52 protein-coding genes and 1 riboswitch (2 of these 53 cut by a window edge) are annotated in these 57,671 nt (G+C 44.6%); of the genes, 36 read left to right on the top strand and 16 right to left on the bottom strand.

Annotated elements, in window-relative coordinates; all coding sequences use genetic code 11:
* Positions 1-2,175 carry the 5' portion of a glycerol-3-phosphate 1-O-acyltransferase PlsB gene (plsB, locus tag DS891_RS21700; protein ID WP_174170913.1) on the bottom strand. Its footprint begins 252 nt before the window's first position, so only the first 2,175 of its 2,427 coding nucleotides appear in the window; the start codon lies at positions 2,173-2,175; its stop codon lies off the left edge, out of view.
* 469 nt (positions 2,176-2,644) lie between these two features.
* On the opposite strand from plsB, the gene rpsJ reads away from it, so the two are divergent.
* From rpsJ to DS891_RS21635, 13 genes are all read left to right on the top strand, one after another.
* Complete coding sequence (gene rpsJ / locus DS891_RS21695) at positions 2,645-2,956, top strand: 30S ribosomal protein S10 (protein ID WP_010376390.1); 312 nt, start codon at positions 2,645-2,647, stop codon at positions 2,954-2,956.
* A 27-nt stretch (positions 2,957-2,983) separates the two neighbouring features.
* Positions 2,984-3,619: a 50S ribosomal protein L3 gene (gene rplC, locus DS891_RS21690; protein WP_010376387.1), complete on the top strand. Its 636-nt coding sequence runs from the start codon at positions 2,984-2,986 to the stop codon at positions 3,617-3,619.
* Positions 3,620-3,636: 17 nt separating this feature from the next.
* Positions 3,637-4,239 (top strand): 50S ribosomal protein L4, encoded by a 603-nt coding sequence (gene rplD, locus DS891_RS21685; RefSeq protein WP_088529602.1) that lies wholly within the window; start codon positions 3,637-3,639, stop codon positions 4,237-4,239.
* The gene (gene rplW / locus DS891_RS21680; RefSeq protein ID WP_095728987.1) at positions 4,236-4,538 is read left to right on the top strand and encodes a 50S ribosomal protein L23; all 303 of its coding nucleotides are present in this window, start codon (positions 4,236-4,238) and stop codon (positions 4,536-4,538) included. Before rplD ends, rplW begins: the two co-directional genes overlap by 4 nt.
* Before the next feature lie 17 nt (positions 4,539-4,555).
* Complete coding sequence (gene rplB, locus DS891_RS21675; protein WP_010607737.1) at positions 4,556-5,380, top strand: 50S ribosomal protein L2; 825 nt, start codon at positions 4,556-4,558, stop codon at positions 5,378-5,380.
* A 16-nt stretch (positions 5,381-5,396) separates the two neighbouring features.
* Complete coding sequence (rpsS, locus tag DS891_RS21670; protein WP_010376377.1) at positions 5,397-5,675, top strand: 30S ribosomal protein S19; 279 nt, start codon at positions 5,397-5,399, stop codon at positions 5,673-5,675.
* Between the two features lie 12 nt (positions 5,676-5,687).
* Complete coding sequence (rplV, locus tag DS891_RS21665) at positions 5,688-6,020, top strand: 50S ribosomal protein L22 (protein WP_010376375.1); 333 nt, start codon at positions 5,688-5,690, stop codon at positions 6,018-6,020.
* A 12-nt stretch (positions 6,021-6,032) separates the two neighbouring features.
* On the top strand, positions 6,033-6,734 hold the full coding sequence (gene rpsC / locus DS891_RS21660; RefSeq protein WP_010376374.1) for a 30S ribosomal protein S3: 702 nt from the start codon (positions 6,033-6,035) through the stop codon (positions 6,732-6,734).
* A gap of 13 nt (positions 6,735-6,747) precedes the next feature.
* Positions 6,748-7,161 (top strand): 50S ribosomal protein L16, encoded by a 414-nt coding sequence (rplP, locus tag DS891_RS21655; RefSeq protein WP_095728988.1) that lies wholly within the window; start codon positions 6,748-6,750, stop codon positions 7,159-7,161.
* On the top strand, positions 7,161-7,352 hold the full coding sequence (gene rpmC, locus DS891_RS21650; RefSeq protein ID WP_058031280.1) for a 50S ribosomal protein L29: 192 nt from the start codon (positions 7,161-7,163) through the stop codon (positions 7,350-7,352). Before rplP ends, rpmC begins: the two co-directional genes overlap by 1 nt.
* On the top strand, positions 7,352-7,609 hold the full coding sequence (gene rpsQ / locus DS891_RS21645; RefSeq protein WP_023398452.1) for a 30S ribosomal protein S17: 258 nt from the start codon (positions 7,352-7,354) through the stop codon (positions 7,607-7,609). Before rpmC ends, rpsQ begins: the two co-directional genes overlap by 1 nt.
* Positions 7,610-7,970: 361 nt before the next feature.
* Positions 7,971-9,923 (top strand): methyl-accepting chemotaxis protein, encoded by a 1,953-nt coding sequence (locus DS891_RS21640; protein ID WP_254606013.1) that lies wholly within the window; start codon positions 7,971-7,973, stop codon positions 9,921-9,923.
* A gap of 97 nt (positions 9,924-10,020) precedes the next feature.
* A complete protein-coding gene (locus tag DS891_RS21635; protein WP_174170911.1) occupies positions 10,021-13,479 on the top strand; it encodes a PAS-domain containing protein in 3,459 nt (1,152 codons plus the stop codon).
* A gap of 4 nt (positions 13,480-13,483) precedes the next feature.
* Here the strand turns inward: DS891_RS21635 and DS891_RS21630 are convergent, their stop codons facing one another.
* Together DS891_RS21630 and DS891_RS21625 are read right to left on the bottom strand one after the other, a co-directional pair.
* Entirely contained in the window at positions 13,484-14,149 is a 666-nt protein-coding gene (locus DS891_RS21630; protein WP_010607743.1) for a response regulator transcription factor, read from the bottom strand.
* 97 nt (positions 14,150-14,246) lie between these two features.
* A complete protein-coding gene (locus tag DS891_RS21625) occupies positions 14,247-16,529 on the bottom strand; it encodes a TonB-dependent receptor (RefSeq protein ID WP_174170910.1) in 2,283 nt (760 codons plus the stop codon).
* A gap of 248 nt (positions 16,530-16,777) precedes the next feature.
* Here DS891_RS21625 and DS891_RS21620 point away from each other — a divergent pair, with 248 nt between their 5' ends.
* The 6 genes from DS891_RS21620 (at position 16,778) to DS891_RS21595 (ending at position 22,374) form a co-directional block, all read left to right on the top strand.
* Positions 16,778-18,082 carry a GntP family permease gene (locus DS891_RS21620; protein ID WP_174170909.1) on the top strand — a complete coding sequence of 435 codons (1,305 nt, stop codon included), beginning with the start codon at positions 16,778-16,780 and terminating at the stop codon, positions 18,080-18,082.
* A 15-nt stretch (positions 18,083-18,097) separates the two neighbouring features.
* The gene (locus DS891_RS21615; protein WP_174170908.1) at positions 18,098-19,276 is read left to right on the top strand and encodes a homoserine O-acetyltransferase; all 1,179 of its coding nucleotides are present in this window, start codon (positions 18,098-18,100) and stop codon (positions 19,274-19,276) included.
* 13 nt (positions 19,277-19,289) lie between these two features.
* Positions 19,290-20,045: a 3-hydroxybutyrate dehydrogenase gene (locus DS891_RS21610; protein WP_174170907.1), complete on the top strand. Its 756-nt coding sequence runs from the start codon at positions 19,290-19,292 to the stop codon at positions 20,043-20,045.
* An 8-nt stretch (positions 20,046-20,053) separates the two neighbouring features.
* On the top strand, positions 20,054-20,758 hold the full coding sequence (locus DS891_RS21605) for a CoA transferase subunit A (protein WP_010607748.1): 705 nt from the start codon (positions 20,054-20,056) through the stop codon (positions 20,756-20,758).
* Positions 20,758-21,417 (top strand): 3-oxoacid CoA-transferase subunit B, encoded by a 660-nt coding sequence (locus DS891_RS21600; RefSeq protein WP_174170906.1) that lies wholly within the window; start codon positions 20,758-20,760, stop codon positions 21,415-21,417. Before DS891_RS21605 ends, DS891_RS21600 begins: the two co-directional genes overlap by 1 nt.
* A 300-nt stretch (positions 21,418-21,717) precedes the next feature.
* Positions 21,718-22,374 (top strand): hypothetical protein, encoded by a 657-nt coding sequence (locus DS891_RS21595; RefSeq protein ID WP_099031124.1) that lies wholly within the window; start codon positions 21,718-21,720, stop codon positions 22,372-22,374.
* An 85-nt stretch (positions 22,375-22,459) separates the two neighbouring features.
* Here DS891_RS21595 and DS891_RS21590 read toward each other — a convergent pair whose 3' ends face one another.
* A complete protein-coding gene (locus tag DS891_RS21590; RefSeq protein ID WP_010607751.1) occupies positions 22,460-23,107 on the bottom strand; it encodes a DUF2959 domain-containing protein in 648 nt (215 codons plus the stop codon).
* Positions 23,108-23,264: 157 nt separating this feature from the next.
* Between DS891_RS21590 and DS891_RS21585 the strand changes: the two genes are divergently transcribed.
* The 3 genes from DS891_RS21585 to dtd are packed head-to-tail and all read left to right on the top strand — an operon-like array spanning position 23,265 to position 25,593.
* Positions 23,265-24,146 (top strand): virulence factor BrkB family protein, encoded by an 882-nt coding sequence (locus DS891_RS21585; RefSeq protein WP_102057833.1) that lies wholly within the window; start codon positions 23,265-23,267, stop codon positions 24,144-24,146.
* 42 nt (positions 24,147-24,188) lie between these two features.
* A complete protein-coding gene (locus DS891_RS21580; RefSeq protein WP_095729000.1) occupies positions 24,189-25,133 on the top strand; it encodes an alpha/beta fold hydrolase in 945 nt (314 codons plus the stop codon).
* A 19-nt stretch (positions 25,134-25,152) separates the two neighbouring features.
* On the top strand, positions 25,153-25,593 hold the full coding sequence (dtd, locus tag DS891_RS21575; RefSeq protein ID WP_174170905.1) for a D-aminoacyl-tRNA deacylase: 441 nt from the start codon (positions 25,153-25,155) through the stop codon (positions 25,591-25,593).
* A gap of 32 nt (positions 25,594-25,625) precedes the next feature.
* On the opposite strand, the gene DS891_RS21570 is transcribed toward dtd, so the two are convergent.
* Positions 25,626-26,315 (bottom strand): spermidine synthase, encoded by a 690-nt coding sequence (locus tag DS891_RS21570; RefSeq protein ID WP_010607755.1) that lies wholly within the window; start codon positions 26,313-26,315, stop codon positions 25,626-25,628.
* A 173-nt stretch (positions 26,316-26,488) separates the two neighbouring features.
* On the opposite strand from DS891_RS21570, the gene DS891_RS21565 reads away from it, so the two are divergent.
* The gene (locus DS891_RS21565; protein WP_174170904.1) at positions 26,489-27,388 is read left to right on the top strand and encodes a bifunctional GNAT family N-acetyltransferase/hotdog fold thioesterase; all 900 of its coding nucleotides are present in this window, start codon (positions 26,489-26,491) and stop codon (positions 27,386-27,388) included.
* Positions 27,389-27,461: 73 nt separating this feature from the next.
* Here the strand turns inward: DS891_RS21565 and DS891_RS21560 are convergent, their stop codons facing one another.
* From DS891_RS21560 to dapA, 5 genes are all read right to left on the bottom strand, one after another.
* A complete protein-coding gene (locus DS891_RS21560) occupies positions 27,462-28,484 on the bottom strand; it encodes a phospholipase A (protein ID WP_010607757.1) in 1,023 nt (340 codons plus the stop codon).
* 213 nt (positions 28,485-28,697) lie between these two features.
* Entirely contained in the window at positions 28,698-29,810 is a 1,113-nt protein-coding gene (locus DS891_RS21555; protein WP_174170903.1) for a succinylglutamate desuccinylase/aspartoacylase family protein, read from the bottom strand.
* Between the two features lie 2 nt (positions 29,811-29,812).
* A complete protein-coding gene (locus DS891_RS21550; RefSeq protein WP_174170902.1) occupies positions 29,813-31,018 on the bottom strand; it encodes a PLP-dependent decarboxylase in 1,206 nt (401 codons plus the stop codon).
* Positions 31,018-31,758, bottom strand: coding sequence for a 2,3,4,5-tetrahydropyridine-2,6-dicarboxylate N-succinyltransferase (locus DS891_RS21545; RefSeq protein ID WP_045990417.1), 741 nt, complete (start codon positions 31,756-31,758; stop codon positions 31,018-31,020). Before DS891_RS21545 ends, DS891_RS21550 begins: the two co-directional genes overlap by 1 nt.
* 10 nt (positions 31,759-31,768) lie before the next feature.
* Complete coding sequence (dapA, locus tag DS891_RS21540) at positions 31,769-32,653, bottom strand: 4-hydroxy-tetrahydrodipicolinate synthase (RefSeq protein WP_017219175.1); 885 nt, start codon at positions 32,651-32,653, stop codon at positions 31,769-31,771.
* A gap of 115 nt (positions 32,654-32,768) precedes the next feature.
* A riboswitch (Lysine riboswitch) is annotated at positions 32,769-32,947 on the bottom strand.
* A gap of 142 nt (positions 32,948-33,089) precedes the next feature.
* Between dapA and DS891_RS21535 the strand changes: the two genes are divergently transcribed.
* Positions 33,090-34,817, top strand: coding sequence for a response regulator (locus tag DS891_RS21535; protein ID WP_174170901.1), 1,728 nt, complete (start codon positions 33,090-33,092; stop codon positions 34,815-34,817).
* Here DS891_RS21535 and DS891_RS21530 read toward each other — a convergent pair.
* Positions 34,803-35,420 (bottom strand): hypothetical protein, encoded by a 618-nt coding sequence (locus DS891_RS21530; protein ID WP_010607762.1) that lies wholly within the window; start codon positions 35,418-35,420, stop codon positions 34,803-34,805. The genes DS891_RS21535 and DS891_RS21530 overlap by 15 nt on opposite strands.
* A gap of 159 nt (positions 35,421-35,579) precedes the next feature.
* Positions 35,580-36,455, bottom strand: a complete 876-nt coding sequence (locus tag DS891_RS21525; protein ID WP_010607763.1) for a TraB/GumN family protein — start codon at positions 36,453-36,455, stop codon at positions 35,580-35,582.
* Between the two features lie 528 nt (positions 36,456-36,983).
* On the opposite strand from DS891_RS21525, the gene ilvG reads away from it, so the two are divergent.
* The 9 genes from ilvG to can all read left to right on the top strand — a co-directional run bounded on the left by ilvG (position 36,984) and on the right by can (position 46,880).
* Entirely contained in the window at positions 36,984-38,645 is a 1,662-nt protein-coding gene (gene ilvG / locus DS891_RS21520; RefSeq protein ID WP_174170900.1) for an acetolactate synthase 2 catalytic subunit, read from the top strand.
* Positions 38,642-38,884 (top strand): acetolactate synthase 2 small subunit, encoded by a 243-nt coding sequence (gene ilvM / locus DS891_RS21515; protein WP_010376329.1) that lies wholly within the window; start codon positions 38,642-38,644, stop codon positions 38,882-38,884. Before ilvG ends, ilvM begins: the two co-directional genes overlap by 4 nt.
* Positions 38,885-38,904: 20 nt before the next feature.
* Positions 38,905-39,828, top strand: a complete 924-nt coding sequence (locus tag DS891_RS21510) for a branched-chain amino acid transaminase (RefSeq protein WP_174170899.1) — start codon at positions 38,905-38,907, stop codon at positions 39,826-39,828.
* A gap of 92 nt (positions 39,829-39,920) precedes the next feature.
* A complete protein-coding gene (gene ilvD / locus DS891_RS21505; RefSeq protein WP_174170898.1) occupies positions 39,921-41,777 on the top strand; it encodes a dihydroxy-acid dehydratase in 1,857 nt (618 codons plus the stop codon).
* 2 nt (positions 41,778-41,779) lie between these two features.
* Positions 41,780-43,321: a threonine ammonia-lyase, biosynthetic gene (ilvA, locus tag DS891_RS21500; RefSeq protein WP_174170897.1), complete on the top strand. Its 1,542-nt coding sequence runs from the start codon at positions 41,780-41,782 to the stop codon at positions 43,319-43,321.
* Between the two features lie 57 nt (positions 43,322-43,378).
* Positions 43,379-43,813 carry a hypothetical protein gene (locus DS891_RS21495; protein WP_010607769.1) on the top strand — a complete coding sequence of 145 codons (435 nt, stop codon included), beginning with the start codon at positions 43,379-43,381 and terminating at the stop codon, positions 43,811-43,813.
* A gap of 122 nt (positions 43,814-43,935) precedes the next feature.
* Positions 43,936-44,988: an ABC transporter substrate-binding protein gene (locus DS891_RS21490; RefSeq protein WP_174170936.1), complete on the top strand. Its 1,053-nt coding sequence runs from the start codon at positions 43,936-43,938 to the stop codon at positions 44,986-44,988.
* Between the two features lie 27 nt (positions 44,989-45,015).
* Positions 45,016-46,212, top strand: a complete 1,197-nt coding sequence (locus DS891_RS21485; RefSeq protein WP_010607771.1) for a methyltransferase — start codon at positions 45,016-45,018, stop codon at positions 46,210-46,212.
* Complete coding sequence (gene can, locus DS891_RS21480) at positions 46,212-46,880, top strand: carbonate dehydratase (protein WP_010607772.1); 669 nt, start codon at positions 46,212-46,214, stop codon at positions 46,878-46,880. Before DS891_RS21485 ends, can begins: the two co-directional genes overlap by 1 nt.
* A gap of 66 nt (positions 46,881-46,946) precedes the next feature.
* Here can and DS891_RS21475 read toward each other — a convergent pair whose 3' ends face one another.
* Positions 46,947-47,216 carry an accessory factor UbiK family protein gene (locus tag DS891_RS21475; protein WP_010376312.1) on the bottom strand — a complete coding sequence of 90 codons (270 nt, stop codon included), beginning with the start codon at positions 47,214-47,216 and terminating at the stop codon, positions 46,947-46,949.
* A gap of 191 nt (positions 47,217-47,407) precedes the next feature.
* On the opposite strand from DS891_RS21475, the gene rep reads away from it, so the two are divergent.
* Positions 47,408-49,423 carry a DNA helicase Rep gene (rep, locus tag DS891_RS21470; protein WP_010607774.1) on the top strand — a complete coding sequence of 672 codons (2,016 nt, stop codon included), beginning with the start codon at positions 47,408-47,410 and terminating at the stop codon, positions 49,421-49,423.
* Here the strand turns inward: rep and DS891_RS21465 are convergent.
* The 3 genes from DS891_RS21465 to elbB form a co-directional block, all read right to left on the bottom strand.
* A complete protein-coding gene (locus DS891_RS21465) occupies positions 49,409-51,979 on the bottom strand; it encodes a diguanylate cyclase (protein WP_174170896.1) in 2,571 nt (856 codons plus the stop codon). The two genes, rep and DS891_RS21465, sit on opposite strands and share 15 nt — an antisense overlap.
* Positions 51,980-52,201: 222 nt before the next feature.
* Positions 52,202-52,594: a cytochrome c5 family protein gene (locus DS891_RS21460; protein WP_010607776.1), complete on the bottom strand. Its 393-nt coding sequence runs from the start codon at positions 52,592-52,594 to the stop codon at positions 52,202-52,204.
* A gap of 244 nt (positions 52,595-52,838) precedes the next feature.
* Positions 52,839-53,489, bottom strand: coding sequence for an isoprenoid biosynthesis glyoxalase ElbB (elbB, locus tag DS891_RS21455; RefSeq protein ID WP_039494621.1), 651 nt, complete (start codon positions 53,487-53,489; stop codon positions 52,839-52,841).
* Positions 53,490-53,921: 432 nt separating this feature from the next.
* On the opposite strand from elbB, the gene polA reads away from it, so the two are divergent.
* Together polA and DS891_RS21445 are read left to right on the top strand one after the other, a co-directional pair.
* The gene (gene polA, locus DS891_RS21450) at positions 53,922-56,678 is read left to right on the top strand and encodes a DNA polymerase I (protein WP_174170895.1); all 2,757 of its coding nucleotides are present in this window, start codon (positions 53,922-53,924) and stop codon (positions 56,676-56,678) included.
* Positions 56,679-57,293: 615 nt separating this feature from the next.
* Positions 57,294-57,671 carry the 5' portion of a YceI family protein gene (locus DS891_RS21445; RefSeq protein WP_010607779.1) on the top strand. The gene runs 192 nt beyond the window's last position, so only the first 378 of its 570 coding nucleotides appear in the window; its start codon is at positions 57,294-57,296; the stop codon falls past the right edge of the window.

Genomic DNA, 57,671 nt, shown 5'->3' with positions numbered 1-57,671 from the left:
TAATCCTTGATGACGCTTAACGAGGTTAATCGTGATTGCATAGCGTTCAAGCGTTAAGTGGATCACTTTACCTAGCATTTCTAATTGTGCCAATGCGCTACCATCTTTGTTAACTGAGGCAAGGTGACCATCAAAGGTGATCAGATCCTTAGCCGCAAAGTATTCAAAAATGGACTCTATATATCCTGTCTTAAGGTCTGTTAAGAACCACTCTTTTGCAAACAAGGGATACAACAGCGCTACCTCTTTGCGGCACTCATCAACAGTCAAGCTGTAGCGATTGAAGAGCTGCTGAGCGATTAAGCTTGGTACGGCAAACAGGTGCAGAATATTGTTACGGTAATAATTAAGCAGAGCGCGTTCTTTTTCCTTAACACTAATGATGCTGCCAAAACTGTCTTCAATAATATCGAACTTATCAAGCTTAAGCGCATGATCGAGTAGGCCCTCAGGACTCGAATCTGGCACCGTCGCATTGTCGTGATAAGGTGCATGTCTGTGTAGTCCAAGATACAAATCGAGCTGTTGTAGCAGTTGTGATTTAGGCAATGCAAATTGCTCGTTACTCAGCAAAATTGTCGCAAGCAAATTAACTGAGTTCAGTGCTGCTGAGTTATTTATCTCAGTCATGATGACATCAGCGAGATCGGCAACTTGCTTGTTCAGCCAAGCTGGCTTTTGAGTTTCGGTGGGGTGGATAGAATCACGCCAATCTGGTTGATGTTCATTTAAAAATTGGTTGACGGATATCGGATCGCCAAAATTTAAATACCCTCTACCATAGTTTTTAAGGTTCTTAATCGCCTTAAAAATACCAAAGATAGACTCATTTTTCTTACTGTTGCCAGCCAGCTCTTTGAGGTAGGTGTTGATCTCCATAACATGTTCGTAGCCGAGATAAACGGGCACTAATGATATAGGTCTATCAATGCCGCGAAGCATAGATTGCAGTGTCATTGCCAGCATCCCCGTTTTTGGTGGTAGTAGACGACCTGTACGACTGCGGCCGCCTTCGGTATAAAACTTAACGGAATACCCTTTGATAAATAACTGACTTAAATATTCCTTGAATACCGCGGAATAGAGTTTGTTGCCCGAAAAAGAGCGGCGAATAAAGAAGGCACCACTACGACGGAAAATCGGGCCCGCAGGGAAAAAGTTGAGATTAACGCCAGCTGCGATATGCGGTGGTACTAAACCCTGATGGTAAATCACATAAGTTAGAAGCAAGTAATCCATATGGCTACGATGACATGGCACGTAAATGATCTCGTGTCCTTTGTCCGCAAGTGCTTGTACTTTGTCTGAGTTATTAACTTCAATACCATTATAAAGCTTGTTCCACAGCCAAGTGAGGGCTCTGTCAGCTACGCGCACCATGGCGTCTGAATAGTTTGCGGCTATTTCGTCTAATAATCTAAGTGCTTGTAATCTTGCTTCTTCCTGACTTAGACCTTTTGCCTTTGCTTCTTCTGCAATGGCCTTTTTAATGCTTTGCGACGCTAAGATAGAATTAAATAGCTGCTCACGTGATGGTAATTTGGGGCCGGTAGCAGCCAACTTTTGACGACGGAAGTGCACGCGTGCAACGCGCAGCAGCTTATGTGGCAGCTCCTCAACGTCAGCTTTATCGTTTAACAATTGATTGAGTTCAATCGGGCGGGAAAATCGAACAAAGTTATCCCTGCCTGAAAACAAGATCACAAAGCATTTGCGTAGCCAGCTCGGTGTTAATGAGTTGGATAATAAGGTTCCCACACCAGGCTTTTCTTTACCTGGATTACGACCCCACAATATAGTGACTGGAATAACTTGCGCATCGGTATTGTCGTTATCTTTTAAGGCTTCAAAAATCGCTTTGCTATGTTCAAGCGCATCACTTGGTTTATGACTATTACCAAAGACACTTGGCGGAGTCTGGATCCCAACAAAACGATTGAGCTCTTTATTGCCAATTCGCGCTTTTTGAGACGGCCTTGGTAAACCAAGCTTTTTACACATAACGTCTAGCGCGACCATGTCTGATACCGAGTCGAGTCTCGCTACATAAAATGTGGGAATGCTGGGATCTAGCTCGTAATCCTCAATGGGATGCTCTGGCAATACTTTACTTTTAACAAAAAGCCAGTTGCTACAGCGAGCGATGGTTGTTAGCAAATAAGAAAAAATCTGCATGGGAATACCGAACAATTATCATTAACCATAGAATACCAAGATTTAACTGGACTGACCATTTTCAAAGGTGTCATCCATGTTTTCCTGCCGCAATATATCTATGGAAGATTAACAGAAGCAAATGCTTGAGTAGAGTGAATTTTGCTCTAAGTGCTTTTTGTGAGTGAAATATTGTGTATGTTCAATGCGCTTTATCTGCGCGACAGCGCCTACGGATCCGAGCGATAAAATTACTTTGTATTAGTTGTTGCATTTATCACCAATATCACTATAATATCCAGACTTTCTTGACCATAGTGTCTAGGAAAGTAAATGAAAGGTCTGGATTTCAGGCCCTATGAACAGGAACTCCAATTGTGAGTTCAACGGTAGAAATAAATTAACAACCGACTTCTCAGAAATAATTGAGTTAGTCTCGGTCGTTTTTTTATGCTCTTTTTAAATGCTCTTTTTATTTTGAGGTTTAAGAATGTCAAATCAACGCATTCGTATTCGCCTAAAAGCTTTTGACCACCGTTTGATTGACCAATCAACGGCGGAAATCGTGGAAACAGCGAAGCGCACTGGTGCACAGGTTCGTGGTCCAATCCCACTACCTACGCGCAAAGAACGTTTCACAGTATTGATCTCTCCGCACGTAAACAAAGACGCGCGTGATCAGTATGAAATCCGCACCCACAAACGTCTGATCGACATCGTAGAACCAACTGACAAGACTGTAGACGCTCTAATGCGCCTAGACCTTGCTGCTGGTGTTGATGTTCAAATCAGCCTGGGTTAATCGGAAGATTAGAGAGGTTTTAGGAAAATGGCATTAGGTCTAGTCGGTCGTAAAGTGGGTATGACACGTATCTTCACTGAAGATGGTGTATCTATCCCTGTGACAGTTATCGAAGCGACTCCTAACCGTGTTACGCAGATCAAATCTGACGCAACTGACGGTTATAACGCGCTTCAAGTTACTGCAGGCGAGAAAAAAGCAAGCCGTGTAAACAAACCAGCAGCGGGTCACTTCGCTAAAGCTGGCGTTGAAGCGGGTCGCGGCCTGTGGGAATTCCGTCTTAACGGCGGTGAAGGTGAATTTGAAGTAGGTTCAGAGCTAACTGTTGAACTTTTCACAGAAGTGAAAAAAGTAGACGTTACTGGTACTTCAAAAGGTAAAGGTTTCCAAGGTGGTGTTAAGCGCTGGAACTTCAGCATGCAAGACGCAACTCACGGTAACTCTCTATCTCACCGTGCTCCTGGTTCAATCGGTCAAAACCAGTCTCCTGGTAAAGTTTTCAAAGGTAAGAAAATGGCCGGTCAAATGGGTAATGTTCGTTCAACGACACAGAACCTTGAACTAGTACGTGTTGACGCAGAGCGTAACTTGCTTTTAGTTAAAGGTGCAGTACCTGGCGCTATCGGCGGTGACGTTATCGTTAAACCAGCTGTTAAAGCATAAGTCCTGGAGATTTAGTGATGGAATTAGCAATTAAAGGCGCTGGCGCGCTTGAAGTTTCCGAAGCTACTTTTGGACGTGAGTTTAACGAAGCATTAGTACACCAAGTAGTTGTTGCTTATGCAGCAGGTGCTCGTCAAGGTACTAAAGCTCAACTGACACGTTCTGAAGTACGCGGTGGTGGTAAGAAACCATTCCGCCAAAAAGGTACTGGCCGTGCACGTGCTGGTACAATCCGCAGCCCAATCTGGCGCAGCGGTGGTGTGAGCTTTGCAGCTAAGCCGCAAGATCACAGCCAAAAAGTTAACCGTAAAATGTATCGCGGTGCGATCAAGAGCATTCTTTCTGAGCTTGTTCGTCAAGATCGTCTAGTAGTTGTTGAAAACTTTGGTCTAGAAGCACCAAAGACTAAAGAACTAGTAGCTAAGCTTAAAGAACTTGAGCTTAAAGACGTACTAATCGTGACTGAAGAAGTAGATGAGAATCTATTCCTTTCTGCACGTAACCTGTACAAGGTTGACACGCGTGACGTAGCTGGCATCGACCCAGTAAGCCTAATCGCTTTCGATAAGGTTCTGATTACTGCTGCTGCTGTTAAGCAACTTGAGGAGGCGCTAGCATGATCCGTGAAGAACGTCTTTTAAAAGTAATCCTTGCTCCACACATCTCTGAGAAGAGCACTGTATCTGCTGAAGAAAACAACACTATCGTTTTCAAAGTAGCTAAAGATGCAAACAAAGCAGAAATCAAAGCTGCTATTGAAAAGCTTTTCGAAGTAGAAGTAACTGGTGTTCGCACTCTAAATGTTAAGGGTAAGACAAAGCGTACTGGTATGCGTTTTGGCCGTCGTAGCGATTGGAAAAAAGCATACGTTACTCTTAAAGAAGGTAGCGAGCTAGACTTTGTCGGCGGCGCCGAGTAATAAGGGGAGTTAGAATTATGGCACTTCAAAAGTGTAAACCAACTTCTGCGGGTCGTCGTCACGTCGTTAAAGTGGTTAACCCTGATCTACACAAGGGTAAGCCTTACGCTCCGCTATTAGAGAAAAACTCTAAATCAGGTGGTCGTAACAACAACGGTCGTATCACGGTTCGTCACATCGGTGGTGGTCATAAGCAGCACTACCGTGTAATCGACTTTACACGCACAAAAGATGGCATTCCAGCTAAAGTTGAGCGTCTAGAGTACGATCCAAACCGTAGCGCAAACATCGCTCTTGTATTATATGCAGACGGTGAGCGTCGTTACATTATTGCACCTAAGGGTCTTAAAGCAGGTGATGCAATCCAATCTGGTGTTGATGCACCAATCAAGGTTGGTAACACACTACCTATGCGTAATATCCCTGTAGGTTCTACTGTACACAACGTTGAACTTAAACCTGGCAAAGGTGCACAAATTGCACGTTCTGCTGGTGCTTACGTACAGATCCTTGCTCGTGAAGGTCAATACGTAACACTACGTCTTCGCTCTGGCGAAGTTCGTAAGGTTGAGTCTGATTGTCGTGCGACTCTTGGCGAAGTAGGTAACGCAGAACACATGCTACGTTCACTAGGTAAAGCTGGTGCAAATCGTTGGCGTGGTATCCGTCCTACAGTTCGTGGTGTTGCCATGAACCCGATTGACCACCCACACGGTGGTGGTGAAGGTCGTACTTCTGGTGGTCGTCACCCTGTATCTCCATGGGGCGTACCTACTAAAGGTTACAAGACTCGTAAGAACAAGCGTACTGATAAGTTTATCGTACGTCGTCGTACTAAATAATAGTTGAGGAATTGCCATGCCACGTTCTCTCAAGAAAGGTCCATTTATTGACCTACACTTGCTGAAGAAGGTAGAGAAAGCGTTGGAAAGCGGTGACAAGAAGCCAATTAAAACTTGGAGCCGTCGTTCAATGATCATACCTAACATGATCGGATTGACCATCGCTGTCCATAATGGTCGTCAGCACGTTCCTGTGTTCATCACAGACGAAATGATCGGTCACAAACTGGGTGAATTTGCACCTACACGTACTTACCGCGGTCACGCTGCGGATAAGAAAGCTAAGAAGCGTTAATCGGAGGGTATGATGGAAGCATTAGCTAAACACAAATTCGCCTCTGGTTCGGCGCAGAAAGCACGTCTAGTGGCAGATCAGATCCGTGGACTTCCGGTTGATCGCGCGCTAGAAATCCTGGCGTACAGCCCGAAGAAAGCGGCTGTATTAGTTAAGAAAGTACTTGAGTCTGCTATCGCGAACGCGGAGCACAACGAAGGTGCTGACATTGATGAGCTTAAAGTGGCTAAAGTATTTGTAGACGAAGGTCCTACAATGAAACGTATTATGCCACGTGCTAAAGGACGCGCAGACCGCATCCTTAAGCGTACAAGCCACATCACTGTTGTGGTATCGGATAGCTAGGAGATATAAGTAATGGGACAAAAAGTTCATCCTACTGGTATTCGCCTAGGTATCTCAAAGCCTTGGGTATCTACTTGGTACGCGAATACAAAAGATTTCTCTGAACAGCTTTTTGGCGATCACAAAGTACGTCAATACCTTACTAAGGAATTGAAAAGTGCTTCTGTAGCTAAGATCGTTATCGAGCGTCCAGCTAAATCAATCCGTGTAACAATTCACACAGCTCGTCCTGGTGTTGTTATCGGTAAAAAAGGTGAAGATGTTGAAAAGCTTCGCCAAGCTGTAACTAAGCTTGCTGGTGTACCTGCGCAAATCAACATCGCAGAAGTACGCAAGCCAGAGCTAGATGCACAATTAGTTGCTGACGGTATTTCTTCTCAGCTAGAGCGTCGTGTTATGTTCCGTCGTGCTATGAAGCGCGCAGTACAGAACGCAATGCGTCTAGGTGCTAAGGGTATCAAAGTTGAAGTAAGCGGCCGTCTAGGCGGTGCTGAAATCGCACGTTCTGAGTGGTACCGTGAAGGTCGTGTACCTCTACACACTCTACGTGCTGATATCGACTACGCAACTTCAGAAGCTTTGACCACTTACGGTATCATCGGTGTTAAGGTTTGGATCTTCAAAGGCGAAGTAATTGGTGGTCTTCCACTAGTTCAAGAGCAAGAGAAGCCAGCTAAACGTGCGCCGAAGAAAGCTAAAAAAAGTGCTAAGTAAGAGGTAGCGACTAATGTTACAGCCAAAACGTACAAAATTCCGTAAGGTACACAAAGGCCGCAACCGTGGTCTGGCTACCAGCGGTAACAAAGTTAGCTTCGGTTCTTTCGGCTTGAAAGCGACTGGCCGTGGCCGTATGACTGCTCGTCAAATCGAAGCAGCTCGTCGTGCTATGACACGTCACGTCAAGCGTCAAGGTAAAATCTGGATCCGTGTATTCCCAGATAAGCCAATTACAGAAAAACCGCTTGAAGTTCGTATGGGTAAAGGTAAAGGTTCTGTTGAATACTGGGTTGCTGAAATTCAGCCTGGTAAAGTTCTTTACGAAATGGAAGGTGTTTCTGAAGAGCTTGCTCGTGAAGCATTCAACCTTGCTTCTCGTAAACTACCATTCAAGACAACTTTCGTAACTCGGACGGTAATGTAATGAAAGCTAGCGAATTAAAAGACAAAAGCGTAGAAGAGCTAAATGCTGAACTTCTAGAGCTACTTCGTGAGCAGTTTAATCTGCGCATGCAAGCGAGCACTGGTCAGCTAGCTCAAACTCACGAACTGAGAAAAGTACGTCGCAACATTGCGCGTGTTAAAACGGTTATTAACCAGAAGGCAGGTGCATAATGAGCGATAAGATCCGTACTCTTCAAGGTCGTGTAGTAAGCGATAAAATGGACAAATCAATCGTTGTTGCTATCGAGCGTCAGGTTAAACACCCGATCTACGGTAAGTTCATCAAGCGTACAACTAAGTTGCACGCACACGATGAAAACAACACGGCACTAGCAGGTGACGTCGTGACTATTCGCGAATGTGCGCCAATCTCTAAGAAAAAATCTTGGACGCTAGTTGACGTGATTGAACGTCCTAAGAAAGCTTAATTTTAGTTTTTAACTAAATTAGACTTTTATAAAGCCCCGGCATCTGCTGGGGCTTTTGCGTTTATGGATGTATGTTTGAGCGCAACGAAGATGGTTGGTTATTACCTCTATATACTTATTTGTTCCAGAGTAGATAGCTTTATCGCAGTGCTGGACGTAATACGCTGCTCCTTATACAACAAGATAATCATAAATATGGAGCATTAAAGGTCGTTATTTTACTTTGTTCGATTTTTAATCGGTACATTTCTTTACTAAATCAAAAAACACGACAATGATTATTGTATTAAATACAAGTTAATAGTTTTGGCATCTATGAATGCTGATGGGCTTATCTATAAATACAATGTCAGGTGCTTTTATGCTTTCTAAGTTAAGGTTAAGCCAACAATTATCTACTTCATTTGGAGTAATGATTGTACTTATGGTTGCACTCTCTAGCGTCGCTTATATTGGATTGAATGGCGGTTATAGTAATTTTKTTGAGTATCGCTCTTTGGCAAGAGCGAGCAATCTAGCAAGTACATTGGAAGCTAACTTGCTCTCACTTAGGATCAATGTGCTGAATTATTTGAAGCAGCAATCAAAAGACGATATTGAACAATTTGAACAGAAAGTGAAGCTTTTACATGATGCATTAGCAGAAGCTAAGGAGGCTCTTAATCAAAAAGAAAGCAAGCAGCTTATTGAAAAAAGTGAAACAGCTTTGGTTACATATGAAACTGCTTTTAGGGAGATTATGGCACTTTATGGTCGTAGAAATACTGTGGTTCATGACGGGCTGGATAAAATAGGCCCTCAAATGCGCAAGAATATTTCGCAATTAATAGAATCTAGCATTGATATGGGTGACTTTGAAGGACTTGCGGCTGCTACACATATGCAGGAAAAGCTGCTGCTAGGAAGACTTTTCGTAACGAAATTCTTAGTGAGTAACCAGTTAAATGACTACAACAGAGCCATGGATGAACTAAAGCAAGAGAAGATGTTTCTAACTCAGTCTAAGTCTAGGTTTATGAATGAAAATGCAAAAAATTTACTGTTTGATATAGAACAATCAGGAGAACGCTACTTAGATGGAGTGAGAGAAGTACAAGATATTATCACAGAGAGAAATCGACTGATTACCGAAGTACTAAATATTAATGGTCAAAATATCGCAGAGCATTTGGCACGTGTGAAAGAATCGATCAAGGAAAGGCAGGATGAATTAGGTCCCATAGCTCAAAGTGAGAGTAGGAAGACAGTAACAATTATTATTGCAGTATCTGTTGTGGTGATTTTGTTAGGCTGCTTTTTAAGTTGGTATATCACACGACTAATCAAAGCCCCTATTGGTGGGGAGCCAAAAGAAATCGCGGAAGTGGCATCAAGGATAGCCAGTGGCGACCTCACAATACAGTTTGACAGGGGGGAATCGGTGAGCGGTATTTATTTGGCAATGCGTGATATGGCTGACAAACTAAAAGCCATCATTGCAGAAATTCAAAGCTCCACACATGCATTGTCTTCCTCGTCAGAAACACTTAGTGCTATCACTGCCCAGTCTAAACAAGGGGCGGATAACCAAATGGAGCAACTCAGTCATAGTGCAGTTTCGATGAATGAAATGGCTGCCACGATTGCTGAGATAACCCAAAGTGCCCAGCTCGCAGCAGATGCTGCGACTGATGCGGATTCTCAATCTAATTCAGGTGTTCAAGTTGTCGTTGCAACACAGCAAGCAATGGAAGGCCTAGTTGGTAAAATAGAAAATGTTAGCAAAACCATTGAGAATCTTGAACAAGAAACAGAATCGGTTGGTTCTATTTTGGATGTTATCAGGGGGATAGCGGAGCAAACTAATTTGTTGGCGCTCAACGCAGCGATTGAAGCCGCAAGAGCAGGCGAACAAGGACGAGGCTTTGCCGTAGTGGCTGACGAGGTGAGAAGCCTTGCGAGTCGCACCCAGAAGAGTACAGATGAAATTCAAGAGATGATCTCTAAATTGCAAAATGAAGCGAAGCGCTCCGTTGGCATGATGCGAGATAACGTTAAAGATGCTAAAGATACAGCAGACAAATCGGCGAAAACGGATGAAGTGTTACAAGCGATTTCTTCATCTGTGAGCACAATTAAAGATATGAATCTACAAATTGCCAGTGCTTCTGAGGAGCAAAACACGGTTACACAGCAGCTTTCGCAAAGTGTGACAGAAATCAGTGAAACTGCACAAGAGACTGCTACGGGAGCCGAGCGCGCGTCAGACGAAGCATTATCGCTGTTGTCTTTATCCCGCACACTCGATAAGTCGGTGAGCAGTTTTAGGTTATAAGTGATGATACTAAGCATTGGGGGATAGCACTAAAGTGTGCTGTTTTTTTACAGTACAGCCGTTATGCTAGAGCAAACAATAAAAAATCATCACAGTTATGTTTTCTATCGGGCTGATCAGTCTTATTGCGCTGCTTTATTTAGCGCTTTTATTTACCATTGCATGGGGCGCAGATAGGGCGAGTAAGAAATTTAGATCTTATCGTGCCAAGCAAGTTACCTATGCCTTGTCACTAGGGGTGTATTGCACCTCTTGGGCGTTTTTTGGTACTACCGCGCAAGCGGCAAATAATGGCTGGTGGCTTGCCCCAACTTATGTTGGCACGATTTTACTGTTTATATTTGGTTGGCAAGTCTACACACGAATTGCCGAAATATGCCGCCAGCAGCAGCTCACTTCCATGGCGGATTTTATTGCCACTCGTTACGGTAATTCTTCTAGTTTGTCTGGACTCATTTCTCTGATCTCTGTCATTGCGGTCGTGCCCTATATTGCACTTCAGCTTAATGCCACCAGCGCCAGTATCGGTATGCTAACAAGCGACACTCAGCGGGTGAGTGTCACGTTTTGGCAGGATAGTACTTTTTACATCACCTTGCTGTTAGCCCTGTTTGCTATTTTGTTTGGCACACGTAGGCTGAGACCGAGTGAGCATAACCCGGGATTGATGACTGCCATCGCCTTTGAGTCATTAGTTAAGTTACTGGCGTTTATTGCCGTTGGTGTTTATGTCTGTTTTGTGCTCTTTGAATCGCCCACTCACTTATTTAACCAGGCGGAGCAGCAGGGAATTACCAAGCAAATAGAGGCATCGGCTAGCCCAACCTATGTTTATTTAGTTCATGTTCTTTTAGGGGTATTAGCAACGCTGTGTTTGCCGAGGCAGTTTCATACCTCTTTTATTGAATATGATGAACAAAATCAATTTAAGACCGCACGCTGGTTGTTTCCCGTTTATTTGTTGCTGATTAATTTATTTATTTTGCCAATCGCCTATGCCGGGCTGGTGTATTTTAATGGTCAAGATGTTGGTTACGATACTTTTGTGCTTGCCCTACCACTGGGATCTGATGCACCTTTAGTCGCTTTGACAGCCTTTTTAGGTGGGTTCTCTGCGGCGACGAGTATGGTGATAGTCTCAGCCATCGTGCTATCTATTATGATCACCAATGACTTTATCAATCAATTTTTGTTGCGCCGCTCGCAGTTAAATTCGAGCCATCGGGGTTTATCTAAGTTTAATCTGCTCAATGCTCGACGGGTGGTTATTGTTGGCATTTTATTACTGAGTTATGCCAGTCATCGCGTGCTTGCTGAGGGCAACACGTTGGCCAATATGGGACTGATGTCATTTGCCTTGGTTGCGCAGTTTGCGCCCGCGATGGTGGTTGGTTTATGGTGGCGTGGGGCTTCATGCTTAGGTGCGCAATTGGGGATCGTGACGGGTTTTGCTATTTGGTTTTACACGCTATTGTTACCGAGCCTCATTAGTGGCTTTAACTTCGAAAGTCACTGGTTGAGTGCGGGGCCTTTGAATATCACATGGTTAGCACCTTTAGACTTTTTGGGTCTGGGGTTAGACAGTACGAGCCAGTCCGTCCTGATTTCTTTAAGTGCAAATTTGTTGGTTTATTTGCTGGTGCCGTTTATTTCATCCGCTCGTCTTGCTGAGCGCTTACAAAGCAATAAATTTGTAATACCGTCCAAATCTGCACAGTCCGCTAACACGGTATTGAGTTTCCAGGATTTGGCAACATTACTGCAGCGCTTTAGCGAGCAAGTGCGTGCGCAGCAGCTTGTTGAGCTTCATTTTCCTAAAGAGCCTGCAAACTGGAAACTGCCAGCGCCATTGCAAGTGGAAAATATGATCGAACGGGAGATGTCGACGCTCGTTGGCGGGGCATCTGCAAAACTGATTTTAGATGTCGCCAAAGATGAAAAGCGCCAGCCTTTAGAGCAAGTTGCAGAATTTGTAGATGAAGCGTCACAGGTGCTACGTTTTAATCGCGACTTACTGCAGTCGACGATAGAAAACGTCAGTCAGGGGATAAGTGTAGTAGATAGCCAACTGCAATTGGTCGCTTGGAACCAGCGCTACGCAGAAATGTTTAACTATCCAGACAATACGCTGTTTATTGGGCGTCCTGTGGCTGAGCTTATTCGTTACAATGCGCAGCGCGGACTGTTTGGTGATGCTGATGTCGAGCAGCAAGTAGAGAAGCGTCTATCACATTTACGACGAGGCAATGCGTATCGCTACCGCCGCGAGCATCACGATGGTCGAGTGTTTGAAATGCAAGGTAACCCATTGCCTGGCGGTGGGTTTGTAACGACCTATACGGATATCACTGAGTTTGTAAAACAACAATCCTTACTAGAGCAAGTTAATGTGAACCTAGAAGAAACAGTCGCGGCAAGGACTAAAGAGTTGATAGATGCCAACCGAGCTTTATCTTCTGCTAAACGCCAAGCAGAGCATGCAACGGAGAGTAAAACCCGCTTTTTCGCCGCAGCGAGTCATGATCTGTTACAGCCATTTAACGCAGCGAGCCTGTTTTGTTCATTGATGAGTGAAAAGGCCCAAGGGACCGACTTAGCTGAGCTTTCGCAAAGCATCAAAAGTTCATTGGCAAGTGCTGAAGAACTGTTGTCGAGCATTCTTGAGCTAACAAAGTTAGAGGCTGGGGCGTTTAAGGTTAATCGCTCGCGCTTTGCATTGTCGTCACTGCTGGAACCATTGGAAAATGAATATGGGGCGGTAGCGAAAGACAAAGGATTAGCGTTTATTGTGCAGGTTTGTGATGTCATGCTCTACACCGATAAAGCACTGCTAAAAAGGGTATTGGGAAACTTACTGAGTAACGCTATCCGTTACACTGAGTCTGGTACGGTAAGGCTTATTGCTGAATGTCAGGGGGAGAGTGTTTCTATCATTGTTGAAGACACTGGAGTGGGCATTGCAAAGCAAGATCAGGACGCCATATTTCAAGAGTTCAAACAGCTTCACAGTAAAGAACTGGCGCAGGGGTTAGGACTCGGGCTTGCGATCAGCAAACGAATTTGCGAAGTGTTGGAAATTCCCATCACCCTTGGCTCACAACTTAATAAAGGCACACAATTTACCTTAACACTCCCAAGTCATGGGGTGCAGACGGATCAAAAGACCGAAGTAACCGCTGACAAGCCCAGCGGTGATTCGCAATTATCGGGTCTATCTATTTGGTTGCTAGATAATGATGCCAACGCACTTAATGCATTATCTCAAGTATTACTAAGTTGGGGGTGCCAAGTAGCTGTGGCGCGAGATGAAGCAGAGCTTAGCGCGCTACAAGCAACGAGTCGTGCAGATATGCTGATCGCGGATTATCAGCTTGATCATGGTGTCACGGGGCTTGAGGTGATAGCAGCGCTTAAGCTTGATGATATGCCAATCATTATTAACACGGCTAATCACGACGAGGCTATTCGCGAGCAAGTAAGTGATGCGGGGATCCCATTACTGTATAAACCGCTTAAAACACCAGCCCTAAAGCGCATGATTAAGCGACTAATCTAGTTATTTAAGCACTCGCTTCATCGTCGAGATGCACATCCGTAGCCAGCTGATTAAAGAGGATCCCAGCTTGGGTGCGGTTATACACATTGAGCTTTTTTAAAATAGCTGAAACATGCTGTTTGATGGTGGTCTCTTGAATCGACATTGCATACGCAATCTGCTTATTCAAAAGGCCGTCGGCAATCATGGTTAATACTCGATATTGCTGGGGAGTTAGCTTTTCTAAATTACGCGCAAATTGCGCTTGTTCGCTGTCATTTTCAGGCGCGATATCCACGATTTCGGGTAACCAAGTTTCTCCTTCAATAACGAGCTTGATGGCATCACTGATCACCTCTAGTGAGGAAGACTTGGGAATATAAGCGCTTGCCCCGAGGGCAATGCATTGGCTAATAATGGCTGCCGATTCGTTGGCTGAAACCATGATCACTAATATGTCTGGATACTGATTTCTTAACCGGGCAAGACCTTCGAGACCTTTCGCGCCAGGAATAGATAAGTCCAAAAATACTAGCTCTGTTTCAGGATGCGCGAGCAACATCTCGAATAAGCTGTCTAAGGTACTGGCTTCTTTGATAGGGTCATGACCAATCGCTTGTGCAGCGGCTTGTTTGAGTGCGCTGCGAAATAATGGGTGGTCATCAGCGATAATTGCTTGCACCTGAGGCATCCTTAACTAACTCCTAGTATCCGTTGTTATAGGGTATTTCCAAAACTACATCAAGTGATTGAGATAGCGAGGCTCCCTTGCAGCCTCGCTTTCGGTGCTAAAAACGATAACCCACGGTAAGCGAAACGGTTCTTGGGTCGCCAAAGTAGCCTATCAAAGTATTATCACCACCAAGCCCCGGCGTGTACTTACTCACATTACTCGGATCGCTCGGGTCTGGTGTCACGAACTGATAGCCTCCTATCATATATTCTTTATCGGTCAGGTTTTTCCCATGAAGACCAACACGCCAATTGCCGTCTGTGCTATACCAATTAATACTCAGGTTGACTAAACCATAGCTATCCTGCGTCAGTAGGCTATCTTCCTCAAATAAGACATAATCACCACGATGGTAGTAGCTGGCATTGAATACCCAATCGCCAATATCACTGTAGAGTTTGTATGTCGCCCCAAGGTTAAAAGTTAAATCAGGGGTGTTAGAAATACTAAAGCGGTCTGATTTGTCAAATGTCGCGCCTGTGTCTGGGTTAGTGTCGAGTACCTCTTCGAAGTCGCTGTCTATATATCCTATTGCGGCGTCAAAACTCAGCGCCTCTGTAGCGACATAGCTCAGCTCGGCTTCAATACCATTTGCTGTAGACTTACCAATGTTGCCAAGTCGTTGGTTTAGATCGGCAGAAGTTGCACCGGGCAATACGGAAATATATTGGCGGTCTTTGTGATCTAACGTGAATAGCGTGATATTGGCTCTTAGATTATCGTTCCACTCGCTTTTCATTCCGATTTCGAATGAATCTACGATTTCAGGGTCTGCAGCAGGCTCTGCGGTGCTAGCTCTGGGGTTGAAGGTGCCGGATTTAAATCCTTGAGCATAGCTGGCAAAGAACATGATATCGCGGTTGTATTGATATTCCACTCCCACTCTTGGCGTAAACCGTGACCAATCTTCTTCATCATCAAGCACTGACGGTACGAGCTCACCGGCAGGGCGTGTATAACCTGGGATCCAATTTGATTCGGGATACACGACATCAAAGACCAAACCATTATTGACTTGTGCTTCTTTGCTGTCTTTAGTGTAACGAGCACCCAATGTGAGCGACCACTGCTCTGCTAAATCAATGGTGCCTTGAATATACGCGGCTTTACTATTTGAGTTGTTACAACCACTCACTTCTCGCGTAAGACCGGGAGCGCCCAAGCTTTGTCCTAATACCTCCAAAATTGCTTGGAATTGGCCGCATGACTCGCCATCGTAATAATATAGACCTGAGACAAATTTGTAGCCGTTACCTGCATGGCTTAGCTGTATCTCATGCGTGGTTTGTTCATCATCATAAATGGCGGGTACATCAAAGATCCGCAATGGCGTATTATCAAAGTCGATATTGGTCGGTGAATAACTATCTCGGCTAGCGCCGATGTATTTTATTGTGGTGGCGTCAGAAAAGTCCCAGCGAGCGGTCAAACTATATCCCTCAAGTTCGACTTTATTCCACGTTGGCATACTGGTGTAAGAATCAAATACGCTGTCAGGCACGGGAGCGTCAGTCAGTAAGCTCGGCAATAAGCGATAACCCCCTTTAGAGTTGGAGTCATCGTCGGTTTTATCCCATGCTAAACGGAAGAACAAGTCGTCGCTTGGACGATATTCCAAGGTTAACCGTGCAGCTTGAATTTCTTTATTGTAGTTTTCCTTATCTTGGCCGGGTAGCGTTGAAACCTTGAACTCGCCAAAACCATCTCGATTTAAAGTAGCAAAGCCATAACCTAAGTAGAGTGTGTCTTCCACGAGCGGCAATTGACCTGTGATCTTAAGATCGCGTTGATTATAACTACCAACAGTCCCTTCCACGTTAAAAGTCGCATCGCCAGACATTTCCTTAGTGACATATTTTATAGCGCCACCAATGGTGTTTTTGCCATATAGCGTTCCTTGCGGTCCTCGTAATACTTCAATCTGTTGTACATCAAGGAGGTCGAGTACAGCCCCTTGCGGCCTTGCCAAATAAATGTCATCGACGTAAATGCCGACACCGGGTTCATAACCCCATAATGGGTCTTGTTGCCCGACACCACGAATAAAGGCTGTGAGGGTAGAGTTAGTGCCTCGGCTAGCTTGAAGCGTGGTATTGGGTGAAAACTGCTGGACTTCAGAGAGTACCGAGATGCCATTTTCGAGTAGATCGGTTTCACCGATAGAAGTCACTGCAACTGGAACGGTTTGAAGGTTTTCTACCGTCTTACGCGCCGTGACTTCAATGCGTTCTAGCTTGCCTTCTGATTGTGTTGCTTGTTCTGCTGCCGCTGGGTTGGCTTGAGTTGCGAGTGTAATAGCCAACGCGATAGCTGAATATCTAGGTTGGTAAATGTTCATCCTGTGGTCCCTATTATTGTCATTTTGGGTGCTTGTTGTCACACCAAAGCATAGGGGAGTTGTAAAGTTTTTCTATTAGTACCTTAGTACTAATACCTTGATACGCTAGGATTAACACGGGGTGTAGAGCTTCTATAACCTTAGTACTATGGTTTTTATTGCGCCTGCACGCCACACTGATATTCATCAACAGCATGCCCAACACATCAACTTATAACGGGCATTAATAACAATAAAAGGAAGCCCTTATGCTCAGTATGCTTGGACTGGCAGGAGGACTTGGCCTGCTTATTTGGCTAACTCTCCGTGGCGTAAACTTGTTTATCGCAGCTCCACTTTGCGCTTTATTGGTCGCATTAACGAGTGGCGTTGCGCTATTTTCCACAGAAGCTGTAGAAAGCAGCTTTCTTACACTTTATATGGATGGCTTTGCTGGCTTTTTGAGTGCTTGGTTTTTCATGTTCTTGCTTGGCTCTTTGTTCGGTAAGTTCATGGAAGACAGTGGTGCTGCCGACAGCGTCGCACGCTATATTGTCGACAAGTTAGGTATGAAACATGCGGTATTAGCGGTGGTGATTGCCTGTGCGGTACTAACGTATGGCGGCGTCAGTGTTTTTATTGTTGCTTTCTCTGTCTATCCTATGGCGCTTAGCTTATTTAAAGATGCCAATTTACCAAGGCGCTTTATTCCCGCAACTCTGGCTTTCGGCTCAGTCACCTTTACCATGACTTCGGCAGGCTCTCCTGAAATCCAAAACTGGATCCCAATAAAATATTTAGGCACGTCGCCTTATGCAGCTTGGGAAGTCAGTCTAGTGGTTGCCACGTTTATGGCTATTACGGGCTATTGGTGGTTGAAAAAGATGATAGCCAAAGCGGTGGCAAATGGTGAGCACTTTGAAGCGAAAGAAGACGACCCTGAAATCCATGAACGTAACTATCCTCATCCAATCACTGGCGTACTGCCTCTAATCGTGGTGTTGATTTTATCTTTTACACTTCATGATGTGCTGCAGCAAAGTGCACTCATTGTAGCTCTACTTGGCGGTGTACTCAGTATTGTCGCGATTAACTTTAAGCATTTTCATAACATGGGGGCCGCGATTAACTTAGGCACAACTGGGGCGCTAGTTGCTATCGGTAATACCAGTGCGGTAGTGGGTTTTGGTGCGGTAGCAAAAAACACCGAGGCATTTCAATTAGCGGTCGAGATGATGACACAGATGCCGGGTAATGAGCTACTTGGCGCCGCGGTGGCGGTAAGTGTAATAGCCGGTTTAACTGGCTCTGCATCCGGTGGGCAAGCTATTGCGTTACCCTTAGTGGCACCGCACTACATTGATGCGGGTGTCAATCCAGAACAATTACATCGTGTTGTGGCAATTAGCTCAGGCGCTTTGGATACCTTACCGCACAATGGTTATGTGGTCACAACCATTCGCGCCATCTGTAAAGAAACACATCAACGAGCATATTGGTCCATGGCGGCGTTGACTGCGGTCGTGCCGCTGGTGGGCGTTGCCCTCGCATTAACCCTATTCATCTTATTTTAACGGAGAGATACAGCAATGAAGCGGATTTTCCTGTTACTCTTGTTCGTTGCCAGCAATATTGTCTATGGCAGTGAGACAAACAAACCTATGCTGGTTGAAAAGCGGGCATTTACACTTGCGCATTTTACTACGGAGTCTGGAGCCAGCATTCCTGACGTTAAGGTCGGCTGGGAAAGCTATGGCAAATTAAATGCCGACAAAAGCAATGCAATTTTGATCACGCATTTTTTTTCTGGCACATCTCACGCTGCGGGTAAGTATCGAGAGTCTGACGTGTTGGCAGGTTACTGGGATGCCATTATCGGCCCGGGCAAAGCGATAGATACTAATAAGTACTTTGTGATAAGCGCAGATACTTTGGTCAATGCAAACTGGCATAGTAAAGATGTGATCACGACGGGTCCGGCGTCTATTAATCCGAAAACGGGCAAACCTTACGGCTTGGACTTTCCCGTGGTGACCATCGGTGATTTTGTTGAAGTGCAAAAGCAATTATTAGATAGCTTAGGTATCGACAAACTACATGCGGTGATGGGCGCGTCTATGGGATCTTTCCAAGCGTTAGAATGGTCGGTGCGCTACCCCGAAAAAGTGTCACGTTTAATTCATGTGATTGGCGCGGCAAAGATGGATGCTTGGACCGTTGCGGCGTTAGAGAAATGGGCTTTACCCATCCGCCTTGATCCAAATTGGCAGGGCGGGGACTACTACGACGGGGAAAGGCCACTTGCTGGACTCACGGCCACGATGCTTAATATCACTCAAGACGCGATGCACCCCGCTATTTATAACGCCAGTTTTCCAGACTTTATTGTGCTTGATCCCAAAGCAAAGCAAGATATTCGTCAGCTTCCTAAACTCAGCCAAACGCTAGCCACGCGCGCACGAGCAAGGGCCGAAACGCAAGACGCGAATTCTATCTTGTATTTAGTCCGCGCCTCGCAACTATACACCGCAGGCATGCAAGGTAATTTTGATAGTGCTATCGATAAAATCACAGCAAAGGTTTTATTGATGCCTGCAAGCAATGACTTGTTATTAAGGCCTGAGCCCATTCGTAAGTTAGCAGAAACCCTTAAAGCCAAAAATAAAGACGTGCAAATTACAGAGATAGAAGGCGTTTGGGGGCATTTAGACGGTATTTTTTCAATTCAATCACAGGCTGACACTATTGCTCAGTTCTTAGCAAAATAATCAAGGAGTGACGATGAAGACGGCGTTGATCACAGGGGCTGCAAGTGGCATTGGTCGCTATATCGCGATGGCCTTGAGCAAACAAGGTTACAGTTTATTGCTTGTAGATTTGAACTTAGCGCAAGCACAGGCGGTGGCTGAGTCTATCGTCAGTGACGGAGGAAATGCACAAGCGTTTGCGCTTAATATCGCTAATAAGCAAGACATCGCTGACTTTGTCCGTCGGCACGATAACATTGATGTGCTTATCAATAACGCAGGTGTGCAACATGTTGAAGCACTGGAGCATTATCCAGAAGATAAATGGCAATTGCTGCAAGACGTGATGCTAACAGGCCCAGCCATGTTGTGTAAGGCAGTATTGCCGCATATGCGCAGAGGAGGCTTTGGCCGTATCGTCAATATTGGTTCTATCCACGCCTTAGTTGCTTCTAAATATAAGTCTGCTTATGTCGCTGCAAAACATGGGTTAATGGGATTTGGCAAAGTATTGGCGCTGGAAACCGCGGACTGCGATATCACCGTGAACACTATTTGCCCCGCTTATGTAAAAACCCCATTGGTAGAACAGCAAATTACCGCGCAAGCGAAACAGCATGGGATCAGCGAAGATGAAGTGATAAACAATATCATGTTGGCGCCAATGCCGAAAAAGGCCTTTATAGGGTTGGATGAGATTGCGCATGCCGTCAATTTTTTACTCGCAAATGAGTCACGCAACATTACTGGTCAAGCCATAGTGCTGGACGGCGGCTGGACAGTGCAATAGGAGGAATGATGGCTGGATTTGATAAGGTAGTCGTAAGCTACGAAGAAGCAATGGCAGGACTGTGTGATGGCATGACCGTGATTGCAGGGGGCTTCGGTTTGTGCGGGATCCCTGAAGGTTTGATAAGCCAAATACGCCACATGGGCACAAAGGACTTAACCGTGGTTTCTAATAACTGCGGAGTAGACGGGTTTGGTTTAGGGGTTTTGCTTGAAGATAAGCAGATCCGCAAAATGGTGGCTTCCTACGTGGGAGAAAACGCCTTGTTTGAGCAGCAGTTATTGAGCGGTGGATTGGAAGTTGAATTAACCCCGCAAGGGACACTTGCAGAAAAAATGCGCGCAGGTGGAGCAGGGATCCCCGCTTTTTATACCGCGACAGGCGTTGGTACACCCGTCGCTGAGGGCAAAGAGGTAAAAATGTTTGGTGATAGAGAATATATTTTAGAGCCGAGTATTAGGGGAGACTTTGCCATTGTAAAAGCGTGGAAAGCAGACCGTTTTGGCAATTGTGTTTATCGCCACACCGCCATGAACTTTAATCCAATGGCTGCAACAGCTGGAAAAATTACCGTCGTTGAAGTGGAAGAAATTGTAGAGCCCGGCGAAATCGAACCGAGCCAAATTCATACCCCCGGAATTTATATCGACAGAGTGATTCTAGGACAGTTCGAAAAACGCATCGAAAAACGTACTGTGAAGGAGCAAGCATAATGGCATTAACCAGAGAGCAAATGGCCATGCGAGTGGCACAGGAATTAAAAGATGGGTTTTATGTCAACCTTGGCATTGGGATCCCCACGCTGGTGGCCAATTATGTGCCACAGGGCATGGATGTGATGCTGCAATCGGAAAATGGCTTATTAGGCATGGGCGCTTATCCGACCGAGCAGGAAGTGGATGCGGATATGATCAATGCGGGTAAGGAAACCGTTACGGCCCGTACGGGAGCCGCCATTTTTAGTTCGGCAGAAAGTTTTGCAATGATCCGTGGCGGTCATGTGGACCTGACGGTGCTTGGCGCTTTTGAAGTAGATCAGCACGGTAATCTTGCCAGCTGGATGATCCCAGGTAAGCTTATCAAGGGCATGGGTGGCGCAATGGATCTTGTCGCTGGGGCTAAAAATATAATTTGCACTATGACGCATGCGAATAAACAGGGCGAGTCCAAGCTGCTACAGCACTGCAGTTTACCGCTCACCGGCGTAAACTGTATCAATAAGATAGTAACCGATCTTGCGCTGCTTGAAGTCAAAGGTGGCGCGTTTCATTTACTTGAGCGAGCTCCAGGTGTTAGCGCCTCGGAAATACAAGCGAAAACCGCAGGCATATTGATTTGCCCTGATGACGTACCGGAGATGGTATTTAGCTAGGATTGAACTAAAGCTGAGTTACCACACTATGCACGCAGTTGGCTGTATCGCGAGCTGCGCTACATTTGTTATTCTACGCTGCTGTCACAAGGTGGCTTGTAACCAAAATTTCTTCTCGGTTATCTAAAAGTCCTATTTTTCCCTTAATTATCCCTCAGCTGCTTAGTATGAAGAAAATGCACTTTTATCTAGTACTTTATTATTGATTGTGGTTACGATTTGTCACATAATTTGCGCCGCGTTTCAACGCGCTCTCAGCTGGGTTGTCGGGAGTTAATAATCACGTAAAGGAACTATATAATGACAAAAAATATCGTGCGTTTAGCACTAGCCTCTCTATTTACTATTTCTTTGACTGCTTGTGTTTCTACTTCTACTGAGGTTAAACAAAATACGGCATATGAATTTCCAATCACACTTTCAGCCCAACAACCTGTATTGATATTCCCGGTTTCGCTGCATGGTGTTCCAGGAAACGACCGTGAAGTGGGTTTAGCTATTACCGCTGGCGTAACGGGAAAACATGGTGCGTCCGTTGTTTCAAGCCAACAGTTATATGATGTGGTTGGTAACTTGTCTTGGACTGTGGGTGAAAACATGCGTAGGCATGTTAATCAAGGAAATTATGCGCTTACAGGTTCGGCTCAGCGCATTGCAGATGATCTTACCGGAGCAATACAAAAGCTGACTAAGACGCTAAAGTCGACAGGAGTGATCAAGGATAAAGGGTTTAACTTTAACAGAGTGATCGTACTACATGTTGATAGTTCTGGTGGGATCCCTGTACCGGGCGTAAATCGTGTAACGGCATTTGGCGGAATCATCGATTTGGAGAATCAAGCGGTGGTTTCTTACATAGAAAAAGACTTGGTATTGGCAGATGGATATGATGCTGTATTGGCGCAAATGCCAATGGAAATGAATGGCATCATTGAAGATCTTATCAATAAAGGTTAAACGTCTGGCTTTACACACAAAAGTACCACGATATCAGGAAGCAACTTTCTGATATCGTGAAATCTATCTTTGCAGATGCTGTCTATTACGCGCTACGTGCATTCATCTCAGCAATAAACTTGTTCGAATCTTCAATAGAGCGGTTCATATCTGCGATTAGGGCGCTAATATCACGCTTTAACCCCGTAAACTCACCTTTAATAGCGCTTACCGCTTGTGCATTTAGGTTGTGCTTAAGGTACAGCACATTATCTTGTAGTGAGTCGAGCACGGGTTGCATTTTGGCTTCACTACTGCGCATTGAGCGAAGCAAGCGTTCAAATTGGCGTTGTGTTTGACTTAATTGCTTAGCACTCTCACGTTTTAGGTTTGCACTCGAATATTGCTCAAGTTCATCTTGCCACTCGTCAAATAGCGCGTTTGCCACGTCTTCCACTTTGTCTATATTGCTACTTACTTCAGCAGCAGCGGCAAGGGATGATTGGTAGTCATCGTTAAGCAGGTTATAGGCTTCTTGTAATTCACCACCATTAAAATTAATTAACGTGGTGAGTCTTTCTAATGCCGATTGAAACTCTTTTTGTGATTCCTCTTGGGACTCCTTTGTTTCTTCGACACGATCAACCAATATCTCGCGTTTATGCACACCAAACTTTTCCATGGTGGCGTAATAGGCACTTTGGCAGCCAGTAACGAGTAAAAGTAACACTGCGCTTAAGGTGAGTTTCTTCATTTGCACTCCCGGGCTCTAGAAGGTCAATAATCAGTAAGTGGCCATGTGACCGTCGTTATATATTACTATTTAGCGCTATAAATTATGGCGGGGATTGTTATGATGTGTAAAGTGATCCATGAATATTAACTTGATTATGATGCAAAGAATAACCGAAATGAAGGTCGTAGCACTGCGATTCTTACATTCTCAGCCTAGCTGGTGGCGCCGCTATAGTAAGCGGTGTATTGAGGACCAGATCACGGTCAACGCGGGCTATTTAGCGTATGTCACTCTGTTATCCTTAGTTCCCTTAGTTGCGGTGGGTGTAGCAATTTTTTCGGCGTTTCCTGGATTTGAAGATACGCGTTTTGCAATTGAAAACTTTGTGTTCAATAACTTTGTGCCAACATCGACGGACACCATTAAAGAACACATCAGTGCGTTTACTGGCAACGCGAATAAGATGACAGCTGTGGGGGTGAGTTTTTTGGCCGTCGTGGCTTTATTACTTATTCGTAATGTTGACACCACACTCAACCGAATTTGGCGAGTGAAGCAAAAGCGTCCATTGATGATTTCGTTTGCGATTTATTGGATGGTGCTCACGCTTGGCCCTGTGCTATTGGGCGCGAGTATTGGTATGACATCTTATATCGTTTCTTTAGTGACATTTGCCGATCAAGGGATCCCAGGGTTTAGTGGTGCACTAATTAAGATGTTGCCCTATTTAATTTCTATGGTTGGCTTCATCATGCTCTATACTTTAGTACCAAATACCAGTGTGTCATTTCGAGCCGCGGTTCCGGGTGCTTTGTTTGCAGCTTTGTTATTCGAGCTAACGAAAAAAGGCTTTGCATTATACATTAGCCATTTTCCCTCATACGAAGTTATCTATGGAGCACTCGCAACAGTACCTATTCTTTTTGTTTGGGTATATTTATCTTGGATAGTGGTGTTGTTAGGTGCTGAGTTTACCGTGTGCTTAACCCAAGATATGGAAGCTGCAGGACTAGATGCAAGCTCGGAGTTTGACCCACCAGACGCGCAGGGACTTTAGCTTTTACCGATAACGGTTAGCTTAAGCCCCCAAGGGGGAGTTATGAGCTTATTGTATCAACATGGCGATGCATTGCGTCGCTTTCATCTCGCGGTAGGTGAAGGACATCAATTGGGCATAGAGGAATATGGCTGCAGTGATGGCACACCACTTATCATGCTGCATGGTGGCCCAGGTCAGGGCCATTCTCGTAATGTGCTCGGTTATTTCAATCCACAAAAATACCGCATCATCCTGTTTAGTCAGCGAGGCTGTGGCAACTCAACGCCTGCTGACTTTGGTAATATAAATACCGCGAACCTGCTGAAAGATATTCATTCCATTCGTGCGCATTTAGGGCTGCAAAAGGTTGTACTCGCCGGGGAGTCTTTCGGTGCCATGCTGGCACTGCTTTATGCTGAGCAACATCGTGAAGATGTCTTGGGGATGGTGTTGTGGTCGAGTTTTTTGGGCAATGAGGCGGATCTTCATTGGCTTTATGGTAGCCAAGGTGCCCCCGCACAAATTTATCCAGAGCAGTATCTAGCCTTTGCACAAGGTGCACAAACTGTGGAATCCTTGCTAGACCATTATCATTCGGCACTCTTTGGCGAGGATGAATTACTCAAAAGAAAAGCGGCGCAGCGCTGGTGTGAGTGGGATAATCTGATCACAACGGATAGTGATACGCAAGGTATTAGGCTTTGCAAAGCAGACAAACAGCTTAGTAAAGCACAGCATATGGTGCATTTTTTTAGTCACCAGTGCTTTATCAAAACACAGCAAATTACAGCAGATGCACATCAGCTCAATCACTTACCTATCTGGTTTATTCACAGTCGGCATGATTTAATGTGTCGGTACGCACCAGTTCATCAGTTAGCACAAAGCATTAAGGCGCAGTTGCTGATTTTAAATGGGGTTGGGCATTGTTGTGCTAACCCCGTTTATGCAGAAGCAATAAGGCGGGCGGCTGATCTATTACTGTGCAAAATTCAGCATCATTAGCAGTCACAAGAGGTAGGTAGTGCAAGGACTAATTCAAAGGGTCAGCGAAGCAAAGGTAGAAGTAGAAGGTAAGATTGTAGGCCAAATCCGTCAGGGGATATTGTTACTTTTAGGCGTTGAAAAGCCGGATACAGAGCAAACGGCGGATAAGTTACTGCACAAGGTAAGTAACTACCGTATTTTTACTGACGACAAGGGAAAAATGAATTTAAGTTTAAAAGACATTGAAGGCGAACTATTAGTTGTATCGCAATTCACCTTGGCGGCAGACACCAAAAAAGGCATGAGGCCAAGCTTTTCGAGCGCAGGGACACCTGAGCAAGCGAATACACTCTACGAATACTTTGTGGCTCAAGCTAAGGCTGCAGGGTTGAAAGTCGCGACGGGACAATTTGCTGCGGATATGAAAGTGAGTTTACTGAATGACGGCCCTGTGACTTTTAATTTTAGTGTTGAATAGTGATTTGACGTAAAAACTAGGGTCAGCCAGTGTTAGCGTTTAACCTCGATAATTATGTTGGCGTAGTCCGGCACTTTTTCGATAAAGGGCTTTTTACCAAAGTTGGTAATTAATAAGTGTTGAAGTTGCTTGAGCTGCGACTCATGCTCAGTTAAAAAGTTGATATACAGTCGGCCCCCATCATTAATCGCAGCTCTGAGTAGGCGATAAAACTGGTGCTGAAACAAGAAGATGGGGGGCTCAAGTTCGCTAAATAAATCGAGCACTATCCAATCGTAGCGTTTGCCTTGTTGCAACGCTTTAAATACATCAACACAATTAACATCGCACAAAGGGTCGCCGCCAAAGTAGCGTTTGTAACAATGGATCACATCTGGGTTGTTATCTATGGTGGTAATATGACAATTTGGATAAGTGGCATTGAGGTAATCACGGATTGCACCTGCGCCAAGACCCAGCTCCAGTACGCTGGTCGGCGGGGCGACTTGCTGCCAGCGACTCGCGAATGTTTTTAAATGAGGAAATAACAAGTGCTCCGGGTGGTTTAACTCCACAACGGATTGTAATGTGTTGTTTATCAGAAGCCATCTCAACGATTTCTCTTGCCGCACTTGGATGCTATTTCTGCCTTGTTTATGCCAATATAGCAAGTGTCCTAGTTGGTGGCTCCGGTCCACAAAATCGTTGCTGATAGTGCCTGAATGCGTAATAAATTCTCCCATGATAACATCATCATAGACGAGGATTTTGTGAATGCCAGCTTGTCCACCAGTTTTTACACTAAAGGATAAGTGTTTTGGCGCATTTTATTCCCTACACTGAGCTTATCTTGTAGGGTGTATCCGTACTAGATTCAAAGTCATTTAACAGGCTAATAACAAAACAGGAGTCAGTGATGTTTGAGGTAACTTCACCACAAAGCAGCGAAGATTGGCAAGCCTATTACCAGTTACGCTGGCAGGTGTTAAGAGCGCCATGGGATCAACCTCGTGGCAGCGAACAGGATGATTTAGAGCAAGAAGCTGAACATCGCTACATAAAAAATAATGATGGTGAAGTGCTAGGCGTAGCTAGGCTCCATTTTAACAATCATAAGCAAGCACAAGTACGCTATATGGCCGTTGCAGAAGGGCATCGAGGTCATCACTTAGGTAGCCGTTTGCTACACGAGCTTGAGGTTATTGCTTGGACGCAAAAAGCAGAAGAGCTGGTTTTGTATGCTCGCGAGCGCGCGTTATCATTTTACGAACACCATGGTTATGAAGTGGTTGAAAAAGCACATTTAGCCTATGGCGATGTGCAGCACTGGAAGATGGTAAAACAACGTCCTACGGAGCCAGGCTGGTTTAGGCAGCCAGATTGGACCCATGTATTACAAAATACTTGGCGCGAGTCTATTCCAATCAGTGATGCGATGGGGATTAAAGTAGAAAGTTATACAGACTGGCAGTTTTCCACTAAGGCTGATTTAAAAGCGAACCTCAATTTACACAACTCGATGTTTGCAGGTTCTATATATAGCATGGCGACGCTAACGGGCTGGGGGGCGACTTATTTAGCACTTAAAGAGCTTGGGTTAGAGGGAGATATTGTGTTGGCTGACGCCAATATTAAATATCTAAAACCTTTAACCACGGCACCAGCGGCAACGGTTACCATTGCGGACTGTGAAGGTGAATTGCAAGCGCTAGAGACGGCTGGCAAAGCAAAATATGTGGTGCCAGTGAATGTCTATGATGGTGACATGCTAGTTGCTAAATTTGAGGGGCAGTTTGTGGTAATTAAACCGCAATAAGTAGAGAATTATTCTCAGCTTTCCAAACGAAAAAGCTCTGAGTGTTCAGAGCTTTTTTTGTATTCGAATGTGCTTAAAGAATATCTGTGAGCAGCACGCCAATACCGAGCCTTTGGGTATGTGTGTTATAGTCTATTAAGCTTTCGCCGTAGCCATTAAAGTATTGTGCGTAGCCGCGCAGCCTTCCCCAAATCGGGAATGACCAGTCTAATTGAATTGCACCGCGATTATCACTGTTTAAGTTATTGCGCCACATAAAGCCAAACTCATGCTCTTCGTGGCGATATACCCCACTAAACTCGAAGTGACCTAAGTACTCATCGATATTTGGATTGTCGTCTCCGCGTGGATCCAAGGCATCTTCTTTGTCGTCTTCGGGTAAGCGATACCAAGGTTTAAAGCTGAATACAAAGCCTCGGTTTTCCCAGATAAAATTCGCATAGATACGATTCCAAGAGCGGGAGTTTGGTTGACTGCGACCGTTAGATTGATGGGAAATCCCAAGTACAAAGGCCATCTCATCGCCCCACAGCACGTTTTCATCATCTAAAAAGTTAATCCAAAAGATTTCTGGTTCATAGTTGGTTTCACGAAATGGCGAAGACACATCTTTGTTATACAGCTGCCAATACGATTGCAGCGTAAAAGCAAAATAGATTGCCTGATCTTTATCCGAAAAGTTTTTATAAATAGGCGCTTTTAATGAGATTTGGTATTTGGCTTCAAAGTTGTCGATTGGCTCGCCGTCTTCATCGTCAATGGCTTTTAGACCGTCGAATGGTCTGCTGTTGACGTTGGTCATATAAGAAACTGGCAAAATATAGTTACGCTTATGTGGTGTTAATACATTACGGTTCTTTTCCGTTACACGTTCGCGCGCCATGCGTTTATCTAATTGGCTTAAGGTTTTATCTGCATCAGCCTCGGCACATTCGGTACGGACCTGCTCTATGGTTTTATCTTTTTCTCCAGTTAATACCGCGTTTAGCACGCACTGTTTGACTAAATCGATTTCATCTTCCTGTTGGGCTTCTTGAGCGTAAAGTGGCAAGGTAAGCAAGGCCAAAGCCGGTATTGATAAGTGTGTAAGTTTCATCCTGTGTGCGCCGAGAGTAAGTACAATTGATTACATTATTAACCAATGATAATGAAAGGGAAATGAATCTCGAAGGTCAAAAATGTCAGAAAGAAAAATACGGTCGAATAAGAAAAAGGTGGCGGCTATCGCCGCCATACCTTAGTAAGCGTTAAGCTAAACAAGCAGCGCTTATTTGCTTTGACTTACTCTCACGCAATAAAAGTACTCAAGTTAAAGCGTTTCAACCTGAGTAAAAAACTTATAAAGCTCAGTACCTTGATTCACACTAGCAGAGGCAAAGTGCAAAATGGCGATGGCATCTTCGTCTAACTTGATCTCATTTAAGGGCGTTTCTGATAAATAGCGCTCCATTCTGAGAATTTTGGCGATGGTTTGACCCGCCTTGATATGCTCTCCAAGCTTTGCCGTATATTCCACCATACCACCCATTGGGGCATAAAAGGCGCGATAATTTTCTAGTCGACAGACGTAACGGGTGATGTCTTGCGGCATAAAGTGTGCATCTTGAAAGGCCTGTTTATAGTTCAGGTAGCTCAAAATGCTATTAGCGTCATTCAATGCTTCCGCTAAATCAATTTTTTCTTGAGAGCCAAGCTCAACCGTAAACGCTTCGGTTAATACTGGGATCTCTCGGCCTATAGCCTGATAGGCTTGCTGCAAGTTCCACCATGGACAAAAACTGGCTTCATCCATTGCTCCATCAAAGTCACTTGGAATAAGTAACACATGTGGAATATCAAAATATCGAGCGCTGTTTTTTGCATACTCAGGACAATACAGGTGTTTTGCTGAAATTGGTCCCGTGTGTAGGTCTAAAACAATGTCAGCCTCATGAGCTAGACGCTGTAAATTCAAGGCGATGCGCTTACCTGTCGTCAACCTATCTAAGGGCCCATCAAGTAGTGTTTGGGTGCGCTCAACTAATCGTTGGCGAAATTGCTGAGCGATTTCTGTTATTGATAGCGTCGGGTTTTGCTCCACAAACTCGGCAACCAACCCGGAATGGTTGATGTACATTCGATTCCAATTCGTGCCTGTAATTGGATCAAAACGTCCTAAGGTAAACTCACCAGATTTCTGATTACAACCAATCGGGTTTGCGTAAGGCACTAAGGTGATGTCCGCTTTTAATGACAATTGCTTCAACTGTTCCAGCAGTTGATAAATCACTGCATTACCTTGCACTTCAGCGCCATGCATATTTGCTTGGATATACACCTTTGGCCCACTGCCATTGCCTTTGATGCGATAGACTGGAATAGTCAAAGGCAAGCCGTTGGCAATTTCACCAACCTGAATATGTTGTTGTGTAATGGTATTCATGTTTACCTCAAATAACTTGAAGCGGGCTCTGCTTCACGGACACAGCTGATTTCTCCAGCTGAGATGATGTACTCAGCTGGGAGCTCATGACATAAAAAGAACGGCATACTTTCGGTGTAGCCGTAAGCGCCACACTGACTGAAAACAAGCCAATCGCCATCGGCACTGTCGCTTGGTAAGGCTAGGGTGCCTAATTTATCCAATGCTGTGCAAAGTGGACCATGAATATGAAAGTCTATGGTCTCAGCTTGAGACTGGCGTAACAATTCAGCGGGGAAAGCTTGTCCGGTAACCGCTGGACGCAGCAGGTGATTGACACCGCCTGCGACAATCAGTTGTTGTGCACCGTAGTTTTGCTTTTGTTCCACCACAGGGTTGAGATAAAAACCACATTCGCCAACCGCATAGCGGCCTAACTCCATCCATAATTCTTGCACTTGCGTGGCGGATTTTATCAATGCGAGCGTGTCTAATAATTTCTGCCAATCGAGAGAAGGGCTTTGCCTATCATAGGGAATGCCAAGGCCGCCACCTAAGTCGAGTACCTTTAGAGTAATCCCTAAATCAGCAGCGAGCTGAACTAAAGGTGCAACCATAGCCTGCCAAAGTTCAGCGAGTGTATCGCTGCAGAGCATATTGCCCCACTGGAAAATATGCAGTCCGACAAAGTCTAGGTAGGTGTAGTCACTTAAAGTTAGGGCTTGCCACTGCTCTGCGCCAAGACCAAAAGGAGTCAGCGTATTGCCACCAAGTGGATTGTGCTCTGCTTTATCAAAGCGTAACTGCACCCGCAGTAAAACTTCAAATTGAAGCTCAAACTCTTCGGCCACTTGATTTAACCAGCGTACTTGATTGTGACTTTCAGCCACGAAAATACGTACGCCTTGTGTGGCAAAATGACGGATCTGCTTTAGCGATTTGGCAGGACCTGTGTTGAGCACGCGTTCAGGTGCGATCCCTTGAGATAACACCTGATCAAGCTCGCCGCTAGATGCCACATCAAAGTTAAACCCAGCGTTATCTAGGGTTTTAATGATATGTGATAACGGATTCGCTTTTACGGCATACCAAAGCTTAACGATTTGCTGATCAACTAAGGGCTTAACATGTGCACTTAGCTTATCTAAATCGTAGCAAAAGAATGGCGTATCTTGTTGCTGGATCAATGCCTCAGCTGCGGTTCGCTGTGACGTGCTCAACCAACTCATTAGCGTAGAACCTCTTCCAGCGCCAGTGATGCATCACTTTGTTCATCACGGTATTTTACGATAAGTGCGCATGACATACTTAGTCCTTGCTCGCGCGCCCACTCACTTGAGGCTGGACGAGAGCCTGGGATCACTATCGCGTTTTCAGGGATGGCTTCACCTTTGTCAAGCAAGCGCTCGTTCACGCAGTCATAGACAGGAATACTTGCTGAAAGGCGCACACCCGGTGCTAATACGGCACCGCGTTTAATAACAACCCCTTCAACCAATACACAGCCTGCACCAATAAAGGCATCGTCCTCAACAACAACAGGGCTTGCTCCAACTGGTTCTAATACACCACCCACTTGCACCGCTGCGCTAAGGTGGACATTTTTACCAATTTGCGCGCAAGAACCAACCAACGCATGACTATCTACCATAGTACCTGAATCAATATAGGCACCAATGTTGACATAAGCCGGTGGCATAATGATTGTGCCCGCTGCGACGTAAGCGCCACGTCTTACACTGCTTCCGCCAGGAACCATACGAACGCCATCTTGGGCAGCAAATCCGCGTGGTGCTAAGTTGTCTTTATCAACAAATCCACCTGGGAATTCTGTATTTACGCCATTTCTAAATGCTTCAAGGATCCCTTGTTTTACTTCTACGTTAGCATGCCAATGGCCTTGCTCATCCTGTGTTGCCGCACGTACTGTGCCATTTTCTAAATCGTTTAGTAGGGTTAACCAGCTCATGTTTACTGCCTTAATTCCAAGATAAAATAGTTTCGTTCGCGCGAGTGATCGCATCGGTATGGGTGAGTTCCAAATGTGTCAGTGGCGGGCGCAAGTTCGGACTTGTGAGCTTCCCTTGCAAGTGCATTAACACTTTGACTGGAATGGGATTTGCCACTGCAAATAAGCTATTTGCAGCTTCTGACCAAGTGGTAAATAAATTAGGAGAGGTGCCGCTTAACGAGCGCCTTACAAATTCTGCGGTTTGCTGTGGCCATGCGTTTGCTGCAACAGACACCAGACCCGTTGCACCAGCTTGTGCAAAGTAGGGCATTAAGCCATCGTCGCCGCTATAGATGGCGACATCAGGTGCTGCCTGACGAAATGCTTCAAAGGTGGCAATATCACCACTGGCTTCTTTTAGTGCCCACAGATTAGGGTGGCAAGCTAGTTCGCCGAGTAGTTCAGGGGCGATAGCAACGGCACTGCGACCAGGTACATTGTAGAGCATACAAGGGTTGTGGCTCTCATCGAGTAGTGTACTAAACCAATGTGCCAGACCAACTTTGCCGGGCTTTGCGTAGATTGGTGAGCCAAGTAAGAGCGCATGAATGGGCTGTGTATTACAAAAGCGCACCCATTGTGTTTGCTGCTCAAGATTACTGCCGCCAACGGCAACCATGAGCGGTACGCTCGGGGCGAGCTGGCAAACAAACTCAACGATTTGTTGCTGCTCTTGTTGGGTAAGCGCAAGGCCTTCGCCGGTACTGCCTAGTAAAAGAATACCGTTACGAGCTTGCTCTTGATCGCGTACCAGCGTCGTTAATGCGCTAAAATCAACCTGATTTTCAGCATCAAAAGGCGTTACTAAAGCCGTCCACAACGGATAGTCAGATAAGTTGAATTGTGATTTCATCTCTACCGAACTTAAATCATGTTCGGAGTTAGGAGGGTGTCCAAACTTCGAACCGTTAAAATTCGAAGAGCAATGGACTTAAAAAGGATAAGGCAGCCAATGGCCTTATTTTTCTAAGACCAGAAGCTCTCCACCAAGTATGTTGGTGACAGTCGCTGGGATTCAGCCCAGTCGCCCGAAATGAGTATTAGCAAACAATAACTCAATTTCTCGGCGTATATTCCCCTCACTAAGCTGCAACGGAGTTTGCTCTCCTTCACTTAGTTACCTGAATAACGCACCTCTTCCAGCCCTCAATTTGACGCCGTGGCATCAAACTATCTAAATAGGGTGAACGCGCATTGAAACATTTTGGCCGTCTAGGTGTCAAGCATCGGACTGTAAATAATACGATTGTTAACTACACTTAACATTGCAGCTGAGACAATGCTATGAGATGAAAAACAAAAATATGTCGTTAATAAGTAAAGTTAAAAATCGTTATATCGGGGCATTACTTGCTATGGCTATATTGTTGTCGATGGCGATGGGGGTTATGCAATATCTACTGTATCAGCAGAGCCTAGATGCACACGTAATTAATATTGCGGGTATGCAGCGGATGTTGTCCCAACGTATCGCGCTATATAGTGCGCAAGACAATCAACGAGATAGTGAAGCGCTACGTCAAGCCATTGATAAGTTTGAAAGTAATCATGAGTTCTTAACTAAAACTGGAAGTAGTGGAGAGGCTATTTATCTGAATGAGGCGCTTGCAGCGCTTTACTACCAAGGGCCGGTGCAGTTGGATTTGCAAAGTAATACTTTTGTCACTTTATCAAGGTCTCAGTTACAGCAATCCACTCCTCAATTAATGGAGCAAATCTTTACTGCGTCTCAGCATATACTCCCAAACCTGAATGATGCCGTTTCACTATTCGAGCAGCATGCACGAAGTAAAACAGAGATGGTGAGGAAAATAGAATTGTTAATCTGGCTACTTGGACTGTTGCTACTGTTTATAGAAGCGAAACTTGTATTTCGCCCAATGGCGCGAGAAATTGCTGAAGCACTCGATAAATTAGAGGCGGCAAGAAAGCTTGCTGACGATGCATTACACTCAAAATCACGATTTTTAGCACGCGTTAGTCACGAGCTAAGAACACCATTGCAGGCCATTCAGGGGTATTTAGATGAATATCTGAGGAGCAAAGACACGCAGCAATTACAGCATGTGAAAAGCGCAGCAAATCAATTGGATGTATTACTTTATTCTGTTCAAGACTTTAATAACCTTTCCGAGCAAGAAGTGGTTATTGAGCGTCATCAAGTCGCATTGCGAGAAGTAATAAAATCAGCCTGTATTGCCTTTCAACTTACCGCACACAAAAAATCTCTCGCTTTTAATTTGGCATTGAGTAATGAGTTAGATGTGGCTTGTTATTGTGATTGTAAGCGTGTTGGTTGGTTGATCAGTGAATTGGTTAATAATGCAATTAAATTTACTGAGCGTGGCAGCATTCAAGTATTTGCGGATTTGGTTGTAGATGAAGATACACCATATTTAGAATTTGTCGTTGAAGATACTGGGCCTGGGTTCGACTATCAGCAGTTACGAGAAGCTGTGCATAGCGAGCATTTTCAAGGCACGCAGTTAGGGCTGAAGCGTTGCCAATTACTCACCTCAGCGCTTGGAGGACGATTAGATTTTAGTGCAAGGGAGCCAATCGGTACAAGAGCAATCCTGAGAGTCCCTATTGAAATTGACAATCAACAGGTACCGGCTCATACAATGGAGCAGGTGTCGGCTCGCATTTTACTGGTGGAAGATAATTTACTAAATGCACGCGTGATTGAAAAAATGCTTCAGCCCATAGCAAAATTGGTAACGCATGTCGAACATGGTGAAGGTGCCCTTGAAGTATATGAGGTGGGTAAGTTTGATATCGTGCTTATGGATTTGAATATGCCTGTGATGGATGGCTTTGAAGCCACTGAGCGTTTGAGAAAGCTAGATCCAGCTGTGCCTATTTTGGTCGTGACCGCAAATACCAATGCGGAGGATCTGGATAAGGTCTACGCACTTGGCGCAACGGCTCATTTGTATAAGCCGTTGCAACCGGATGTGCTGCATAGCAAAGTGGCGCTATTACTGAATAAGTGTGGAGACTTAGTCTCGTCTTAAACGAATATTTCCAACTCCGACTTCTGCATCGATGGAATACTGGCCTTGACCACGATAGTCTGTTGTCGAGCCAACCATACTCTTTTCGGAAGTTTCTACGTTGCCAAAACCTGACATTGCCGTTTTACCAACACCTGAATCTAAAGACACTTTTTTGAAATCGGTGGTGGTAGTCTCAATTTTAATTTTTCCTACGCCTACCTCTAAATCAGCAGAGTTATTAAGATCTTGAATATCAATTTTGCCAACACCAACCTCAACATCTAAAGCCAAATTAACAGGCACCTTAACTTGCCAAGATAGTTCATAATCATCCGAATTGATCTCAAGTGATAATTTATCCCCTGATGTGTTGCTGTTTAGGGTGGCCTCACTCACATCTGGTTTACCAAACCAACTGTCTGACTCTTTCGGTTCAACCAAAATTTCGACCTCTATGGTGTCGCCGTTGTAAGTTTGTAGGTCGATTTTACCTACGGCAATATCCACTTCTAACTCGGCTAGGCTATTGCTTGGGAATGATGCTGTAATGGTTTTTGAATCTTCTGCTTGTGCAGTCATTGCCGCTGCACTTAATGCTAAAACTAACGCTACCTTTTTCATTATTTTTTACCTTCAACGAGAGTGTTTGAAAGGTAAGTCGCACATAAAAATGAAAAGGTTTAAAAAGATTTTTATTTTTTTAGGGCGTGTTAATGGAAGTATCTGTTTAACACGCCTACAAAGTAAACTGCTTACCTCTTGGCAAGATAGCGCTGAGTGTTATAGTCGGGTGACTGAATAACCATTGTTTTTAAGCTGCTCAACAAGGCCATATTTTTCAACAAGATGTAATGCACCAACGGCAATAAACGTTGATTCATTGGGGAGCTGCTTTTTAAGCATTTTCACCCAGTTATTATTGCGTTCAATGATCATCAATTGCTCGGCTAATTTGCCATATTTATCATCCGAAAAACTTACCTGATAGTAATGGGATAACTTCTCTAAATCGCCGCTTCGCCATGCGGAAACTAAATCCAAGAAGTAGGTGTTCAAATCAGACATCTGTGCAAATGTTTCCTTGAGCATAGCGTCACTATGAATACTCAGCTGACTGAACATTTCAAGCTGATATTCTAAGGTTTCAAATTCACCAATTGGGATCTTCTTTTCGTTTGCGTAGGCAATTACTTGTTTATCGATGCCATTGGTATCGGTAAATCCAAGCTTTTGATATTCCAGTTGTAGCATAGTTATCATCACGGCCCATGGCGCATAGCGTTCAAATAAGGCGATATCTATCTGCTTTTTGGAAAAGTAGTCTTGTAGCTTCTGATAGACTTCTGCAGAGAGCTGATCTTTTAGTGTTTGGTTGTTTTTTAACAGCATAAATGGCATGGAGCGCTGTTGGATCGCAAATGGAGAAAGCGCCTCTAAGTTCACTTCAACCATGACTCTATCACTACTCGCAATGGCGCTTTTTACCTTGGCTGGTAAACCATGCATTTGTTCGTCACCGACGTGCACGGTACCAAATAAGTACGACGTTTTGTTGTCCTTTTCTACTTTCCACAGGCCAACTTCTGCGTTGGCGAGATTACTGAAAAGGCTTAAGCAAAGATAAATAAATAACAATGGTGAAAATACTTTAACCATAGTAATGATCCAAATTGGTTGTAAAGGGTCAGTCTGCGATATCGAAATGTGAATGTCACTAAAAAATGAAGTACGCTTAGGCGGTAGAAAAAATTTCATATAGGCAAATCGAGAAAGTAAATTTTTCGTTATATCGAAGCTGAACCAATAGAAAATTCGCATTTTAAAATGTGTGGTTGTTTTGATTCTATAAATGGTGGTTATTTGGTTTTTTTATGCGTTAAACTCAGGTTTTTAATTTTAAATAGCATAGTTTTTTGTGTTGACTTAAGTGTGCAAGGCGCGGTATTAATAGAAAAAGAGGCAGCGCAGTACTTACACTGGATGATTGCCAAGTTTAAATTTACGGAATTCAAGCAATGTTACTAACAGCAACTCTACTAGTCGTGATTATCAACGTGGTGATTATTATTACCGCGGGGGCTAGTTAGTGCTGTAAGAAAAGTATCAGCATAAGCGCCCCCCGCACCAAAAGGTTCGGGGGGCGTTTTCGTTTTAGGGCATAAAAAAGGCAACTGAGAGCAGATCATGAGCAATTCAACAACCGGCGCACAACTTGTTATCAAGGTGCTAGAAGAGCAAGGCGTTAAACACGTATTTGGTTACCCAGGTGGTGCCATCATGCCCATTTATGACGCTTTGTATGGCGCGCCAGTTAAGCACTACTTGACTCGCCATGAGCAAGGTGCTGGTTTTGCTGCTGTTGGGTATGCTCGCAGTACAGGTAAGCTTGGGGTTTGTTTTGCCACATCTGGACCTGGCGCTACAAATCTTATCACCGCACTTGCTGATGCCATGATGGATTCAGTTCCGCTACTGGCTATCACTGGGCAAGTGCCGACCGCTGCTATCGGTTCGGATGCCTTTCAAGAGGTGGATGTACTGGGCATGTCTTTGTCATGTACTAAGCACAGCTACATGGTTGAGCGAGCGGAAGACTTGGCTGAAGTATTACAAGAAGCCATGTACTTAGCGCAGTCTGGTCGGCCCGGTCCGGTGTTGGTCGACATTCCTAAAGATATCCAGCTAGCTAAAGTGCCTTTTCATCCTTTTGCTGCGCCACAAGACGAACAGCCGAAGGTTTCACAAACTGAAGTAGCAAAAGCCAATCAATTATTATGTGACGCTAAACGACCTGTTGCCTACATTGGCGGTGGCGTGCAAAGCGCTGATGCGCAGTCACAGCTGATGCAATTTTTAGAAAAGACCCATATGCCGGCCGTATCGACGCTAAAAGCTTTGGGCAGCGTAACGCCGGATTATGATTATGACTTAGGAATGCTCGGTATGCACGGTACTCAGGCGGCGAATCTGGCGGTTCAGCAATGCGACTTATTGGTATGTATCGGGGCACGGTTTGACGACCGTGTAACGGGGAATTTGGCAAAGTTTGCTGCAGGGGCAAAGGTGATCCATTTAGATATCGACCCTGCAGAAGTGGGTAAACGCAAACCCGCAGCGGCTTCGCTTATTGCAGATTTAAAACAGTCATTGCCGCAACTTGAATGTGTGGTTACTAATAGCGAATGGCTAGAGACCATCGAAGCACTGCAACGTCAACATGCATGGCGTTATGACTATCCTGGCGAAAAAGTATTTGCACCGTATTTGTTAAATCAACTTAGCCAGAAGCTACCCAATACAGCGGTAGTGTGCTGCGATGTAGGCCAACATCAAATGTGGGTGGCCCAGCACATGAAATTCAGTCATCCAAGCAATCACTTAAGTAGTGGCGGTGCAGGCACGATGGGATTTGGCTTACCTGCTGCAATTGGGGCACAGATAGCACGTCCAGACAACACGGTGATCACGGTATCTGGCGACGGCTCCATCATGATGAATATTCAAGAGTTGGCAACCATCCGCCGTAATAACCTGCCAGTTAAAATATTGATATTAGACAATCAAAAGCTGGGTATGGTGAGACAGTGGCAGCAACTCTTTTTTGACGGTCGTTACAGTGAAACCGACCTGTCAGACAATCCAGATTTTGTCTCTTTGGCTGCCGTGTTCGGTATTCCTGGGCAGACAATTACTCATGCAAACCAAGTAGATGACGCCGTTGACGCCATAGTGAATGCGCAAGGGCCCTATATTTTACATGCTTGTATCGACGATAAAGAAAACGTATGGCCGCTTGTTCCACCTGGTGCTGCCAATGATGAAATGATGACGGAGAGCCTTTCATGAAACACCATTTAACCGTTGCAGTAAAACAACAGAGCATCGCAGTGGAGCGCTTTTTACGCGTAGCCAGACATCGCGGATTTCGCTTAACGAATTTGGAATTACAAGGTCAAGATGACTTATTCCACGTCAAAATGACGGTAGATAGTGACAAACCTATCTATTTATTAACCTCACAACTGAGTAAGCTAGTAGAAGTGCAAGCGGTTGACTTGCATACACTACAGAAACAGGCAATTTAGAAGAATTAAGGTAGTTAACAATGACACAAACATCAGAAGTAATTTGGCATAACGGTGAAATGGTTCCTTATTTTCAAGCGACCACCCATGTGCTTAGTCATGCTTTACATTATGGCAGCTCAGTTTTTGAAGGGATCCGTGCTTACGATACGCCAAATGGTCCAGCTGTTTTCCGCTTAACCGATCATATTCAGCGCCTCTTTGATTCCGCGAAGATCTACCGTATGGAAATTCCTTTTACCAAAGAGGAAGTAATCGCAGCGTGTAAAGAGACTATCCGCGCAAATGACTTTACCAATGCTTACCTTCGTCCATTTGCATTTTTAGGTCATGTAGGTCTTGGTTTAAATCCGAAATCGCACCGTGCAGACATGACAGTCGCTGCGATGGAATGGGGTGCATACCTTGGTGAAGAAGGCTTAGCACAAGGTGTTGATGTGTGTGTTTCTTCTTGGAGTCGCCTCGCACCAAATACCATGCCTACTGCGGCTAAAGCGGGTGGTAACTACTTATCTTCACAGCTTATTTCAGGTGAGGCGAAGCGTAATGGTTATGTTGAAGGGATCGCACTTGATGTTAATGGTTATCTGAGCGAGGGCGCTGGTGAGAACTTATTTGTTGTGAAGAAAGGCGTGCTTTATACCCCGCCAACCACAGCTTGTATTCTACCTGGTCTTACGCGCGACACGATCATCCATTTGGCGAAAAAACGCGGCTATGAAGTACGTGAAGAGCCGATCGCTCGTGAAGCGCTTTATCTTGCTGATGAGTTCTTTATGGTTGGTACCGCAGCGGAAGTAGTACCTGTTCGCAGCGTAGACAAAATTACCGTGGGTAATGGTGGTAGAGGTCCAATTACGGAAGAGTTACAGCAGGCCTATTTCGCTTTGGTTAAAGGTCAAGCTGATGACGAAAATGGCTGGTTAGAGTACGTAAGCGAATAATTTTATTGGTATCGGGGTCAAACGCCCCGAACAAAAGCGCATTGTAAATTGTGGGAATGAGGAACTCGGCATAGCCGAGAAAAAGGTGAAACATGGCTAAATTACGGAGCAAGACAACTACTGAGGGCAGACAACGCGCGGGAGCTCGTGCATTGTGGCGAGCAACGGGAATGACGGACAGTGATTTCCATAAACCGATCGTTGCGGTCGTGAATTCATATACCCAATTTGTTCCGGGTCATGTTCACCTCAATCAACTTAGCGCATTGATGGCTGATGCGATAACAGAAGCAGGCGGCGTACCTCGCGAATTTAATACCATTGCTATTGATGATGGTATCGCCATGGGTCACGGCGGCATGCTTTACTCGCTTCCGTCTCGAGACTTAATTGCAGATTCGGTAGAGTACATGGTTAACGCTCATTGTGCCGATGCTATGGTCTGTATTTCTAACTGCGACAAAATCACCCCAGGCATGCTACTTGCGGCACTGCGGTTGAATATTCCGGTGATCTTTGTTTCCGGCGGCCCGATGGAAGCGGGAAAAACTCGTTTAGCGGATATAGATCTAAAATTGGATCTTGTCGATGCCATGGTAAAAGGCGCAGATCCGACGGTGAGTGATGAAGACTCTGAGCAAGTTGAGCGCTCTGCTTGTCCTACTTGTGGTTCGTGTTCAGGCATGTTTACTGCCAACTCCATGAACTGTCTTTTAGAAGCGCTGGGCTTAGCGTTACCTGGTAATGGTACAACACTAGCGACACACAAAGACCGCCAACAGCTTTATTTGGGCGCAGCAAGTCGCATCATGGCTTTATGTGATGAATACTATGGTAAAGACAACGAGCAAGTGCTGCCACGCAACATTGCTAACCAAGCCGCATTTATGAACGCCATGACATTAGATATCGCGATGGGCGGTTCATCCAATACCGTGCTGCATTTATTGGCGGCTGCGCAAGAAGGCTTTGTCGATTTTGATATGAATGACATAGACCGCTTATCTCGTAGCACACCCTTTTTGTGTAAAGTTGCTCCGGCAACACAACAGTATCACATTGAAGACGTTCACCGTGCTGGTGGCATTATGGCCATTCTCAACGAGCTGGCCAGAGGCGATAAATTGGACCTGTCGGTGGGGCATGTTGCTGGCGGAAATCTAGGTGAAGTTATTGCGCGTTGGAATGCCGCAGACAGTGATAACGAACGGGCACAAACTTTCTATCGCGCGGGACCTGCTGGGATCCGCACTACCCAAGCTATGAGCCAAGAGTATCGCTGGGATGAGCTTGATTTAGACCGTGAAGGCGGCTGTATTCGCTCTATCGAGCATGCCTTTAGGCAAGATGGCGGCCTTGCAGTATTGAAAGGTAACTTAGCGCCTGATGGTTGTATCGTGAAAAGTGCCGGGGTGGCCGATGAAATGCTGCGCTTTACGGGGCCCGCTGTAGTATTTGAATCTCAAGACGATGCCGTCGAGGGGATACTGGGTGGCCAAGTTAAGAAAGGTGATGTAGTGATCATTCGCTACGAAGGGCCTAAAGGTGGTCCGGGTATGCAAGAAATGCTGTACCCAACTAGCTATCTTAAATCGATGGGGCTAGATAAAGACTGCGCTTTACTTACCGATGGTCGTTTTTCTGGCGGTACTTCTGGACTTTCTATTGGTCATGCGTCTCCAGAGGCTGCCAGTGGTGGCAATTTGGCGCTGGTTGAAAACGGCGATGTTGTCGCCATCGACATCTATAATCGCAGTATTGACGTTAAACTGGACGACACCGAGTTGGCGCTGCGCCATGAAAAGCAACTCGCTCGTGGTAAAGAAGCGTACAAACCAGTTAACAGAGAACGTTATGTGAGTCCCGCACTAAAAGCCTATGCACTGTTAGCAACGAGTGCAGACAAAGGCGCGGTACGTGACTTACAAAAACTAGAGGAGTTAGGCTAGCGATGGTTTCCCAAGAGCTTGATTACTTTAGAGCCATTATTCAGGCGAATGTGGCACCGCTCGTTGAGGTAACGCAAGTGAATCAACTAGAGCAAATGTCAGCCCAGCTTGGTAACCAAATTTGGCTGAAAAGAGAGGACCAACAGCCGGTCTATTCTTTCAAATTGCGTGGTGCGTATAACAAGCTACGTCAGTTACCGAAAGGATCGCAGGTGTATACCGCTTCTGCGGGTAATCATGCTCAAGGGGTTGCGCTAAGTGCAACGCATCTAGGTCAGCACGCCACGATTGTAATGCCTGTGACTACGCCTGAGATCAAGGTCAGCGCGGTTCGTAAGCTCGGTGGTGAAGTGATCTTACACGGCCATCACTTCGATGCGGCAAAGCAGTACGCGCTAGATCTTTGTGCAGCGCAAAATGGTGTTTTTGTCCCGCCATTTGATGATAAAGATGTGATCATCGGCCAAGGTACGGTGGCGCGAGAGTTAATTCAGCAACTTGATGAACTAGACGTCGTATTTATTCCCGTAGGAGGTGGGGGGTTGCTTGCGGGAATGGCGGTGTATTTGAAGTCACTTCGCCCTGATATCCGTATTATTGGGGTAGAAGCTGAGGACAGTGCATGCCTTAAAGCCGCGCTTGAAGCGGGAGAACCCGTGGAGCTTGAGCGAGTCGGAGGCTTTGCGGACGGCGTGGCGGTAAAGCTTATTGGTACAGAAACTTTTCGATTAGCACAAAAGTTCTGCGACGAAGTCGTGACGGTTAATGCCGATGAAATTTGTGCGGCGGTTCAAGATATTTTTGTGGAGACGAGAGCAACTGCAGAGCCTTCCGGCGCGTTATCAACTGCGGGCTTGAAGAAGTGGCTCGCGCAAACGGGCGAAAAGGGGCTGAGTGTTGCGGCTATCTTGTCAGGCGCTAATTTAAACTTCGATCGGTTGAGGTATATCGCCGAAAGAACGGCGCTAGGTGCTAAACATGAAGCATTGCTCGGGGTGACTATTCCTGAAGAAAAAGGCAGCTTTAAGCGTTTTTGTCACTCTCTTGGTGGCCGAGCGATCACTGAGTTTAACTATCGCTATGCCGGCTGTGGCGAAGCGCAAATTTTTGTTGGTGTTGGGCTTAGAAATGGCCAGCAAGAGCTAACTGAGTTAACCGCTTCGTTGCATCAAAACGGCTACCTGTTTGATGACTTATCAGATAACGAACTGGCAAAGTTACATGTGAGATATATGGTAGGCGGCAAACCGCCGAGCGTCATGAATGAACGTTTATTGCGGTTTGAATTTCCTGAATATCCAGGCGCATTAGCGCGCTTTTTAGACATGCTCGGCTGTAATTGGAATATTACTTTATTTCATTATCGCAATCACGGCGCGGCACAAGGCAATGTGTTAGCCGCTTTTGAAGTAGAGCCCAGTGATTATGAGCGCTTTGATGAACATCTTGCAAAGTTAGCGTATCAATTTCAAGAAGAAACAGATAACCCGTGTTTTACACGCTTTTTGCATGGCGAGCAGTTAGCAAAGCAAAAGGCTGGATAATAAGTACTGAATTAGGTACGCTGGCCATGAAAGTACCTAATTTTATCAGTGAATTACATGATTAGAAAAAGAACAAATAAGGACATCTTCATAACGTTAGTTGCAAGGCTTTTACTGCTTGCGGGCTTATATTTTGGTGCGAGCGCGCTTTGGCCAGATCTGTTCGAACACACACTTTTCTTGCCAATTGCGTTTGCAATAACAGTGATATCGGTCGTATTCCAAGGTGGTACAGGTACCAACAGACGCCCAGAGCAAATGCTATTAAAAGAGGGCGAGAAGTTAATGCTCATCTACGGGGCAAATAAAATTATGATGCCAATAGCGCAAGTTGAGTCTGTCGCTATTGATGATAATTACCTTGGGATCATCGAGAAGAATAATGGTAATGGCTATGACATTATGTGCAAAGGCAGCCAGGAGCAGATCTATCATCACCTTAAGAACATACTAGGTACACATATAGAGAATTGCAAAGTACAACTACTTTGAATCCTAGTCAGTTAAAGTAGTACTTAACTCACTTTCATATTCAATACTTACCCAATCTTAATGGCAGCCTGAGCACCTTAAACTATAGTTAGCTATTATCAGTTGAAAAACGCAAGGATATGATGTTTAGGTACTATGTTGCGTTATTACTTTTATTTTTGAGCACTCAAATTGCAGCCCTTGAAAAAGTCACATTACAGTTAAAGTGGACACATCAATTTCAGTTTGCTGGTTACTATATGGCAAAGGAAAAAGGGTTTTATCATAGGGAAGGGTTAGACGTTCATATTCTTCCTGCCGATCCCAATAATCCTAACGTTGATTTTCGTGTGTTATATGGTCAAGCTCAGTTTGGAGTGTTTCACTCAGGCCTCTTAAAACAAAGACTCAATGGTAAACCCTTTGTGGCGCTTGCAGCGGTGTTACAGTCTTCTCCTTATTGTTGGATGGTAGGAGCCGACAGTGATATTTATGTTCCTCGTGATTTTCAGGGGAAACGCCTCAGTCATTTAGGACACACAGAAAACGGTGAGTTGCTCATGATGTTGCAACGTGCCGGCGTCAATACACAAAATATGCGCTTGTATTCAGGCAATGAGCCACTGAAAGACTTTATCGCTGGTAAATTTGATGCGATGCAAGTTTATAGCACCAATGAGCCCTATGCAGTACAGCAAAGCGGTCTATCAACCCGTGAAATTTGCCCAAAGCAGTTTGGTTTAAACGTTTATGCTGACGTGCTCTTTACTACGGAAAGCGTACTAGAAAACCGCCCTGAGCTTGTTAAACGCTTTCGTCGTGCGAGCCTTAAAGGTTGGCGATACGCTATGTTACATCTAGAAGAAACCTTAGCGATAACGAAGCAGCAATACGCTACCCAAAAATCCTTGGAACAGCTCGCATTTGAGGCAGAGAAGTTAACGGAGTTCATAAAGGTGGCTAATATTCCAATTGGAACAATGTCAACGGCAAAATGGCAATGGATAGCACAGCTATATCACTTAGATGTGAGTCAGTTTCATGAACACAAAGCGCGCTTTATTTATTCAGAAGTGAAGAATGAACAACCTAAGTTATCTTGGGTGTTGATTATTGCAGCGATTTTGACATTGGTTTGTATTCCAATGTATATCCACTTAATTTTTTCTCGTAAATATCATCAACAATTACGCTAGAATAAGGGTATTGTTTCCCTGACAACCGTGGCCATTGTGGAACCGAGCAAACGCTTTCAACTTCTAGATAAATTATTATTCGATACCCGACAATATTGGCAAGTCGTTGCTTTTGAGCATCTCACTATTCCTTGGCCACAACTACAATCTGAATTACTGCGATTAAGCGACGATGCAGTATCAACATTAGACAGTGACACTGATGCCCTTTTTACTTTTTTTAGTCGCTATATTCCCGAACTTGAACAACTTACGGTCTTAAGTGCTTTACCGCAAAAAGTGGGCCGTAGAGATGAGTTACCGTTTTGGCTGAGCAATGGCATAAAGGGACGTAAATTAGAGCAACTTCAAGACTTTGTTGCCGCAGTAAACGAAACTAAAGCATCGGTACTAGAGTGGTGCGCAGGTAAAGGTCATTTAGGCCGATTGCTTTCTTATCATGGCGCGCCTGAAGTGAACAGTATTGAGCTTCAAGCGGATCTGTGTCGACAAGGAGAGGAAAGTGCGAAGCGGCAAAATCTAAACTTGCATTTTCATTGTGCCGACGTGTTGAAAGATGACATACATCACCACTTCGTTGAAAACCGCCATGGTATTGCCCTGCATGCATGTGGTGAATTACATCGTGTATTTATGCACCAAGCAGTGGCGAATGGCATGAAAAAGCTATCGCTCTCTCCATGCTGCTATCACTTATTTACACCACCTGATTATCAAGCCATGAGTGTTGAAGCACAGCAGAGTCAGCTCAACTTATCTCATCACGATATGAAGTTAGCGCTGCAAGAGACAGTTACAGCACCCGGGAGAGTGGCACAAGTACGTAAAAAAGAGGTGAGTTGGCGCTTAGGGTTTGATGCGCTGCGCAGAGAACTTACCGCAGATAAACATTACGTGAGTGTGCCTTCGGTCAATAAGGCTATTTTTTCGGGGTCGTTTAGTGAATTCTGTTATTGGGCAGCTGAGCAGAAGCAGCTCGTCCTACCTGATGGAATTGATTTTGACCAATATGAACGTATTGGGCGTGAACGAAAGCAAGTAACGGACAGAATTGAGCTAGTACGACACGTGTTTCGTCGTGCGATTGAGATCTGGTTGGTCCTGGATAGGGTTTTATATCTGCAAGCAGCTGGGTATGATGTCACCCTTAGTACTTTTTGCGAAAAGTCGCTCACCCCAAGGAATATTTTGATACAGGCTGAACGTCAGTCGGAGAACCATTAATGTGTAATACGAGCCCAAGTCCACTGAGTCACTTACTCGATAATAATAAACAGTGGGCAGATCGCACCAATGCCAGTGATCCTGAGTTTTTCAAAAAACTGTCGCAACAACAGAATCCAGATTATCTATGGATCGGCTGCTCTGACTCTCGTGTGCCTGCCAACGAGATTGTTGACTTAATGCCTGGAGAATTGTTTGTTCACCGCAATGTTGCCAATGTCGTGGTGCATACTGATCACAACTGTTTGTCGGTCATGCAGTATGCGGTTGAGGTGCTCAAAGTAGATCACATTATGGTGGTCGGTCACTACGGTTGCGGTGGAGTGCAAGCGGTGCTCGATAATGCTAAGTTTGGCCTTATCGATAACTGGCTGCGTCATGTCGCTGATGTGAAAGAGAAACACCAAGCGATTATTGAACAAGTGAGCAAAGAAAAGCAGTGTGCGGCGCTTTGCGAGTTAAATGTGATAGAACAGGTGCGTAACGTGTGTCAGAGCAATATCGTTCAAGATGCTTGGCAGCGAGGTCAAGCTTTGACGGTACACGGGTGGGTTTATGGCCTTGCTGATGGCCTCTTAAATGAGGTGGTGAACGCCGTAGAAAATATGGAGCAACTGTCGCTTTGCTATGAAAAGTCTCTGCTTGGTGTGAACCAGCGCTATTGCTAGGGTCAACAGAGTTTAGAGATTGCGTGCGCCACAAGCGCACGCTTTACTATCCGAAGCTGTGGTTGCTTATTCCTGCGAGTCGGATGCTTGGCTGGCAAGTTGTGCTTCTAACTGCGCCACTTTTTCTTCAAGTTCAACCAACTTTTCACGCGTGCGGATCAGCACTTTGCTTTGAATATCAAACTCTTCTCTGCTAACAAAATCCATTTCTGATAATTTGCTCTGGATCGCCTGTTTCGTTCTTGCTTCAAATGTTTCAGCAAGATTTTTTACGCCCTGTGGCATGTTACTGGAAATTTGCTTAGCAATTTCTTCAATTTTGGCTGGATTAATCATCTTCTTACCTTAGCTTGCGAGTCAGTATACAAAGTCCATCTTACCTTATGCGCCGCAGACGGAAAAGGTTCGCTTCATAGTTTTACATGGATACGATAAACTAGGGCCTGTTTATAAGAATTCCTCAACCCCTCAGCACTGACAGTTGTAGCCAACATTGTGCCAAGCGAGAAGATAACCGGATTAGTTGCATGAAGCTCAACCCAAAACAAGACGAAGCGGTAAAATATATCAGTGGTCCATGCCTTGTATTGGCAGGTGCGGGCTCAGGTAAAACCCGGGTTATTACCAATAAAATTGCCTACCTAGTGCAGCAGTGTGAATACAAAGCAAAGAATATCGCAGCGGTCACCTTTACCAACAAAGCGGCGAAAGAAATGCGTGAACGTGTGGCACAAACTTTGGGCAAGCAAGAAGCTAAGGGTTTGTGGGTGTCGACATTCCATACATTAGGGCTGGAAATCATTAAAAAAGAGGTCAAGACCTTAGGGTATAAACCTGGCTTTTCCTTGTTTGATGATCAAGACACGAATCAGTTGTTAAGTGAACTCACTGAAAAAGAGCTTGAGCGTGATAAAGACTTACTCAATTTGCTGAAAATGCAGATTGGTAACTGGAAGAACGAGCTTATTTTGCCTGAGCGTGCTATTCGAGAAGCGCGAGAGCCACAAAAAGCGCTATTCGCTCAGCTTTATGCGCGTTATCAAACACAGCTGCGTGCTTACAATGCCCTAGACTTTGACGATCTTATTATGATCCCAACTTTGCTTTTGAATCAGTCAGTTGATGTGAGAGAGCGCTGGCAGCAACGTTTCCGCTATTTGCTGGTGGATGAGTATCAAGATACCAATACCAGCCAGTACCAGTTAGTGAAATTGCTGGTAGGTGAGCGCGCACGTTTTACTGTGGTTGGTGACGATGATCAGTCTATCTATTCATGGCGTGGCGCTAAACCGCAAAACTTAGTGCTACTGAGCAAAGACTTTCCAGGCCTAAGACTTATCAAGTTGGAGCAAAACTATCGTAGCGCAGGGCGGATCCTAAAGGCTGCGAATATCCTTATCGCCAACAATCCCCATGAATTTGATAAACAGCTGTTTAGTGAACTGGGGTATGGCGATCCGATCCGTGTGATAGCGACTCGTGATGAAGAACATGAAGCGGAGCGTGTGGTCGCCGAGATCATTTCACACAAGTTTATGAAACGTACCAGCTATCGCGACTATGCATTGCTCTATCGTGGAAATCACCAAGCTAGAGTGTTTGAAAAAGCACTCATGACCAACCGTATTCCATACAAAATTAGTGGCGGTATGTCGTTCTTTGCACGCAGTGAAATCAAAGACATCATGGCTTATTTGCGGTTCTTAGTGAATCAAGATGATGACAACGCATTTTTACGTATCGTCAATACCCCACGACGCGAGATTGGTCCGGTAACATTAGAAAAGCTAGGAAGCTTTGCCAACGAGCGTCATATTAGTCTATTTGCGGCGTGTTTTGAGTCAGAGCTTGCGGACCGTTTGGCGGGTCGTGGCTTAAATGCATTGATGGGATTTGCGCGCTGGGTGGTTGAGCTTTCCGACCGAGCAACCCGCGGAGATACCTTGGAAGCGGTAAAAGATATGATCCGTGAAATTAATTACGAAGCGTATCTTTACGAGTCATCTCCCAGCGCTAAAGCGGCGGAAATGCGGATGAAAAACGTATCAGAACTATACCGTTGGATAAGTGATATGCTCACGGGAGATGCTGATAACCCCGCCATGACACTGCCAGAAGTGGTAAGCAAACTCACATTAAGAGATATGCTTGAGCGCAATGAAGAGGAAGATGACTCAGATGCAGTGCAGTTATTAACGCTGCATGCGTCCAAAGGTCTTGAATATCCACACGTATTTATGGTGGGGATGGAAGAAGGGTTACTACCCCACCAAACGAGTATTGACGAAGATAATGTCGAAGAGGAAAGGCGTTTGGCCTATGTTGGTATAACTCGCGCTCAGCAAACCCTAACATTGACTTATACCAAAAGTCGTCGTCAATTTGGTGAGCAAATCACCCCAGAGCTGAGCCGCTTTGTACAAGAATTGCCGCAAGATGATTTACAAATTGAAGGGAAAAAGCCTGTAGCGACACAGGCAGAACGAATGGAAAAAGGTAAATCTAACGTTGCGAATTTACGGGCAATGCTAAGACGGGACTGATTCGTTATCAAAATTTTGGATAAAGGCTACACGTTCGTTGCCCTTATCCAACATTTGCTGTTTGCCAAAAAATAGCTGCAAGCCATGCTTTTCCAGTAAGCTTCTAAAGTTTAAAATCGCAGGACCTCGGGCGATGACCTTAATATTCTTCACTTTAGTAACGGCTAAAATACCTTGCAATTGAACCTCATAACTCGTTTGTTGTAAGACGCGTTTACTAAACGTCGAGCTTAATAAGACATAGGTAAAGTCAACTTGGCTGATCAGGGTTAGATCGCAGCGATCTTTACCAAAATTATTCAGTCCGATAGGGATCCCCATATCGGCCAAGGCTCTGAGATTTAATACTTGCTGACTAGAAGCAAAGCGAATTTCGCTCTCTTCGAAGAGTAAACAAAGTGTTTTGTCTTGCCGCTGTAGCTGCTGCTTTAACGCGTCAAAATGTGCACTTTCTAGTAACATTGCAGAACAACCAAATAGCATATCTTCATCGCGGTTACGTGCTATTTCTTGCGCTTTGTTTAGTAGATGCAATTCAATTTCAAGCAGCTGAGTTTTTTCTGCGGCAAACTTTTTCAGAATATCAAAACTGGTGCTGCCTAATACTGGATGTTCGCCAAAGGCTTCCAAAAAGCCAATTGGCTGGGCGCTATCTGACCAGTTTACGATTTCCGTGCAGCGGAAGTGAGTAGGGAGCTTATCTAAGTGATGCTGTTCTTGTTGCTTCTGAGCGTTTGAGCTTGCGGTAAGTAATGGATGATAAAATTCATAGCGACCACGGCCAGCGTTTTTGGCATAGTACATTGCCGCATCGGCATCTCTGATAATTTCATCGGTGTTACGATACAGCTTATTACTATAGGTGATACCTATGCTGGCACCACTTTGCATGCATACTCCTTTCAAGCAGAAAGGTTGTTGCATGACTTTGATAATACGCTTGGCGACATCTTCCGCTTGCTGACGATCGGTTAGGTGATCAAGTAAGATCACGAACTCATCACCGGCAAGTCGTGCTAATAAATCGTGTTCACGAATACACTCTAAGAATGACTGTGCCACCCACACCAAAAACTGATCGCCTGCTTGGTGACCTAATTCATCATTTATGTCTTTAAACTTATCTAAATCGATAAAGAGAACGGCAAAGTTATCTTCGGGGTAACGATGATGTTTTTGCAGCGTCTTTTCGAGCTGAGTTAAAAACAAACTACGGTTTGGTAGACCCGTGAGTGAATCATGATGGGCATCATGATAAAGCTGTTGCTCAATCTTCTTGCGCTCTTCCATCTGCATTTGTAGATGTAAATTGGCTTGCTGTAGCTCTTTGGTCTTCTCCGCAACTCGATGTTCTAACTGCTGGTGACTGATCTTAAGCGCTTGGTTCGCTAGGTGCGTTTGTAGTACAGAGGCAATTTGATTAGATACAAACGAGATCAGCTCAACATCATCATAATTAAATTCGTGTTTGTGCTCGTAAGCTTGGCATGCGATCAGACCGATGACGCCAGTAGCCGTTTTTAATGGTGCACCAAGCCAACTCGTTGCAGCAAGCTTGTGGTTATAGCCTGCAGGGCGCTCTACCGTGCCCTCTAGTGCTAAGGCTTTGGCACGGGTACTGTCTATTAATTGGCTTTGCTCAGTACGAATGACCAGCTCACTATACCCTTTTGCAAATGGACGAGGGTTGTAACTGGTTTTTTCATCAACGCTATACGGGAAGGTGAGCCAATTCGTCTCTTTATCGTAAAGTGCAATATAAAGATTGTCGGCAAAAGTAATAGAACGAATAATGTCGTGAACTTGTTGGTAAACATCGTCAATATCGGAGAACTGGGTTGCTAATTCAGAGATCTTGAATAAGATTTGCTGTCTTTCTAGCGCACGCTTGCGGTTTTCTATTTCTTTATTAAGAGCTTCATTACTTTGCATTAGTGCCCGCGTGCGAATTTTCACTTCAGACTCTAGTAACTCACGCTTTTTAACGCGTTCAATCGCTGTGGCCAAATATAATGACATCACTTCAAGCAATTCAACTTGATGATCGCTATAGGATTGTTCCGCTTTGTAGCTTTGCGACACCATAACGCCAATGATTGCGCCATCGCGATAGATAGGTACACCTACCCAATGCTCTGCTTGACTACCCATTATCTTAAAATCGCCAGCATTGGCTCGCGATAGCATGTCGTCTTTGGTGAGGTAAACAGTTTCACCGGTTTTAAATACAAACCCAGTTACACCATCTTTGAAGTGATGTGCTTCATGAAGAGGGACAGAAATACCATCTTTCTCATCAACAAAATACGATAGCTCAAGCGCTTGAGTAAAGCGATTTTGCAGGACAACATAAAAGCTTTTGCTAGGTAAATATTGAGACAGAATATTGTGGATTGCGGGATACAACAAGGTAAGCTCAGCAACAGTACTAGCCTGTTCTGATAACTGAATTAGTGTGTATTGAAGTTGAGACTTTCTTTTATACTTTTTAAGTAAAGACTCTAATCTGGCGGTTCGCCGAGATAGTCTCCTAACCTGCTGTTGTGGCTCTTCCAATGACGAAACCAGTTCTTATTGTTGTTTAATTATTGAGCTTAATAGTTTCACTTTTAGCCGAAGCGGTCAAGTGTAAATTTCTCATTCCTGCTCGTTTTATAGAGCGATATCAAGCCAGCGTTAATCATGGCTTTTATGGCACTATATTGAGACGAAAATGCAGCGATAAACGCTGCACTGTCCAATAAGTCTTTTTACCCTAATATAGAGAAGTTGAAATATTTATTTGCTTGTCATGAAATCAATTGCCGCTGCAATCTCATCATCCGAGCAGTTCATACAAGTACCACGAGGAGGCATTGCATTGAAGCCATTGATCGCATGGTCTAGTAATACGTCTTTACCTTTGGCAATGCGAGGCGCCCAATCGTCAGCTGTTTTTGGTGCACCTAGTGCGCCTGTGCCGTGACAAGCAAAACATGCTGCTTGATAAACTTGCTCACCTGAACGAGGTCCTGATGGCTCGGCTTCTGCAGCACTTTCAGCACCAGCTAAATATACTGAGCCGATAGGCTGAAGACGTTTCTTAATCGCTTCTTCAGTTAAAGAATTGTCGTATGGTTGCGCAACTGCGGCTGTTGATAGCAATAAAAGTGCTGCTGAAAGTTTTTTCATTTACCTTGCTCACTTCGTTTGAACGTGTTCAATCACGATAATGGATGACGGAATTATTGGGATTATAACGTCACCTGTTCATTTATAAAACGTAAACTTGAGTATAAATGGTTAAAACCATTAATTTATTGCGTTAGGGCAAGCTTTTTCGCCTAAATTTGCAATAACGTTAGGCCGAAATGTGAGTCGATCGGCTCTAACGTTTTCCTTTACTATTACGAATGGGTAGGAGAAGCGATCGCTTTTATGCCATTTCGATTAGTTTCGTCACCGCCTTTTCGATACCTGTCGCGGCTTCAAGGATGGATGACGCCAGCATGTATGCCGGTGTACTAATCACTTTTTCATTATCATCAACGACGATCTCGGTCACTTCACAATCCACGTGCTTTGCACCAAGCGTATTAACTGCCGCTGCGGTATCAACATCATTACCTATGGTCGCGAGTGTACCCGGTGTATGGATATGGGCGATGAGTGCTGGTGCAATACATAAATAAGCAATAGGCTTTTGCTGATGATTGAACTCACGACATACGCGCTTTACGCTTTCAAGGATCGTAGAGTCTGCGCCTTTAAAAGCAAAATCGGAAAGGTTCTTTGCTACACCAAAACCTCCTGGTAATACCAAAGCATCGAATTCGTCAGCACTTAATGTTTCCAGATCTGCAATTTCTCCGCGTGCAATGCGGGCGGCTTCAACAAGAACATTACGACGTTCATCTTGTTCTTCACCGGTGATGTGATTGATCACATGGAATTGATCAATATTAGGTGCAAAGCACTGATAGCTTGCCCCTGCTTTTTCAAGATTGAGTAGTGTTAATACTGACTCGTGGATCTCGGCACCGTCGAATACACCACAGCCACTTAAAATTACCGCTACTTTTTTCATTCATTTCTCCCTTCAATGTCACATCATGCGCGCTATATGCATAAAAAGAATTATGCACGAATTAAAAAATTATAAAGGATCTTCTATGATCTTTGATCAATTGTGTTAGTATACTCCTCCGCTTGAGAAAATCAGGCTATTTTTTACTCACCTAGTTTGTTAAGCGTGACTAAAAAAATTCTTTATCCACAAAGCGGTAAAGATAATAACAATAAAAAAGGCACAAAAAGCGCAAGTAAATCAAAGTTTTAATTTACACTCTGACTTTTACAACAAAGTTTCGGAGCGATTTTTCGTGTTTGTCTACAAAGTTATCCACAGGTGCAGCACGATTTATCTAAATGATGAGATAACGCGAAACTCGTTTTATCTTGTGCCTTGTGGCATCCTTACATTCTACTCCACAAAAGACTAATTTAGGATCCAATATTTATGTCTCAGATCCCTCAAAATCCGTTGATCTTGGTTGATGGTTCTTCCTATTTATTTCGTGCTTATCATGCGCCACCACATTTAACAAATTCGAAAGGTGAAGCAACTGGTGCGATCTACGGTGTGATCAATATGCTTAAGAGTTTGCTTAAGCAATATCAACCAAGTCATATGGTAGTAGTCTTTGACGCTAAAGGGCCAACTTTCCGCAACGAAATGTATAGCGAGTATAAAGCGCATCGTCCGCCTATGCCGGATGATCTGAGAACGCAAATTGAGCCGATCCACGAAATAATTAAAGCAATGGGCCTGCCACTGGTAAGTATTAGTGGTGTCGAGGCCGATGACGTGATCGGTACATTCTCTAAAATAGCGTCAGAGCAAAGTCGCCATGTGCTAATCAGCACTGGTGATAAGGATATGGCGCAATTGGTCAATGAACATGTCACGTTGATCAACACAATGACGAATACGATCTTAGACCCTGAAGGGGTAGTGGATAAGTTTGGTATTGGTCCTGACTTGATCATCGACTATCTCGCGTTAATGGGAGATAAGGTCGATAATATTCCGGGCGTACCTGGCGTTGGTGAAAAAACGGCATTGGCGATGCTGCAGGGATTAGGCTCTATTGACTCGCTTTACGAAAACTTAGACAAAATTGCTGATTTAGGTTTTCGTGGCTCAAAAACCATGGCGAAAAAACTAGAGGAACACCAAGCGCAGCTAAAACTGTCGTATGAATTAGCCACCATTAAGCTGGATTGTGAAGTAGAGCAAGACTTAGAGCAATTTAAGATAGCTGAGATGGATAAAGATCGCTTAATCGAGCTATATGGTCAGTGTGAATTTAAGCGTTGGTTAGCTGAATTGCTGGATGGTCAGTCACAAGCTGATATCGTTGATGTGGAGGCTGAAGGGTCGGCGCCTGCGGCAGCGCAGGTCGACACCCAGTACGAGACCATTTTGACAAGAGCACAGCTTGATGACTGGGTAACTAAGTTAAAAGCAGCCCAGCTCATCGCTTTTGATACTGAAACCACCAGCGTTAACTATATGCAGGCGGATCTAGTTGGAATGAGCTTTGCGGTTGCACCGGGCGAAGCGGCTTACTTACCGATCAATCACGACTATGTGGGAGCACCTGAGCAGCTTTCTCAAGACATAGTGTTCGAGATCATGGCACCGCTACTTGCAGATCCTCAGATCAAAAAAGTGGGTCAAAATTTAAAATATGATCAAAGTGTGCTTGCTCGTGCAGGGCTTGAACTGCAGGGGATCGCTTTTGATACCATGTTAGAGTCTTACGTATTTAACAGCGTAGGAACTCGCCACGATATGGACTCCTTGGCGCTAAAATATTTAGGCCATAAAACCATTAGCTTTGAAGACATCGCAGGCAAAGGTAAGAACCAACTGACCTTTAATCAAATTGAGCTAGAAAAGGCGGCACCTTATGCAGCGGAAGACGCAGACATTACGCTGAGATTGCATCAACATCTCTGGCCGTTAATTGAAAAAGAAAATCGCCTTAAGCAGGTATTTACAGAGATTGAATTACCACTGCTGAGCGTACTTTCTCGCATTGAACGCACCGGTGTGCACATCGATGGCGATATGCTAGCGAAGCAAAGTATCGAGATTGAAAAACGCTTAGGTGAGCTTGAACAACAAGCTTTTGAAATTGCAGGTGAGGAGTTCAACCTGAGTTCAACAAAGCAACTACAAGCGATACTGTTCGACAAACTTGAGCTGCCAGTGATTAAGAAAACGCCAAAAGGCGCGCCTTCAACGGCCGAAGAAGTGCTACAAGAGTTGGCGCATGATTATCCACTGCCAAAACTTATTATTGAGCACCGTGGCTTGGCTAAGCTGAAATCAACCTATACCGACAAATTACCAAAATTGGTTAATGCGGATACCGGTCGCGTGCACACTTCTTATCATCAAGCCGTTACCGCAACGGGCCGTTTAAGCTCAAGTGATCCTAACTTGCAAAATATTCCGATCCGTAATGAAGCGGGACGTCGTATTCGTCAGGCATTTGTTGCCGACAATAATAAACAAATCGTTGCTGCGGATTACAGCCAAATCGAGCTTAGGATCATGGCACATTTGTCACAAGACAAAGGGTTGTTGAGTGCCTTTGCTGAAGGTAAAGATGTACACAGTGCAACGGCGTCTGAAGTGTTTTCCGTGCCGCTTGAGGAAGTGACTTCTGATATGCGCCGCAAAGCCAAAGCGGTTAACTTTGGTCTGATCTATGGCATGAGTGCGTTTGGTCTGTCACGTCAGTTAGATATTCCAAGAAATGAAGCGCAACATTATATGGATATGTACTTTGAACGCTTCCCTGGTGTATTAGAGTATATGGAGCGCACGCGTGAAGAGGCTGCTGATAAAGGGTATGTAGAAACCTTATTCGGTCGCCGCTTGTATCTACCGGATATCAATGCGCGTAATGGCGCTCGCAGAAAAGCAGCAGAACGTGCAGCCATCAATGCACCGATGCAGGGCACTGCGGCGGACATCATCAAAAAAGCGATGATTAAAGTGGATGAATGGCTACAAAGCTGTGATAGCAATGATATCCAGTTGCTCATGCAAGTGCACGATGAATTGGTGTTTGAAGTACACAGCGATAAAGTTGCTGAATACAGTGAAAAAATCTGTGAGTTGATGAGCGCTGCGGCAGTACTTGATGTACCGTTATTAGTTGAAGCTGACAGTGGTGATAACTGGGAACAAGCACACTAGTCGATATTAAAATCTACCCGAGTTGCACTATGCGTTTAGATTAGTGCAACTTCATTCATCTTTGTTTGCAAGTATACACTAGCAGCACAGCGTCTTAATTTTGTAGCTTCTGTTAATCCCTAGTAACAAAAAATAAATTAACGTTGAAAGTTTATCAAATTGGCTCAAGTTTTGCTTTTTGGTGTTTATTTCTGGACGTCTATTTGTTAGAGTTCGCGCCGTCCTCATCCTGTAGGACATCCTGTTGATGATGTATCTCTCGAAAGAGGATACAGTGTATTGATAGCTTCTCCCCAGATTGCTATAGCGGCTCGTAATTTTTACGGGCCGTCTTTTTCTTCTCTTATCAAAGATGATAGCAATTGATTTAACTCCCCAATCAATGTGCATATGAAACCCCTATTAACTTCGTTAAAAATTGATCGTTTAGGGTAGCTAAATCACAACGTTTTTGCTTGGCTACTAAGGCTATTTTCTCGCTATAAAGTGAATACGATGGGCGTAAAAGTATTCCAACATAACGACGAGTTTATGATTAAAGGTTTATTTAATTTGCACTGCGTTTTACACTGAGCGCTCAAATGCAATTCACTCTCATTTCATAAGGAAGTCGTCATGCTAAAGTACCTTCTTTTAGGTAGTGCACTTATTTCTTCTCAGGCGTTCGCAGCTTGGCAATTTAATCAACAACAAAGCGATGTTAGTTTTGTGTCTGTGAAACAAACTAGCGTTGCAGAAGTACATCATTTTAAAACGATAGATAGTACATTATCTGCCAAAGGCGAGCTTGAAGTTAATATTGACTTGGCAAGCGTTGAAACGATGATCCCGATCCGTAATGAACGCATGCAAAAGATGCTGTTCAATGTAGCGCAACACCCAAAGGCGAAAGTTAACGCTGATGTTTCTGAAGTGCTTGCTAAACTTAAAGCTGGTACACAAAAAATCAATGATGTAACAGCAACATTGACACTGCATGGTCAGATCCAAAAG

Source organism: Pseudoalteromonas sp. JC28 (assembly GCF_013319255.1).
Classification (GTDB): domain Bacteria; phylum Pseudomonadota; class Gammaproteobacteria; order Enterobacterales; family Alteromonadaceae; genus Pseudoalteromonas.
Note: the sequence above shows the minus strand (reverse complement) of the source record. Positions and strands in the feature narration are given on the sequence as shown.

Bases quoted from the DNA above. Each gene is read 5' to 3' on its own strand.
- rpsJ (WP_010376390.1), top strand. From the start codon at position 2,645: ATGTCAAATCAACGCATTCGTATTCGCCTAAAAGCTTTTGACCACCGT.
- rplC (WP_010376387.1), top strand. From the start codon at position 2,984: ATGGCATTAGGTCTAGTCGGTCGTAAAGTGGGTATGACACGTATCTTC.
- rplD (WP_088529602.1), top strand. From the start codon at position 3,637: ATGGAATTAGCAATTAAAGGCGCTGGCGCGCTTGAAGTTTCCGAAGCT.
- rplW (WP_095728987.1), top strand. From the start codon at position 4,236: ATGATCCGTGAAGAACGTCTTTTAAAAGTAATCCTTGCTCCACACATC.
- rplB (WP_010607737.1), top strand. From the start codon at position 4,556: ATGGCACTTCAAAAGTGTAAACCAACTTCTGCGGGTCGTCGTCACGTC.
- rpsS (WP_010376377.1), top strand. From the start codon at position 5,397: ATGCCACGTTCTCTCAAGAAAGGTCCATTTATTGACCTACACTTGCTG.
- rplV (WP_010376375.1), top strand. From the start codon at position 5,688: ATGGAAGCATTAGCTAAACACAAATTCGCCTCTGGTTCGGCGCAGAAA.
- rpsC (WP_010376374.1), top strand. From the start codon at position 6,033: ATGGGACAAAAAGTTCATCCTACTGGTATTCGCCTAGGTATCTCAAAG.
- rplP (WP_095728988.1), top strand. From the start codon at position 6,748: ATGTTACAGCCAAAACGTACAAAATTCCGTAAGGTACACAAAGGCCGC.
- rpmC (WP_058031280.1), top strand. From the start codon at position 7,161: ATGAAAGCTAGCGAATTAAAAGACAAAAGCGTAGAAGAGCTAAATGCT.
- rpsQ (WP_023398452.1), top strand. From the start codon at position 7,352: ATGAGCGATAAGATCCGTACTCTTCAAGGTCGTGTAGTAAGCGATAAA.
- DS891_RS21635 (WP_174170911.1), top strand. From the start codon at position 10,021: ATGTTTTCTATCGGGCTGATCAGTCTTATTGCGCTGCTTTATTTAGCG.
- DS891_RS21630 (WP_010607743.1), bottom strand. From the start codon at position 14,149: ATGCCTCAGGTGCAAGCAATTATCGCTGATGACCACCCATTATTTCGC.
- DS891_RS21625 (WP_174170910.1), bottom strand. From the start codon at position 16,529: ATGAACATTTACCAACCTAGATATTCAGCTATCGCGTTGGCTATTACA.
- DS891_RS21620 (WP_174170909.1), top strand. From the start codon at position 16,778: ATGCTCAGTATGCTTGGACTGGCAGGAGGACTTGGCCTGCTTATTTGG.
- DS891_RS21615 (WP_174170908.1), top strand. From the start codon at position 18,098: ATGAAGCGGATTTTCCTGTTACTCTTGTTCGTTGCCAGCAATATTGTC.
- DS891_RS21610 (WP_174170907.1), top strand. From the start codon at position 19,290: ATGAAGACGGCGTTGATCACAGGGGCTGCAAGTGGCATTGGTCGCTAT.
- DS891_RS21605 (WP_010607748.1), top strand. From the start codon at position 20,054: ATGGCTGGATTTGATAAGGTAGTCGTAAGCTACGAAGAAGCAATGGCA.
- DS891_RS21600 (WP_174170906.1), top strand. From the start codon at position 20,758: ATGGCATTAACCAGAGAGCAAATGGCCATGCGAGTGGCACAGGAATTA.
- DS891_RS21595 (WP_099031124.1), top strand. From the start codon at position 21,718: ATGACAAAAAATATCGTGCGTTTAGCACTAGCCTCTCTATTTACTATT.
- DS891_RS21590 (WP_010607751.1), bottom strand. From the start codon at position 23,107: ATGAAGAAACTCACCTTAAGCGCAGTGTTACTTTTACTCGTTACTGGC.
- DS891_RS21585 (WP_102057833.1), top strand. From the start codon at position 23,265: ATGAAGGTCGTAGCACTGCGATTCTTACATTCTCAGCCTAGCTGGTGG.
- DS891_RS21580 (WP_095729000.1), top strand. From the start codon at position 24,189: ATGAGCTTATTGTATCAACATGGCGATGCATTGCGTCGCTTTCATCTC.
- DS891_RS21570 (WP_010607755.1), bottom strand. From the start codon at position 26,315: ATGGGAGAATTTATTACGCATTCAGGCACTATCAGCAACGATTTTGTG.
- DS891_RS21565 (WP_174170904.1), top strand. From the start codon at position 26,489: ATGTTTGAGGTAACTTCACCACAAAGCAGCGAAGATTGGCAAGCCTAT.
- DS891_RS21560 (WP_010607757.1), bottom strand. From the start codon at position 28,484: ATGAAACTTACACACTTATCAATACCGGCTTTGGCCTTGCTTACCTTG.
- DS891_RS21555 (WP_174170903.1), bottom strand. From the start codon at position 29,810: ATGAATACCATTACACAACAACATATTCAGGTTGGTGAAATTGCCAAC.
- DS891_RS21550 (WP_174170902.1), bottom strand. From the start codon at position 31,018: ATGAGTTGGTTGAGCACGTCACAGCGAACCGCAGCTGAGGCATTGATC.
- DS891_RS21545 (WP_045990417.1), bottom strand. From the start codon at position 31,758: ATGAGCTGGTTAACCCTACTAAACGATTTAGAAAATGGCACAGTACGT.
- dapA (WP_017219175.1), bottom strand. From the start codon at position 32,653: ATGAAATCACAATTCAACTTATCTGACTATCCGTTGTGGACGGCTTTA.
- DS891_RS21535 (WP_174170901.1), top strand. From the start codon at position 33,090: ATGAAAAACAAAAATATGTCGTTAATAAGTAAAGTTAAAAATCGTTAT.
- DS891_RS21530 (WP_010607762.1), bottom strand. From the start codon at position 35,420: ATGAAAAAGGTAGCGTTAGTTTTAGCATTAAGTGCAGCGGCAATGACT.
- DS891_RS21525 (WP_010607763.1), bottom strand. From the start codon at position 36,455: ATGGTTAAAGTATTTTCACCATTGTTATTTATTTATCTTTGCTTAAGC.
- ilvG (WP_174170900.1), top strand. From the start codon at position 36,984: ATGAGCAATTCAACAACCGGCGCACAACTTGTTATCAAGGTGCTAGAA.
- ilvM (WP_010376329.1), top strand. From the start codon at position 38,642: ATGAAACACCATTTAACCGTTGCAGTAAAACAACAGAGCATCGCAGTG.
- DS891_RS21510 (WP_174170899.1), top strand. From the start codon at position 38,905: ATGACACAAACATCAGAAGTAATTTGGCATAACGGTGAAATGGTTCCT.
- ilvD (WP_174170898.1), top strand. From the start codon at position 39,921: ATGGCTAAATTACGGAGCAAGACAACTACTGAGGGCAGACAACGCGCG.
- ilvA (WP_174170897.1), top strand. From the start codon at position 41,780: ATGGTTTCCCAAGAGCTTGATTACTTTAGAGCCATTATTCAGGCGAAT.
- DS891_RS21495 (WP_010607769.1), top strand. From the start codon at position 43,379: ATGATTAGAAAAAGAACAAATAAGGACATCTTCATAACGTTAGTTGCA.
- DS891_RS21490 (WP_174170936.1), top strand. From the start codon at position 43,936: ATGTTTAGGTACTATGTTGCGTTATTACTTTTATTTTTGAGCACTCAA.
- can (WP_010607772.1), top strand. From the start codon at position 46,212: ATGTGTAATACGAGCCCAAGTCCACTGAGTCACTTACTCGATAATAAT.
- DS891_RS21475 (WP_010376312.1), bottom strand. From the start codon at position 47,216: ATGATTAATCCAGCCAAAATTGAAGAAATTGCTAAGCAAATTTCCAGT.
- rep (WP_010607774.1), top strand. From the start codon at position 47,408: ATGAAGCTCAACCCAAAACAAGACGAAGCGGTAAAATATATCAGTGGT.
- DS891_RS21460 (WP_010607776.1), bottom strand. From the start codon at position 52,594: ATGAAAAAACTTTCAGCAGCACTTTTATTGCTATCAACAGCCGCAGTT.
- elbB (WP_039494621.1), bottom strand. From the start codon at position 53,489: ATGAAAAAAGTAGCGGTAATTTTAAGTGGCTGTGGTGTATTCGACGGT.
- polA (WP_174170895.1), top strand. From the start codon at position 53,922: ATGTCTCAGATCCCTCAAAATCCGTTGATCTTGGTTGATGGTTCTTCC.